This is a genomic window from Variovorax sp. Soil_C_12, from assembly GCF_057657375.1.
Window position 1 is genome coordinate 111050 of record NZ_JBDGIO010000008.1, and the last position, 55252, is coordinate 166301.

Sequence of the window (55252 nt, forward strand, 5' to 3'; positions counted from 1 at the left end):
CCGGAGCGCCGCGGCCGGCTGCGCGAAGACCTCCGAGGGCAGGCCGAAGGCCGCCAGCAGTCTGCGCGCGGCCGTGTTGCCGATGCCCGGCGTCAGCGTGAGCCGCAGCCAGCCTGCGAGTTCGTCACGTTCCACGCGACGGTCGGGCCGGCGTCAGGGGTTGATCAGCAGGTCGCCGATGCGGGGTGCGTCGTTGATCTCGAGCACCAGCGCGTACGACACCCGCTCGAAGGGACGAAACACCATCAGGAGGCCGATGCGCTCGTTCGGCAGCTTCAGCGTCTCCTTGGCGGCGCCGGTCTTGTCGATGATGGTGTCGCCGTTCTTGAGGATGGCCAGCACATGGCCGTTCTCGATGCCGTCGATGGTGCCCTTGTTGATGGCCACCACCTGGTTCTGAGCCGCGAACTGCACCGCGTTGCCGTAGACCGAGACGATGCGGCCGTCGGCGACGGTGTGCGCCGGGGCGCGCGGCACGTAGCTCAGCAGCTGGCGCGGCGGCTCGGGCAGCAGGCGGTCGCCGGCGCGGATCTCCTCGCGGGCGGCGCTGATGTCGATGGTGGCCGGCACCGGGTACACGACCTCCTTACCCTCGACCTCTTCCTTGACGCTCGATTCGCCGCGCTGCAATTGGGCCTTGCCCACGTATTGCGCTTCGTAGCCGAGGATCTCGCCCGTGCCCGGGTCCTTGAGCGGAGTCGCGTTGCGGAAGACGCGGTAGGTCCGGATCGGGCCGGGCGCTTCCATCAGCGGTGCGTTGGGTTCGCCGCGCGCATAGGCCCGGTCGCCGCGCGCCAGCACCACGCGGCTGTCGTTGCCCGCCACGATGCGTGGCGCTGTCGCCAGCGTCTCGGCGTCGACCACCACCGGCTCGGCAAGGAAGGGTTCGATCACGCTGGGGTTCAGCGTGGGAAGCGCCATGTCCGACAGGGACTCGTAGCGCGTGCGCGGGGACAGCTTGATGGTGCCGCCCTCCGGCATGCCGCTGCCGCCGCGGCGCAGCGCCAGGCGGGCGCGGCCGCCGCTCTTGTCGAGATAGAGCACCTGCCCGGGGTAGATGCGATGCGGGTTCTGGATCTCGCCCATGTTCATGCCCCACAGCTCGGGCCAGCGCCAGGGGCTGCGCAGGAAGAGACGGGAGATGGCCCACAGCGTGTCGCGCGGCTTGACCGTGTACTCGTCGGGCGCGTTCGGCGCCAGCTCGGACAGCGGCACGCCGGCCTGCGCCGTCTGCTGCGCGGTGCCGCGCTGCTGGGGCGTGACAGGATAGTTCTGCGCCTGCGCCGTTGCGCCCAGGCCCGCCATGGCGATCGCCGCCAGCGTGGCGAGAAGGTTCGGACGCAGGCTGTTGTTGATGCGATGTTTCTTCATGGTCGGATGGTGTGCGCGCGCGGGGCCCGGGAGGGCGTACGAATACTCACAATTTGAAACCAATTTTGCGCTGAAGCCCTTGATCGGGCAACGTTTATCAAGTCGCGAGGCCTCTGGGCGTCGCGGAAATGGCGAAAATGACGACAATTTTTCCTCCCGTTCATGGCCAAAAGAACCATCCTGAGCTATCCCGACCCGCGCCTGCACAAGGTGGCCAAGCCGGTGCAGGGCGTCGATGCACGCATCAAGACCCTGGTCGCCGACATGCTCGAAACCATGTACGACGCCAACGGCATCGGCCTTGCGGCCACCCAGGTCGACGTGCATGAGCGTCTGGTTGTGGTCGACGTATCCGAGGAGCGTAACGAGCCCCTGGTTTTGATCAACCCCGAGGTTGTCTGGGCCAGTGATGAAAAAGTCCTCAATGAGGAAGGATGTCTCTCGGTGCCCGGCATTTACGACGGCGTGGAGCGTTCCACCGCCGTGCGCGTGACGGCACTCGACGCCGAGGGCGAGTTGCGCACCATCGAGGCCGAGGGCCTGCTGGCCGTCTGCATCCAGCACGAGCTCGATCACCTGCTGGGCAAGGTATTCGTCGAATACCTCTCGCCCCTGAAGCGCAACCGCATCAAGAGCAAGCTGCTCAAGCAGCAGCGCGAGGACCAGCGCCTCGACCAGCGGGAAGGCCGGCGTTGACGCTGGCCCTGCACACCGGCTTGGCTGCGCTGCTTGCGGCTGCGCTGCTGGCCGGTTGCGCCGGCGAGCCCACGCGTCTCGCCATGGGCAGCTCGCGCGACCAGACCTTGCGCGAGCTCGGCGCGCCGACGGCCGTCTATCCCCTGTCCGGCGGTGGCGAGCGGCTGCAGTACTCGCGCGCACCGGCCGGCTTCGAGGTCAACAACGTCGATCTCGACGCGGGCGGCCATGTGGTCTCGGTCACGCAGGAGCTCGACGAGCGCCTGTTCGACAGCACCATCCAGCCCGGCGTCGGCCGTTGGCAGGTGGCCGACGTGCTGCGCATCTACGGCCGACCTTTCGAGGTCACGAAGGTGAGCTCCTTCGACGGCAGCATCTGGACCTGGCGCTACAAGTGGCAGAACACCCCGCGCCTGCTCTACATCTACATCGATCCGACCGGCGTGGTGCAGCGCTACCACACGGGTGACAACCTGATGCTCGAACTGCTGGCGCCGCTGTGAGGGGCCGCATGAAGGTCGCATTCGCGGGGACGCCAGAGTTCGCCCGCGTCGCGCTGGAGGCGATCGCCGCAGCCGGTTTCGAGATCGTGCTGGTGCTGACGCAGCCCGACCGCCCCGCGGGCCGCGGCATGAAGCTGCAGGCCTCGCCGGTCAAGCAGTTCGCCCTCGCCCGCAACTGGCCCGTGGCACAGCCGCGCAGCCTGCGGCTGGACGGCAAATACCCGGAGGACGCAGCCGCGGCGCGTGCCGCCATCGTCGACGCCGGGCTCGACGTCATGGTGGTCGCGGCTTACGGCTTGATCCTGCCGCAATGGGTGCTCGATGCGCCGCGGCTGGGCTGCCTCAACATCCACGCCAGCCTGTTGCCGCGCTGGCGCGGGGCGGCGCCCATCCACCGCGCCATCGAGGCCGGCGACGAACTGACCGGCGTCACCATCATGCAGATGGACGCGGGCCTGGACACCGGCGACATGCTGCTGGGCGAATCGCTCGCAATCGGCGAGGACAGCACCGCGCAGCTGCACGACCGGCTGGCCGCGCTGGGCGGCCGGCTCATCGTGGACGCGCTGAAGCATGCGGAGGCCGCAACGCTGCGCCCCCAGCCCCAGCCCGCGGAAGGGGTGAGCTACGCGCACAAGGTCGAGAAGCAAGAGGCGCAGATCGACTGGACGCAGGCGGCCGCGACCATCGTGCGCCGCATCCGCGCCTTCGACCCGTTCCCGGGCGCCAGCAGCACCGTGGACGGCGAAGCCCTCAAGCTCTGGGCCGCGCGGGTTCAGCCTGAGCCCTCGACGGAGCCGCCCGGAACGGTGCTGGCGGTCAGCCCGACCGGCGTCGCCGTGGCGGCCCAGGATGCGATCGTGGTGCTCACCGAGTTGCAGCGCCCGGGCGGCAAGCGCCTGCCGGTGGCCGACTTCCTGCGCGGCTTCGACCTGAAGCCCGGGCAGGTCTTCGGCTGATGTTCTTTCTCTCGTCAATCCGCCGCCTCCCCGAATTCCGCCAGGGCGCGCGCGACATGTCGTCGGTCGCCCTGGGCACCGGCGCCTGGGGCCTGATGACCGGCGTGGCGATGGTCAAGGCGGGCATGAGCGTCTTCGAGTCGATCGCGATGACGCTGCTGGTCTATGCCGGCAGCTCGCAGCTGGCGGCCATCCCGCTGCTGATCGCCGGCGCGCCGGCGTGGGTCATCCTGGCCACCGGCTTCTGCGTCAATCTGCGCTTCGTGGTGTTCAGCCTGCACCTGCGGCCCTATCTGATGCACATGCCGCGCTGGCGCCGCATGATGCACGGCTATCTGACGGCCGACATGACCTACGCGTTCTTCACCCGGCAGTACGCGCAGCCGCCCGCCAACGCGGCCGAGCAGCGCGCGCAGGAGGCCTATCTCACCGGCAACTACTTCGTGGTCTGGTGCTCGTGGATGGGCATGAGCGTGCTCGGCGTCCTGCTCGCGAACCTGATCCCGCAAAGCTGGGGGCTGGGCTTCGCCGGCGTGCTCTGCCTCGTTGCCGTGGTCTGCTCGATGGCGACGACGCGGCTGCGCATCCTCGCGGCCCTGATTGCGGGCGTGACCGCCGTGGCGGCCTACGCGCTGCCCTTGAAACTCAACATCGTGGCCGGCATCGGCGTGGCCGTGTTGCTGTGCTTCTGGCTCGAGAAGCAATTCGGGCTGGACCCCGACGCGGAGGACGACAAATGACCCTGGGCAGCGGCGGCACCACCGATCCATGGACCCTCGCCGTGATCGTCGGCCTGGCCTGCGTGACCGTGCTCACGCGTTGTTTCTTCTTCATCCTCGACCGTCCCTGGGGCCTGCCCGACTGGGCGCACCGCGCACTGCACTACGCCCCGGTGGCCGCGCTCGCGGCGGTGATCATTCCCGAGATCGTGATGACGCAGGGCCACCTGATCTCGACCTGGCAGGATGCGCGGCTGTACGGCGCGGCGGCCGGCGCCGCCTACTTCTTCCAGCGCCGGGGCGTGCTGGGGACGATGTTGGCCGGCATGGCGGTGTACCTGCCGCTGCATCTGGGCCTGGGCTGGTGAGCTGGCGCCGTCCAGAGGCTCGCGCTCGCGGGCTCCTGGGGCCCCTCAGCCGTGGGCCAGGGCGGTGTGGACAGCGGCGGCGATGGCCGCCGGCGTGGGATCTTGCAGCAGCGCGGCGCGGTAGGCGTCGGGACGAACCAGGCAGAAGCTGCCGCGCGCGTGCGCGCCCAGCTGCGTGCCCAGCGCGTCGTCGGGCTCGAGCGTAGGCAGGCCGCTGTCGCCGCCGATCGCGACGAGCTGCAGCGGCAGTGACGCGGCCGTGTCGGCCACCGCCTGGACCTGCTCGCGTGTCGGCGCGAACCACAGCCCGAGGCAGTGCGTGCCTTCGGCCAGCAACTGCATCAGGGTGCAGGGTCCGCCGTCGCGCCAGCGCAGCGGCAGGTTCTGCACGCTGCGCGCGCCTTCGAGCAGGTGCCGCCCGGCCGGGTAGTCGTTGGCCACCGACATGCGCCCCGTGTTGACCAGCGCGCGCGCAAACGGATAACGCGAGGCCAGCGCGAGCACCGCGCGGCGCATCGTGTGCTCGGCCTGCGAGCGGGGCGCGAGGAAGCGGGCGGTGCGGCTGGTGACCTTCAGGTTCTCGGCCGCGGCGGGCCGGCGCTCGGCGTCGTAGGTGTCGAGCAGCGCCTCGCCGGCTCGGCCCTGCGCGACCAGCGCCAGCTTCCAGCCCAGGTTGGCCGCGTCCTGGATGCCGCTGTTGCCGCCACGCGCGCCGAAGGGGCTCACCACATGCGCTGAATCGCCGATGAAGAACAGGCGTCCATGGCGGAAGCGGTCGAGCAGGTGGTCGCGGTAGCCGTACGGCCCGATCCAGACGAACTCGAACTCCACGCCCGGGCCGAGCTGCTCGCGCAGCCGCGCGCCGGCCACCTCCGGCTTGCTGATGTAGGCCGTGTCGCAGTCCTCGGGCATCTGGTAGTCGATGCGCCAGACGCCGTCGGCCATCAGGTGCTGCCAGACCGCGCGGCCTTCGTTGAAGGGCGCGTCGACCCAGGTCCAGCGCTCCACGGGCAGCGGCTTCTTGAAGCGCACGTCGCTGATGCACCAGCGGTCGGTGCTGCGCGAGACGTGGGCGTCCAGGCCCAGTTGTGCGCGGATGGGGCTGTTGGCGCCGCTCGCATCGATCAGGTAGCCGGCCTCGATGGCGTAGGCGCCGGCCGGCGTCTCGATCTCGACGCGCACGCCTTGCTCGCCCGGCTCGATGCGTGTCACCCGGTTCTTCCACCGCAGATCGACCACGCCCAGTTCGAGGAGGCGGTCGACCAGGAACCATTCGAGGTAGAACTGCTGCAGGTTGATGAACGGCGGCTGCGCCGAGACGCTGCTCGCCTGCAGGTTGAAGTTGTAGACCTCGGTCTCGCCCGAGAAGGTGCGGCCGAAGGACCAGGTGATGCCCTTGTCCGCGATGCGCCGGTAGATGCCCAGCCGCTCGAAGATCTCCAGGCTCTTCTGTGCGTAGCAGATGCCGCGCGAGGACGCGCCGCGCACGCCCACCGTGTCGTTCTCGTCCAGCAGCACGGCGGGCACGCCGCGCTTCGCGAGGTCGCAGGCCAATGTCAGGCCGGCCGGCCCCGCGCCGACGATGACGATCGGATGGCGAACGAACGCGTCGCTGCCGAGCTCGGGCGGCGGCACGAAGGGCCAGTGCGGCAGCCGGTATTCGGGCGCGAAGTGGAACGCTTCCACGGCCGTACTCACAGTGCTTGGGCCCATTCGGCGATTGCGTCGGCTGCGCGGGGCACCAGCTCGGGCTGGCCGGCGAGGTAGTGGTTGCCGCCGACGATGTCGACATTGCGTATGCGTTCGCCGCCCGCCTTCATCCACGCATCGCGTGTGCTCGGGAAGGTGGACTGGTCGGCCGTGTAGGTCAAGAGCAGCTTGGGGCAGGTGGTGCGCGCCAGATTCGACGGCCCGTCCGCTTGCGAGCGCGAGGACCATTGCGACAGAAAAGCCGTCAGGGAGGTGGTGCGGCCCATCGCGTTGGCCGAGTAGTTGACCTGCCGCGCATCGCCCCAGACGCTGCCGGGTGCGCGGTCGTTGGCGTCGATCGAGAGGTCCACGCAGCGCGGATCGGCGTGCGTGCGATAGACGACGAAGGCCTGGTCGCGCGGCGCGCCGGGCGTGCTGCGCAGCAGCCGCAGCCGTTCCAGCGCCCAGGCCTCCAGCCGGTCGAGGCGGGCCTTCTGCGCGGCGCCGAAACGGGCGAGAAAGTCGGCGCTGTAGGGCACGCGATGGCGCGCGTCGTACATGTCGAGCTCGGGGTCCACCGAGAGCAGATCGTGCTCGTCGGTGACGGACGGATCGATCCAGTCGCGCATCAGCTTCGAGCGGCCCTGGTGCGCCGCGCACAGCGCGATGCCGTCGGCCGGCGGCAGGTCGTCCGGATGCAGGTGCGTGGGGTCGCCATCGGGGAAGTGGTGGGCGGTGAGCTTCTCGGCCTGCGCCTGGTAGAAGCTGGCAAGCGCTGCGCCGCCGGAATTGCCGATCAGCACCACCTTTTCGTAGCCCAGGCCGCGCAGGAACTGCACGCCCGCACCCAGGTCCTGGATCGCGCGCTCCATCAGCAGCACCGTGTCGTTGCCCATGTAGCGCGAATTGAGGCCCATGCAGCAGATCCCGCGCTCTGCCAGCGGCGCGATCAGGTAGTGGCCCATGAAGTTGCTCGTGGGATGCATCACGATCGCGGCGATCTTCTTGCGGCCGGCGGGCGCGCGGTAAGCACCGTAGATGCGCGGGCGCAGCATCTGCAGGCCCGACTGGCTCTCCATCGCCGCGCCGGGCTTGACGTCGATGACGGCGAGTTGCAACTGCGTCACGCCGCTGCCTTTTCGCGCAGTTGCGCCTTGCGCAGGGTCCATGCGTCCAACTCGGCGTGCGCGCGCCGCGCATGCGCCTCCATCTCGGCCAGCGGCACCGTGGGCGTGGTCAACTCTACCCGGATGCCGTTGGGGTCGAAGAAGTAGATCGACTCGATGATGTGGTGGTCGGTCACGCCCAGCACCTCGACGCCGGCCGATTCGAGTCGCGCCTTGGCGGCCCGCAGGTCGGCCACCGAATCCACCCGCAGTGCGATGTGGTTGACCCAGGCCGGCGTGTTGGGCGAGGGCAGGGCGGCCGTGTCGTCGCCCAGGTCGAAGAAGGCGATGTACGAGCCGTCGCGCATCTGGAAGAAGATGTGGACGTAGGGGCAGTACTCGCCGGTGCTCGGCACAAGGTCGCTCTTGATCACGTGCACCAGCGGCAGGCCCAGCAGGTCCTCGTAGAAGCGGCGCGTTTCCTCGCTGTCGCGGCAGCGCCAGGCGAAGTGGTGCAGGCCGCGCACGGGCACGGGGGGTGGGGCGAGCGGCACGATCTCGGCAGGGGGCATGGCTTGTCTCCGGGGGGAACAGGCCGGATTGGGCCTCGGTTCTTCTTATGATTCAATCGAAATAAATTCATCGATTGATGAAGAATGACCATGAATCTCACCCTGCGCCAGCTGCGCGCTTTCGACGCCGTGGCCGAGACCGGCAGCTTCACCGCCGCCGCCGCGCGCCTGCATCTCACGCAATCGGCGCTGAGCGTGCTGGTGCGCGAGCTGGAACGCGAGATGGGCGTGCAGCTCTTCGACCGCCACACGCGGCGCGTGCTGCTGTCGGAGGCCGGCCGCGCCTTCCAGCCCTCGGTGCAGCGCCTGCTGGCCGACCTGGCCGGCGCGGTGGCCGGCGTCACCGAGTTGCGCGACCAGAAGCGCGGCCTGCTGCGCCTGGCCGCACCGCAACTGATGGCCTGCACGTTGATGCCGCGCGTGATCGCGGCCTACCGCGCGCGCTATCCGGACATCGAGGTGCGGCTGGCCGACACCCTGCCAGAGCACCTGCTGGCGGGCCTGGCCTCGGGCGAGGCGGAGCTGGCGGTGGGGCAGGATGTGGAGGTGGATGCCGCCGCGGTCGAGCGCCGCACCCTGTTTCGTGACCGGCACTGGCTGATCTGCCCGCCCGACCATGCGTTCGCCCGCCGGCGCAAGGTGCGCTGGAGCGAGCTCGGGCCCTACACCTTCATCGCGCCCACGCGCGATTTCCGCCAGCGCGTGCTGCCCGAGCTGGAGGCCGATGCGCGCGCCTTCCTGCTGCGGGCCTCGACGCAGGAGGTGTCGTACATGACGACTGCGCTCGGCATGGTGGCCTCGGGGCTTGGGCTCACGGTCTGCCCGACCTACTCGGCCTCGCTGGTGCGGGCCCATGGGCTGCAGATGGTCAAGCTCGACCGACCCGACTTCCACCGCGAGGTCTGCGTGTACGCGGCGGCGCGGCGTTCGCTCTCGCCGGCGGCGGCGGGCTTCGTCCAGATCCTGGAGCGTTTCGCGCAGCCGGGGCTTGCGGGCTGATACAGGGCGCCCCGCGGCCAAACCTACAATCGCCCTTCGCCTTTTTCTAGGCACCTCCCTCGCTTCAATCCTCTCGCTCCTACCCATGAACGTCCTTCGATTCACCGACCTCGCAGCGCAAGGCAAAGTCGCCGGCCAGCGCGTGTTCATCCGAGCCGACCTCAACGTGCCGCAGGACGATGCCGGCAGCATCACCGAGGACACGCGCATCCGTGCGTCGGTGCCCTGCATCCGGCAGGCGCTGGATGCAGGCGCGGCGGTGATGGTCACCTCGCACCTCGGCCGGCCCACCGAGGGCCAGTTCAAGCCCGAGGACTCGCTGGCGCCGGTCGCCAAGCGCCTGGGCGAGCTGCTGGGCCGCGAGGTGCCGCTGGTGTCGAACTGGGTCGACGGCGTGCAGGTCGAGCCGGGCCAGGTCGTGCTGCTGGAGAACTGCCGCCTCAACAAGGGCGAGAAGAAGAACGACGAAGCGCTGGCGCGCAAGCTGGCCGCGTTGACCGACATCTACGTCAACGACGCCTTCGGCACTGCGCACCGCGCCGAGGCCACCACCTACGGCATCGCCCAGTACGCGAAGATCGCCTGCGCCGGTCCGCTGCTGGCGGCCGAGATCGATGCCATCACCAAGGCCCTGGCCAACCCGAAGCGCCCGCTGGTGGCGATCGTCGCGGGCTCCAAGGTCAGCACCAAGCTCACCATCCTCAAGAGCCTGGCCGACAAGGTCGACCAGCTGATCGTGGGCGGCGGCATCGCCAACACCTTCATGCTGGCTTCCGGCCTCGCGATCGGCAAGTCACTGGCCGAGCCCGACCTTCAGGACCAGGCCCAGGCCGTGATCGAGGCCATGCGCGCGCGCGGTGCCGCGGTGCCGATCCCGGTCGACGTGGTCACCGCCAAGAGCTTCGCCGCCGACGCGCCCGCCACGGTGAAGGCCGCGAACGCGGTGGCCGAGGACGACCTGATCCTCGACATCGGCCCGAAGACCGCGGAGATCCTCGCTGCCCAGCTGCGCGAGGCCGGCACCATCGTGTGGAACGGCCCGGTGGGCGTGTTCGAGTTCGACGCCTTTTCCAAGGGGACGGAAGCCATCGCGCGCGCCATCGCCGACAGCAGCGCCTTCTCGATCGCCGGGGGCGGCGATACGCTGGCGGCGATCGCCAAGTACGGCATCGAAGACCAGGTCGGCTACATCTCCACCGGCGGCGGCGCCTTCCTCGAAGTGCTGGAGGGCAAGACGCTCCCGGCTTTCGAGATCCTCGAAAAGCGAGTGGCGGGCTGAGCGCCAGGCGCGCGGGACGCGCCGGAAATCGCGCCGGCGGGGCTATCGCCGGATTCGAAAAGTGTATACAGTATGGAATACAAACCGGAGACCCGCAGCATGAGCACGACCCGCCCTCCCCGCCACGCCACCAAGATCGTCGCCACGCTCGGCCCGGCCTCGAGCACGCCCGAGCTGCTCGAGCAGATGATCAACAACAAGGTCAGCGTGGTGCGCCTCAACTTCAGCCACGGCACGGCGCAGGACCACATCAACCGCGCCACCATGGTGCGCGAGGCGGCGCGCAAAGTGGGCCGCGAGGTGGCGATCATGGCCGACCTGCAGGGCCCGAAGATCCGGGTCGGCAAATTCGCCGAGGGCAAGGTGTGGCTGGAGCCGGGGGCGAAGTTCGTCCTCGACGGTGCGCGCACCGAGCTGGGTGACGTCGACGCCGTCGGGCTGGACTACAAGGACCTGCCGCGCGACGTGAAGGCGGGCGACAGCCTGCTGCTGAACGACGGCTTGATCGTGCTCACGGTCGATGCCGTCAAGGGCGAGGCGGTGCATACCACGGTGCGGCTGGGCGGCGAGCTCTCGAACAACAAGGGCATCAACAAGCAGGGCGGCGGCCTCACGGCGCCGGCGCTGACGGCCAAGGACATGGAGGACATCAAGACCGCCATGAGCTTCCAGGCAGACTACGTGGCGGTGAGCTTCCCCAAGAACGCCACCGACATGGAGATGGCGCGCCAGCTGTGCAACGTGGCGGCCGCCGAGTTCGGCCACAAGCCGGGCCTGATCGCCAAGATCGAGCGCGCCGAGGCCATCCCGAAGCTGGATGAAATCCTGCGCGCGAGCGACGGCATCATGGTCGCGCGCGGCGACCTCGCGGTCGAGGTGGGCAACGCCGCCGTGCCGGCGCTGCAGAAGAAGATGATCCGCATGGCGCGCGAGATGGACAAGGTGGTCATCACGGCGACGCAGATGATGGAGTCGATGATCAGCAACCCGGTGCCCACCCGCGCCGAGGTAAGCGACGTGGCCAACGCGGTGCTCGACGGCACCGACGCCGTGATGCTCTCGGCCGAGACCGCCTCGGGCCGTTATCCGCTGGAGACGGTGCAGGAGATGAGCCGCATCTGCGAGGCCGCCGAAGCCGCCGAGGACCTGCAGCTGGACGCCGACTTCAGCGGCCAGGCCTACAGCCGCATCGACCAGTCGATCGCGATGGGCGCGCTCTTCACCGCGCACCACCTGGGCGCCAAGGCGATCGTCGCGCTGACCGAATCGGGCTCCACCCCGCTGTGGATGAGCCGCCACCGCGCCCACATCCCGATGTACGCCCTGACCTCGCGCCTGGCAACCCAGCGCAAGATGGCCCTCTACCGCAACGTGCGCCCGCTGCTCATGGACGCCGAGAGCGACCGCGACACGGCGCTGCTGCAGGCCGAGGCCCACCTCAAGAAGCGCGGCATCGTGCAGACCGGCGACATCTACGCCATCACCTGCGGCGAGCCCATGGGCGCGCCGGGCGGCACCAACATGCTCAAGATCTGCCGGGTGGGTTGAGACGCAGCGTCCCAAACGGGGCGTCGGAGCTGTCCGACAGGGGTGCTCAGTAGAATCGCGGTAGTTTTTCCTTCTTAATTTTCCCGCGAGGTACACCCATGGCACTTGTCTCGATGCGCGAACTGCTCGACCACGCTGCGGCCAACGGCTACGGCATCCCGGCCTACAACGTCAACAACCTGGAACAGGTGCAGGCCGTGATGGAAGCGGCCAAGGAAACCGGCGCACCGGTGATCCTGCAGGCCAGCGCCGGCGCGCGCAAGTACGCGGGCGAGCCCTTCATCAAGCACCTGATCCTGGCGGCCGTCGAGGCCTACCCGAACATTCCGCTGGTGATGCACCAGGACCACGGCCAGAGCCCCGACGTGTGCCAGGGCGCGATCAACCTGGGCTTCTCCTCGGTCATGATGGACGGCTCGCTGGAAGGCGACGGCAAGACCATCGCCAGCTACGACTACAACGTCGACGTCACCCGCAAGGTGGTCGACATGGCGCACAAGGTCGGCGTGACGGTGGAAGGCGAGCTGGGCTGCCTCGGCTCGCTCGAGACCATGAAGGGCGACAAGGAAGACGGCCACGGCACCGACGCGACCATGACGCGCGAGCAGCTGCTGACCGACCCGGAGCAGGCCGCGGACTTCGTCAAGAAGACCCAGCTCGACGCGCTGGCCATCGCCATCGGCACCAGCCACGGCGCCTACAAGTTCACCCGCAAGCCCACCGGCGACATCCTGGCGATCGACCGCATCAAGGAAATCCACCGCCGCATCCCCAACACCCACCTCGTGATGCACGGCTCGTCCTCCGTGCCGCAGGACCTGCTGGCCATCATCCGCCAGTACGGCGGCAACATGAAGGAGACCTACGGCGTGCCGGTCGAGGAGATCCAGGAAGCCATCAAGTACGGCGTGCGCAAGATCAACATCGACACCGACATCCGCCTGGCGATGACCGGCGCCGTGCGCAAGTTCATGGCCGAGAACCCCGAGAAGTTCGACGCCCGCGAATGGCTCAAGCCCGCGCGCGAGGCCGCCAAGCAGATCTGCAAGCAGCGCTACATCGAGTTCGGCTGCGAAGGCCAGGGCGCCAAGATCAAGGGCGACACCCTGCAGGTCGTGGCCGCCAAGTACGCCAAGGGCGAGCTGGCGCAAGAAGTGCTCTGATCTCATCGCCTTCCTGCCGAAGCCACCTTCGCGGTGGCTTTTTTCTGCGCGCACAATCTCGGTCGTCCCCCGTTTCCGCCGTTCCATCACCCGCCATGACCACCGTCCACACTTCCTCCATCCAAAGCCTGCCCCTGCTCGCGCGCGGCAAGGTGCGCGACAACTACGCGGTTGGCGAGGACCGCATCCTGATGGTCGCGAGCGACCGCCTCTCGGCCTTCGACGTGATCATGGGCGAGCCGATCCCGGGCAAGGGTGTGATCCTGACGCAGATGGCGCTGTGGTGGTTCGACCGGCTGGGCCACCTGTGCCCCAACCACCTGACCGGCGAGGCGCCCGAGAGCGTGGTGACGGCGGCCGAGGTGCCCCAGGTCCGCGACCGCTCGATGCTGGTCAAGCGCCTCAAGCCGATCCCGGTCGAGGCGGTGGTGCGCGGCTACCTCGCCGGCAGCGGCTGGAAGGAATACCAGGAGAGCCGTTCCGTCTGCGGCGTGCCGCTGCCCGAGGACCTGGGCAATGCCAGCAAGCTGCCGCGGCCGATCTTCACGCCCGCGGCCAAGGCGGCGGCGGGCGCGCACGACGAGAACATCAGCTACGAGCGCGTGGTCGAGGTGGTCGGCCCCGCGCTCGCGCAGCAGATCCGCGACACCAGCATCGCGATCTACGAGGCGGCCGCTGCCATCGCGCTGACCAAGGGCATGATCATTGCCGACACCAAGTTCGAGTTCGGCCTCGACGAAGCCGGCACCTTGGTCCTGATGGACGAGGTGCTCACCCCCGACAGCTCGCGCTACTGGCCCATCGAGGGCTACCAGGCGGCGCTGGCTGCCGGCGCCAACCCGCCGAGCTACGACAAGCAGTTCGTGCGCGACTGGCTGGAGGGAGTCAAGGTCAACGGCAAGCCCTGGGACAAGACCCCGCCGGCGCCGCGCCTGCCCGCCGACGTGATCGAGAAGACGGCCGCCAAGTACCGCGAGGCGCTGCAGCGGCTGACTGGCTGAAGGCTCCCCGGGCCGCCGGACGTGAATAAATCACAAATCCGTCGGCAATAGTCACCGCCCGGCGAAGCCACGATTTCACACACTTGTCCTCATTACAACGGATGAGGAAAGTGCCATGAACGTGACTGCCGAACTGCTCGCTCCCCCCCGCGAGGCCCGCGCCGAAATGCCGACGCCAGATTCCCTGCAAGCCGGCCTGCTGGCGCGCGTGCTCGACGAGATGGACCATGGCCTGCTGCTCGTCGACCTGAGCGGCCGCATCCTCCACGCCAACCGGCCGGCGCGGCGCGAGCTCGTGGGCGGGCGCGCGCTGCGGGATGTCGACGGCACCCTGTCGGCAGCCCAGCCTGCCTGGCAGGCCAAGCTGCGCCAGGCCCTGAAGGACGCGGAACGCGACTGCCGCAGCATCGTGGAGCTCGACCCCGAAGGCGAGACGCTTTCGCTGGCCTTCGTGCCGCTGGCCGTGCTGCACGCCACTGCCGCGGTCGACGCGGTCCTGATCATCTGCAGCCGGCGCTCGAGCTGCGAGACCCTCACGGTGCAGATGTTCGCCCGTGCCAAGCGCCTGACGCCGGCGGAGCAGGCCGTTCTGACGCAGCTGTGTGCGGGCCGCGGCGCCCAGGAGATCGCCTGCGAGCAGGGCATTCGCGTCTCCACCGTGCGCACCCACATCAAGAACGTGCGGCAGAAGACCGGCCGCGGCAGCGTCCGCGAGATCGTCCGCGAGCTCTCGCGCATGCCGCAGATCGTGTCTTCGCTGCGGCTGGTGGGGCAAGACTGAACAGGATGTGCGCACGCTGGCGCCTTGCCAGCTGCATCAGAGGGTCACGCCGTAGGGGATGCGGGCCGTATAGTCCGCGCATGCCGCCGACGCCCGTTGCATCCCGCGCCGACCCCCTCGCCGAACTGCCGCCGCCGCTCCAGAGGCTCGCGGCGCTGGGCGTGCAGCGACGCTACCGGACGCACGCCATGCTGATCGAGGAAGGCGACCAGGGCGGCGCGGTCTACATCGTGCTCTCGGGCCGGCTGCGCGCCTTCGTCTCCGATGCGCGGGGCCGCGAGGTGACACTGGGCCTGCACGGGCCGGGCGAATACGTCGGCGAGATGTCGCTCGATGGCGGGCCGCGCTCGGCCAGCGTGCAGGCGGTGAGGCCGACGCTGTGCGTCGTGGTAACGCGCCAGACCATGCTGCGGCACCTGGCGCTCGATCCGGAGTTGGCGCAAGAGCTGATCATGCGGCTGATCCGCCGCGCGAGACTGGCCACCGAGAGCGCCCGGAGCATGGGCTTGCTCGACGTCTACAGCCGCCTGAAAGCCCTGCTGGAGGATCGATCGCTGCCGCAGGCGGATGGGGTCTTGCAGATGGAGCGGCTGACCCACCAGGCGATGGCCAGCGAAATCGGATGCTCGCGCGAGATGGTGAGCCGGCTGCTGAAGGACCTGGAGAGCGGCGGCTACGTGGTGGTGCGTGGGCCGCAGCTTGTCGTGCTCAAGCCGCTGCCGGCGAAATGGTGAGGCGGGAGGGGCTCAACGCGCCGCGCCGTTACTCAAGGTCGCGACCGTCCGCCCGGTCGCGTCGAGCAGCGACAGCTTCGACGTCCCCTGCAGCCGGTAACTGGCCGTGGCCTGCAACGCCGCGAAGAACTGGGTCTCGTTGATGGTGCTCGCCTCGTTGGGACAGGCCATGCGCGTCGCGCCCAGCTGGCGCACCCGCAGCGTGCTGCCGCTGCGCTCGTAGGTGCCGGTGACGCGGTTGCAGCCGCCCGAGCCGCTCACCCGTCCGCTGCTGCGGTCGAACTGGATCTGGGCGTTGCGCCGCGGATCGCTGCTCGGCTCGATCAGCTCGCTGCCCAGCTGCTCCAGTTGCCAGACCGGTCCTTCGATCGGCTCGTCCAGGTTGATGCCGCTGCCACAGCCGCTCGCCAGCAGGGATGCGAAGAGGGCCGTCGTCAAGAAGAGAAAGCGCATGGCCGGACTTTTCCTTTGCAACATATCGAAACCCGCCAATCGTATGACAGCCCATTCAGTGCGCCAACGCCACCCCCGGCCGGCCCGCCTGCTTCGCCGATGTCAAAGATAAGCCTGCGCTCACTTTGCCGCTAGCTCAGCACCACGCTGCTGAGGCGGCGCCGATAGGTTGCCACTGTCGGGTCGTCCGGTGGGATCTGGCCGTCCGCCACCTTGGGCTTGGGTGGCTCGATGAGCTCGAGGATCGCGATGTAGGTCTTGCGCGCCAGCTCCTCGTTCCAGCTCTTGTCGCGCATCAGGATGTCGAGCAGCTCGTCCATCGCGTCCGTCCAGCGCTGTGCGGCCATCAGCAGGCGCGCCCGGTCAAAGCGGGCCTGGAAGTCGCGCTTGTTGGCGGCGATGCGCGACTCGGCATCGGCGATCGTCGGGGCTGCGCCCGTGGCCGGCGCCGCGAAGTCGATCGCATCCATCCAGCGCTGCAGGGCGTCGAAGCGGCGCACCGCCGGCGCCTTGGCGATGACCGGCGCGAAGGCGACCTTGGCATCGTCGATGCGGCCCTCCTGGAGCAGCAGCTTGATGTAGTCGAAGCGCGCGTCGTCATTGGCCGGGTCGGTGGCGACCGCATGTTGCAGCCGTTCCAGCGCGCCCTGGGTGTCGCCTTCGGCCAGCGCATCCTGCGCGGCCTCTTCATGCTCGGCGGCCTCGAGCTCGTCCTGCCCCGGTACGTGCTTGTCGAGGAAGGCGCGGATCTGGTCGGCGGGGATCGCGCCGACGAAGCCGTCGACCGGCTGGCCGTCCTTGAACATCACGCAGAAGGGGATGCTGCGCACGCCGAACATCTGGCTCAGCTGCTGCGAGATCTGCGGCACCTTGTCGGCATCGAGCTTGGCCAGCGTGAAGCGCCCACCGTACTCGACTTCGAGCTTCTCGAGCACCGGCCCGAGCTGCTTGCACGGCCCGCACCATTCGGCCCAGATGTCGAGCAGCACCGGGGTGGTCATCGAGCCGTCGATCAGCTCGGTCTGAAAATTTTCGAGGGTGATGTCCATCATCGCGGGAAGCTGAGGGTGAAACGTAAAATTGAAACCATGAAGCAAGCCATACAGGTCGGCGTCGTGATGGGCTCGAACTCCGATTGGGAGACGATGCGCAACGCGGTCGAGATTCTCCAGCAATTCGGCATCGCCCACGAGGCGCGGGTGGTCTCCGCCCACCGAATGCCCGACGAACTGTTCGCCTACGCCGAGGGCGCCGCCCCGCGCGGCCTGGCGGCCATCATCGCCGGCGCGGGCGGAGCGGCCCACCTGCCCGGCATGCTGGCAGCCAAGACCACGGTGCCGGTGCTCGGCGTGCCGGTCGCAAGCCGCCACCTGCAGGGCGTGGATTCGCTCTACAGCATCGTGCAGATGCCCAAGGGCGTGCCGGTCGCGACCTTCGCCATCGGCAACGCCGGCGCCGCCAATGCCGCCCTGTTCGCGGTCGCGATGCTGGCCGTGGCCGATCCGGCGCTGCGCGAGCGGCTCGACGCCTTCCGCGCGAAGCAGACCGAGGCCGCGCAATCCATGACGTTGCCACCGCCCGATGCGGAGGCCGTATCGCCCTTCTCGCCCCAGGGCGGGGGCGCGCTGTGAGCACGATCCTGCCCGGCGCCACGCTCGGCGTGGTGGGCGGCGGGCAACTGGGCCGCATGTTCGCGCACGCGGCCCAGCGCATGGGCTACCTCGTCGCGGTGCTCGACCCCGATGCCGACAGTCCCGCCGGGCGCGTGAGCCACCATCACATCCACACCGACTACGCCGACATCGACGGCCTCGCCCGGCTCGCCGGCCTGGCAGATGCCATCACCACCGAGTTCGAGAACGTGCCCGCGCCTTCGCTGGAGCATCTTGCGGTGGCCCGGCCCGTGCGGCCGGCCGCCGCCGCGGTGGCGATCGCACAAGACCGCGTCCGGGAAAAGAGCCACTTCGTCGGCTGCGGCGTGGATTGCGCGCCCTACGCGGTCATCGAGTCGGCCGAGCAGGTCGTGCTGGTTCCGCCCAACCTGCTGCCCGGCATCCTGAAGACCGCGCGCCTCGGCTACGACGGCAAGGGCCAGCAGCGCGTGGACACCCGCGAAGAGCTAGCCGCGGCCTGGGACCGCGCCGGCCAGGTGCCCTGCGTGCTCGAGAAGCTGCTGCCGCTGGACTACGAATGCTCCGTCATCGTCGCGCGCGGGCAGGACGGTCAGGTCGTGCACTTCCCGCCGCAGCGCAACCTGCATCGCGGCGGCATCCTCGCCGTGACCGAGGTGCATGCGGACAACGTCCCCGAGGCCGCCGGGCGGCTGGCGGTCGAATCGGCCGTCGCGATCGCGGAAGGCCTGCAGTACGTGGGCGTGCTGTGCGTCGAGTTCTTCGTGCTGGCCGATGGCGCGCTGGTGGTCAACGAGATGGCGCCGCGCCCGCACAACAGTGGCCACTGGACCCTGGATGCCTGCGACGTTTCGCAGTTCGAGCTGCAGGTGCGCACCCTCGCCGGCCTGCCGCTCAACGCGCCGCGTCAGCACAGCCCCGCGCTGATGCTGAACCTGCTGGGCGACCTGTGGTTCCCGGACGACGACGCGAAGCCCGTCGAGCCGCGCTGGGCCGACGTACTCGCGCTGCCCGGCGCGCACCTGCACCTCTACGGCAAGACCGAGGCGCGCCGCGGCCGCAAGATGGGGCATCTCACGATCACGGGCAGCAGCATCGACACGGTTCGCGGCACGGCCGACTTCGCTGCCGCGCTGCTGGGGCTGCCGATCCCCTTGTCTGAATAAGCGAGGCGCGATGACAGTTCGCGACGGCCGCTCGCCCGATGCCATCCAGGAAGCCGCACGCGTGCTGCGCGCCGGCGGCCTGGTCGCCTTTCCGACCGAGACCGTCTACGGCCTGGGCGCCGACGCGACAAGCGACGATGCCGTGGCCGGCATCTTCAAGGCCAAGGGGCGGCCCAGCAACCATCCGCTGATCGTGCATGTAGCGGCCGGCGCCAAGGGCACCGAGTCGCTGTCGCGCTTCGCCCAGCCGCTGCCGCCCTTCGCGCAGAAGCTGATGCAGGCCTTCTGGCCCGGCCCGCTGACCCTGATCGTCACACGCCAGCCCGGCGTCGCTGCCGCCACGGCCGGCGGGCAAGACACGATTGGCTTGCGCTGCCCGGCCCACCCGGTGGCGCAGGCCCTGCTCGTGGCCTGTGCCGAGCAGGGTGTGCCCGGCGTGGCAGGACCCAGCGCCAACCGCTTCGGCCGGGTGAGCCCGACCACCGCCCAGCATGTCCAGCAGGAATTCGGCGACGCACTGCTGGTGATCGACGGCGGGCCTTGCGAGGTGGGCATCGAATCGACCATCGTCGACTGCAGCCGGGGCCAGCCGGTGCTGCTGCGCCCGGGCGCGATCACCCGCACCCAGATCGAGGCCGCCTGCGGCGAGCCGCTGCGCGACCGGCACGAGCTCGCGGCACCCGACCCGCGGGCCTCCGGCACGCTGGAGGCCCACTACGCGCCCACCGCCAAGCTGCGGCTGATGGAGGCCAAGGCACTGCAGGCCGGCCTCGACGTGCTGGGCGCCAATGCCGCGCACCTGGCCGTGTGGTCGCGCAGCCCGCTCAAGAGCCGCTCGCAGCGCTTGCTGCTGCGCCGCATGCCCGACGACGCTGTGGCCGCCGCCCAGCAATTGTTCGCTGTGCTGCGCGCCTTCGATGCCGAAGGCGCCAAGCTGATCTGGGTCGAGACCCCGCCCGCCGGCCCGGAATGGGAAGGCGTGCGCGACCGGCTGCAGCGCGCTGCAGCGGCCTGACCCTTACTTCACTGTGTCGAACAGTGCGCGTGCGCGCACGTGGCAGAAGGGCGGTTCGTAGGTGCCGTGGTAGGCGCCGAAGTAGGTGGCGTAGGCCGGTGTCGTCGGGTCGGTCGGCGCCGTGCCGCCGGGCCCATAGGTCGCCTGGATCTGCGCATCCACATCCACCGTCGAGACCGTGGTCACGCCCCGTGCATCGAAGTCCGCCTTCGCCGCCACCATGTGCACGGCCGGCGGCACGGTGGGGTCGCCCGCGCCGCCGCACAGCAGCGTCTTGGCGCGCGGGCTCCAGCCCAGCAGGTCGTTCTTCTTGGCGTCCAGGAACAGCGTGTTGTTCGGGTTGGTCTGCGCATCGGCGAGGAAGGCGCTCTGGAACATTGCATCGCGCGCCTGGTTGGGCGTCTCGCCGTTGGCGCCGGGGAGGGCGCCAGTGGTCACCAGCGTGGTGGAGTTCAGCGTCGGGCTCGGCAGCAGGTTCTCGATGTAGCCGGCGTAGGGCTGCTTGAAGACCGTGTTCACGTCGCTGTAGACGTCGCCGTACACCTTCTGCCAGGCGGTGACCATGAAGGGCACGAAGAACTGGTAGCCGACGGTGGCCTGCGTGAGCTTGAAGGAGCCCGAGAGGTTGTAGGGCCCGGCCAGGTGCGCGCCGGCCACCACATTGAACTCCGAGGCGTTGTCGCGCTCGGCGGCCCGGTGCGCGGCCATCGAGGAATGGCCGCCCTGCGAGTAGCCGGTGAACATCACCTTGCCCGACAGCGAGCCGCCTGCGCTGACCACGGCGGCACGGGCTGCCCGCACCGAGTCGAGCACCGTGCGCGCTTCCGAGTCGGCATGCAGGTAGGGGTGGTAGGGGAAGGTGGACTTGGCATAGCCCAGGTAGTCGGTGGCCACCACCGCATAGCCCTGGGCCGCGTACATCGCGGTCAGCAGGAAGGTCTCCGAGTCCTGCGGATTGACCAGCGTGCGCGGCTTCTGCACGTCCGTGCCCTTGGCGTAGGCCACCAGCGGCGCCGCGTTGGCGCATGTCCCCGCCGGCATCAGCAGCACGCCGGAGGCGTTGGTCGCCTCGCCCTTGGGGCCCACGGTGCTGTAGTTCAGCGAGATCACGTTGACGTCGCACTTGGCCTTGCCGCTGAGCGCCTGCAGGCCGCCCTGGGCGCTGCCGCTGTCGATCTGCGCCGTGGTCAACGTGGTCACGATGACGGGCGGCTCCTTCAGCGCGCCGGTGCCGGCCCCCGTGGCGCCGGTGCCGGTCCCGATGAAGGCGAAGCCGCCGCCATCGCCGCCGCCTCCGCAGGCGGTGAGCAGGCTGGCCGTCGCGACGGCGCTCAGAAGGTGCAGACGATTCATGCGTGTCTCCGGTGCTGTGTGTTGTACGTGAGAGAGGCGCACGATCCTAGGCCCGCCCTCCCCGAAGCAAGACAAGGGAAACCCCAAGCCGCAGCGGCGCCCCAGTCGCCCAGGCGACCGCGCGCGCTCAGTTGTCCTGCGCCGCCCAGTCGACCAGCGCATCGAAGGCGGGCCGCGCGGCGCCCGCGCTGCCGTGGTTCGCGATCGCGACCACCACCCAGCGCCGGCCGCTGGCGCCATGCACATAGCCCGCGATGCCCGCCGAATCGCGCAGGCTCCCGGTCTTGAGGTGGGCCGCGCCGCCCGAGCGCAGCGTGCGCTTGCGCAGCGTGCCGTCCACGCCCATGGCCGGCAGCGAGGACACCAGCTCGGGCATCAGCGGCGAGCGCCAGGCCACCTGCAGCATCTTCGCGAGCGCCGCCGCGCTGATGCGCTCCTCGCGCGACAGGCCCGAGCCGTTGTCGAACACCGGCTGGCCCTCGCCCGTGCCGATGCGGTCGTTCCACCATTGCCGCAGCGCGGCGCGCGCGCCCTCCGGTGTGCCGCGCCGCTTCTGCTGCAGCCCGAGCGTGAGGAACAGCTGCTGCGCCATCACGTTGTTGCTGTACTTGTTGATGTCGCGCACCACCTCGGCCAGCGGCGGCGACTCGAACGCGAAAGCCGGCTTGAGCCCGGCCGGCACCGGGCCCTCGCGCACCTGGCCCTTGAGCCTGGCGCCCATCTCGGCCCACATCCCGCCGATCGCGCGCACCGCATAGCTGCGCGGCTGCGCATAGGCCACCGCCCAGGTCTTCTCGCCGCAGGCGGCGGGGTAGCTGCCCGCGAAGCCCATGCGCGCCGGATCGCCGAAGGCCGGCGCCAGCGCGGCGCGCCAGTCGCCGCACTCGCCGGCCGATAGCGGCACCGTCGACTGCGTGCTCACGCCGCTCAGGAAGGGCTCGAAGTTGACCTGCGCCGTCTGCCCGTCGCGGTTCGGCTGGAAGCTCATGACGACCGACTTGAAATTGATCAGCAGCGCGTCGGGCGAGGCGTTGTAGGGCCGCTGGCCCTCGCCGTCGAAGGCGGCCGGATCGGTCTCGGCCACCTCGAAGGCACTGCGGTCCAGCACGATGTCGCCGGCGATGGTGTGGATGCCCAGCCCCTGCACCCGCCGCAGCAGCAGCCACAGGCGCTCGAGCACCAGCTTGGGGTCGCCCTGGCCCTGGATGTAGAGGTTGCCGTCCAGCACGCCGTCGCGCACCGGTCCGTCCACATACACCGGCGTGGTCCACGTGAAGGCCGGCCCCAGCAGGTCGAGCGCGGCGTAGGTGGTGACCAGCTTCATGACCGAGGCGGGATTGACCGCCACCTGCGTGCGCCAGGCCAGCCGCGGCGGGCGCACTGCATCCGCATCGGCCACCAGCATCGTGACGGCCTCGGGCGGCACCCGCGCGCGGGCCAGCGCGGCCTCCACCTCGGGCGGAAGCGTCTGGGACAGGGCGGGCGCCGAAGCCAGCGCGGCGAGCAGGAAGAAGAGGCGGGCGGCGCGCTGCGCCAGGGGCTTCGGGGCGGGAGGCATCGCGCGATTATCCCGAGGCCGCATCGCCATAGGCCCTGGGCAGCGCGGTGCATGGCCGGCCCGGGATAATCGCGCGATGCCCGCCGCTCCCCGTTTCTCCCCCCGTACCCTCGGCATCGGCGCGGCAATCGTCACCGTCCTGGTCTGGACGGCCTTCATCGTCATCGCGCGGGCTTCCGCCGGCCGCTCGCTGACGCCCTTCGACATTGCCTTCGCGCGCATCTGCGGCGCCAGCCTGGTGCTGGTGCCCTGGGGCGCCTGGCTGGTGGCGCGGGCGCGCCGCAGCGATCGGGCGCAGGGCTCGCTCTTCGGCCTGTCGCCGGTGCCGCTGCGCGCCACCGTGGTGGCCGGCTTCTTCGGCGGCCTCGCCTATGCCCTGCTCGCCTACAGCGGCTTCTTCTATGCGCCGGCCACCCATGCCTCGGTGCTGATGCCCGGCAGTCTTCCCCTGTGGACGGCGGTGCTCGCGGCCGTGGTGCTGCACGACCGCCTGACGCCGGCGCGCGTATGCGGTCTCGCGCTGATCGTGCTGGGCGACCTCTTGGTCGGCGGCGCCAGCCTGCTGCACGCCTTCGAAGGCGGGCAGATCTGGAAAGGCGACCTGCTGTTCATGAGCGCCGCCTTCTGCTGGGCCTGCTACAGCGTAACGGCGCGGCGCCACGGGCTCGAGGCGGTGCGCGCCACCATCGCGATCACCGTGTTCGCCTTCCTCACCTACGTGCCGGCCTATGCGGTGCTGGCCGGGCTCGGCGTGGCGGGGAGCCGGCTGGCCAGTGCGCCGCTGGGCGAGATCGCCTTCCAGATGCTGTTCCAGGGCGTCGGCTCGGTCGTCATCTCGGGCATCACCTTCACCCGCATGATTCAGTACTTCGGACCGGTGCGCTCCACCATGATCACCGCGCTGGTGCCCGGCCTGTCGGCGCTGGGAGCCGTGCTGTTCCTGGGCGAGCCGCTGCACTGGAACCTGATCGCCGGGCTGCTGCTCGTCACCGCGGGCATCCTGTTCGGCGTGCAACGCATGCGCTCGGCCGGCGTGGCCACGGCCGCCGTCGCGCGAGGGTGATGGGGATGCCGGCAGAAACGAAGCTCCTGGCCTTCGACACCAGCACCGAGGCGCTGTCGGTCGCCGTGCGTCGCGGCGACCGGGTTCTCTCCCGCAGCGGGCCCGGCGGCGCGCAGGCGTCGAGCAGCCTGATCCCCCTGATCCAGGAGCTGCTGGCCGAAGCCGGCCTGGCCCTGGCCGAGCTCGACGCCATTGCCTTCGGCCGCGGGCCCGGCTCCTTCACCGGCCTGCGCACCGCCTGCTCGGTCGCGCAGGGGCTGGGCTTCGGCGCCGGTGTCCCGCTGCTGCCCGTCGACACCTTGCATGCCGTGGCCGAGGAGGCGCGCCACCGCTTCGGCGCCACGCGCGTGGTCGCGCTGCTCGATGCGCGCATGGACGAGCTCTATGCCGCGCACTACGACTTCCGCCAACTCGCCCAGGCCGCCGAATCCGATACCGAGCCTCGGTTGCTGTCGCCCGAGCAGGTGCAGGTGCCGCCGGGCTGGGTGCTCGCCGGCAACGTCTTCTCTGCCTACGGCGATCGCCTGCCGGCCGCCGCGGCGCGCCACGAGGCGCTGCCCGGCGCCGAGGCGATGCTGAGACTGGCCCCTGAATTGCTTGCTGCCGGGCGGTCGGTTGCGCCGGCGCATGCGTGGCCGTTGTATGTTCGCGATAAAGTCGCACAAACCACGCAAGAGCGCGCCGCCCTCAAGGCGGCGCAAGCCCCTCCGTCCACATGAGTGCAGTCCTGCAGCCGCGTGAAGCCCGCCTCGAACCGATCACGGTCGAGCGGATCGCGGCCGTGTGCACCATCGAACGCAGCGCCTACACCCATCCCTGGACGCCGGCCAACTTCAGCGATTCGCTGGTCGCCGGCTACCACTGCCAATGCCTGGTGGCCCCGGCCCTGCCATCCGGCGACCCGGCGCCGGCGCGGCGGCCGCGCGCGCTCTGGGGCCGGCCGGCGGCACAGATCGGCAGCGAGACGCTGATCGGCTATTTCGTCGCCATGAAGGGCGTCGACGAGGTGCATCTGCTCAACATCACCGTGGCCCCGGCCTTCCAGGGCCAGGGCTGGGCGCCGCTGATGCTGGAAGCGCTCGCGGGCTGGTCGCGCGGCCAGAACGCCCAGTGGCTCTGGCTCGAGGTGCGGGCCAGCAATCTGCGGGCGATGGCCATCTACGAACGGCAGGGCTTCCGCCGCGTGGGCGTGCGCAAGGGCTACTACCCGGCCGAGGGCAACGCACGCGAGGACGCCGTGGTCATGAGCCTGCGGCTGAATGAATCGACCAGCGCCTGGGGCTCCTTGAAGTAAAGACATGGAAGGCACGCTGAACCTGGACGCGCGGCAACGCGCGATGCTCGACGAGATGGGCATCAAGCTCTTCTGGCCCGCTGCGGTGCCTGCCGCGGCGCTCGCCGAGGCGCCAGTGGCGCCGGTAGCGGCGGACGCGCGTTCGCCCCGCATCGCGCCCGAGCAGGCTGCCGCTGCGCCGGCGCCCGTCCGCGCCGCTGCAACGGCACCCGCACCGGCACCGTTGTCCGCGCCGCCGGTCGCAGCCCGCCCCTCGGCCGCCCCCTCCGGTGCGAGCGTGCTGATCGACGCCCCGCGCCTTCTCTACGGCTCCGAAGCGGCGGCAGGGCGCGGCTGGCTCATCGTCGCCGACATGCCGCCCGAGCTCGATGGCCGCCATGGCGAACCTTTCGCCGGCGAGGCGGGCCGCCTGTTCGAGGCCATGCTGCGCGCGCTGCAGTTGCAGCTCGGCGCCGTGCCCGTCCACCTGATGCGCACCCACCGCGGCGTGGCCTCGGGCCAGCCGGGCAGCCCGCGCCCCATCGCCGGCGGCTTTGCCGAAGCGGCGCCGGCCGCGCAGGTGGTCCTGGCCATGGGACCGCTGGCCGCACAGAGCCTGCTGCAAAGCGCCGAGCCCCTCGGCCGCCTGCGCGGCGAGCCGGCGCGCATCGCCCTGCCGGGCTGGGAGGACGTGCCGGTGGTCGCGACTTACCACCCGGCCTACCTGCTGCGCAATCCGGCCGACAAGGCGCGCGCCTGGGCCGACCTGTGCCTGGCCGCCGCGCAGCTGCCGCAGAGCTGAGGAGCTGAAAGGCTGAAAGGAGGCGGGCGCCTAGAATTCCGCCCCATGATCTTCCTGGACAAGCTGCGCGCCGCCGAGCGCCGCAACGGCTCGCTGCTGTGCGTGGGCCTCGACCCCGAACCCGCCAAGTTTCCCGCCCGCCTGAAGGGCGATGCCAGCAAGATCTACGACTTTTGCGCCGCCATCGTCGATGCCACGGCCGACCTGGTGATCGCCTTCAAGCCGCAGATCGCCTACTTCGCCGCCCACCGCGCCGAAGACCAGCTCGAAAAGCTCATGGAGCACATGCGCCGCAACGCGCCGCACGTGCCCCTCATCCTCGACGCCAAGCGCGGCGACATCGGGTCCACCGCCGAGCAGTACGCGCGCGAGGCCTTCGAGCGCTACGGCGCCGACGCGGTCACGCTCTCGCCCTTCATGGGCTTCGATTCGGTCGAGCCGTACCTGCGCCACGAGGGCAAGGGCGCCTTCCTGCTGTGCCGCACCAGCAATCCCGGCGGCGACGACCTGCAGGCCCAGCGCCTCGCCGGCGTGGAAGGCCAGCCCTTCCTGTATGAACACATCGCGAAGCTGGTCCAGGGCCCCTGGAACCTGAACGGCCAGCTGGGCCTGGTGGTCGGTGCCACCTACCCGGCCGAGATCGAGCGGGTGCGCGCGCTGGCGCCCACCGTGCCGCTCCTGATCCCCGGCGTCGGCGCCCAGGGCGGCGATGCGGTCGCTACCGTGCGCGCGGGCTGGCGCGCCGATGCGCCGATCGTGGTCAATTCCTCGCGCGCCATTTGTTACGCGTCGGCCGGCGAGGACTTCGCCCAGGCCGCCCGGCATGAGGCCATTCGTACTCGCGACGGTCTCGAGCAAGCGAAGAACTGAGACGACTTTCCTCGGCACTGCCAAGAAACAATTGTGTCCTGATGACAGAAAAAGTCACATTTCGGAACAATTGTTGTCCTTGCCTCCGCCTTTAGGCTCCTCCGCGGCCGGCTGGGGGCCGGCATGGCACTTGCCTTGAAGGGCACGGCGTCACAGCGCCGAGGAGCGAGGAACACATGGTGGAAGACATTGCGACCGGTCGCGTCGAAGCGACCGACGTGCCGTTGCGCGCGCCTGAAACGCACGCGGACGGCCCCGCGGCGGCAGCGTCGCGCAACCCCCTGCCGCTGGCGGCTTCACTGGCCGCCGCGGCCGCACTCGCAGCCTGTGGTGGCGGGGGCGGCGGCGGGGGCGGTGGCGGAGGCTTCTTCGCCGGCCTGGGCAGCGGCAGCGGCGACACCGTCCAGGCCGGCAGCCTGACACCGCTGGCCAGCACGCCGAGCGCACAGACCTACATCTACACCCAGGCCAAGACCGACGACGAGGCCGCGCGCTTTCTGCTGCAGGCGCAGTTCTCCGCCTCCGAGGCCGAGATCGCCGCGGTGCGTGCCCAAGGCTTGCTGCCCTGGCTCGGCGCGCAGATGGACCGGGCGCCCGCCGAGACCGGCTGGGCCTGGGTCGCCAGCAAGCCCTACGACACCGTCAACAGCGACGACATGATCTGGAGTCAGCTCATGACCTCGGCCGACGGCCCGCGCAAGCGCATGGCGCTCGCGCTGTCGGAGATCTTCGTGGTCTCGGCCAACGACATCAGCTCCAACTGGACCGCCCACATGTTCGCCCAGTACTGGGACATGCTGGTCGCCGGCGTCACCGGCAACTTCCGGCAACTGCTGGAGAACGTGTCGCTCAACCCGGCGATGGGCTACTACCTCAACACCAAGGGCAACCAGAAGGAGAACGCCCAGGGCCGCCAGCCGGACGAGAACTACGCCCGCGAGGTCATGCAGCTCATGAGCATCGGCCTGTACCAGCTCAACGCCGACGGCTCGGTCCGGCTCGGCGCCGACGGCGCGCCGCTGGAGAGCTACACGCAGGACGACGTCACCAACCTGGCGCGCGTGTTCACCGGCTACGACCTCGACATTCCCTCGGCCGAGCGAAACGCCTTCACGCCGCCGGGCCAGAGCTTCACCATCGAGAGCAATGCCTGGACCACGCGCCCGATGGCGCTCACCGCCTCGCGCCACTCGATGCTGGAGGCCAAGTTCCTCGGCACCACCGTGCCCGCCAACACCGAGGGCAAGGCCGCCCTCAAGACCGCGCTGGACACGCTGTTCAACCATCCCAACGTCGGCCCCTTCATCGGCCGGCAGCTGATCCAGCGCCTGGTCACCAGCAACCCGAGCGGCGCCTACGTGAAGCGCGTGTCCGACGTCTTCGCCGACAACGGCGCCGGCGTGCGCGGCGACATGAAGAGCGTGTTCGCCGCGGTGCTGCTGGACAACGAGGCGCGCAGCCCCGCGGGTCTCGCCGACCCGAACTTCGGCCACCTGCGCGAGCCGATGCTGCGGCTGGTGCAGTGGGGGCGCACCTTCGGCGCCAGCTCGGTGGCCGGCACCTGGAAGATCGGCAACCGCTCCGACGCGGCCAGCTCGCTGGGCCAGAGTCCGCTGCGCTCGCCCTCGGTCTTCAACTTCTTCCGCCCCGGCTATGTGCCGCCGTCCAGCGCGATGGCGAGCGCCAAGCTGGTCGCGCCCGAGTTCCAGCTGGTCAACGAAACCAGCGTGGGCGGCTACCTCAACTTCATGCAGAACGTCGTGCCCAACGGCTTCAACAGCAAGGACGTGGTCGCGAGCTACGCCGCCGAGAAGGCGCTGGTGCTCGACCCGGCTGCGCTCGTGCGCCGCCTCAATCTGCTGATGGCGGCCAACCAGCTCGACGCCGACACGCTGGCGCTGATCACCAACGCACTGGCCACGCCGGCCGTCACCGCGACCAGCAGCGACACCCTCAAGAACAACCGGGTCTACGCCGCGGTGCTCATGGTGATGGCCGCGCCGGGCTACCTGATCCAGAAGTAAGGAAAGCGCGATGCACCTGATCGATCCGAAGGCCCACACCCGCCGCGCCTTCCTGCGCCGCTCCGGGCAACTCGCCATGGCCGGCAGCGCGCTGCCCTTCGCGCTCAACCTCGCCGCCATCGGCGAGGCGGCCGCGCAGGCGGCCCCCGGCGACGACTACAAGGCGCTGGTGTGCGTCTTCCTGTTCGGCGGCAACGACTACGCCAACACCGTCGTCACCTACGACGACCCCAGCTACAACGCCTACAGCGCGATCCGCGGCGGCGGCGCCGGCCAGACCGCCGGCGGCGTCGCGCTGGCCAAGGCCGATCTCGCGCCGACCCTGCTCAGCCCGAGCACGGCCCTGGCCGACGGGCGGCAGTACGCGCTGCACCCGTCCATGACCGCGCTGGCGGGGCTGTTCAACACCGATGCCAAGATGGCGGTGCAGCTCAACGTCGGCCCGCTGGTGGTGCCGCTCACGCGCGCCCAGTACAACAGCGGCAACAAGAAGCTTTATCCGGTGCCGCCGAAGCTGTTCTCGCACAACGACCAGCAGTCGACCTGGCAGTCGTCCTCGCCCGAGGGCTCGACCGTGGGCTGGGGCGGCAACATCGGCGACCTGGTGCTCACGCAGAACAGCAACTCGCTGTTCACCTGCATGTCGGTCTCGGGCAATGCGGTGTTCCTGTCGGGCGACACGGCCTTGCAATACCAGGTCAGCACCGGCGGCGCGGTCAAGATCGGCAGCGTGACCGGCGGCAACGTGTACGGCTCGAGCTCGGTCAAGGCGGCGATGGCGCAACTGGTGCAGCAGGCGCGCGGCCACGCGCTGGAGAACGAATACAACAAGGTGACCAAGCGCGCGGTGGATGCAGAAGGCGCCATCACCTCGGCCATCGGCGGGGCATACGCCTTCGGCGCGTACCCTGGAAGCACCTTTCCCGATACCGGCCTGGGCAGGCAGCTCGCCATGGTGGCCCGCCTGATCCGCGGCCGCGCAACGCTCGGCACCAAGCGCCAGGTGTTCTTCGTCTCCATGGGCGGCTTCGACCTGCATGACAACCTGATCGCCAACCAGCCCGGCCTGATGAAGCAGTTGAGCGATGGCATGACGGCCTTCTACCGCGAGATGGTCGTGCAGGGCATGGCCGACAAGGTCACCGCCTTCACCGCCTCCGACTTCGGCCGCACCCTGGCCTCCAACGGCGACGGCTCCGACCACGGCTGGGGCGGCCATCATTTCGTCGTCGGCGGCGCGGTGAAAGGCAAGCAGATCTACGGCACGCCGCAGGTGGTCAGCATCAACAACGACTCGAAGCTGGCCGGCTACGACGGGCATGTGGGGCAGGGGCGGCTGATTCCTTCCACCTCGGTCGACCAGTACGGCGCCACGCTGGCGAGCTGGTTCGGTGTGCCGGCCGGCGACCTGGAGAACATCCTGCCGAACCTCAGGAACTTCGGTGGGAACGTCAACGGGATCAACTATCCGAAGAACATTGGTTTTCTCGCCTGAGCGGGTACTCCCTCTGGGCTGTGTGCGCTGCCATACTGACGGCCCGCTTTTCCAACGGAGACTCCGATGAAATACACAGGCAGCTGCCACTGCGGCCGGATCGCCTTCGAGGTCGAGGGCGAGATCCAGGGTGCCATGGCATGCAACTGCTCCATGTGCCAGCGCAAGGGTTCCCTGATGTGGTTCGTGCCGCACGACAAGCTCGAGCTGAAGACCCCGCCCGAAGACATGAGCACCTACCTGTTCAACAAGCATGTGATCTCGCACCGCTTCTGCCCGGTCTGCGGCATCCACCCTTTCGGCGAGGGTACCGACCCCAAGGGCAACAAGATGGCGGCCATCAACATCCGATGCCTCGAGAGCATCGATCTCGAATCGGTGCCGGTGCAGCATTTCGACGGGCGCTCCAAGTAAGGCCTGCCGGCTCGGGACCGACTTCGCGGCCTCGGGCGCGTCCGCGGCCTGACGCCGCCATTTGCCTTTCGTCCCCGGCCGCGCCACAGTACGGCGCACCATGACGACCGATCCCTTCCCGCTCGAAGGCGGCTGCACTTGCCGCGCCGTGCGCTACCGCATGAGCACCCGGCCGCTGTTCGTCCACTGCTGCCATTGCCGCTGGTGCCAGCGCGAAACCGGCAGCGCCTTCGCCCTCAACGCGATGATCGAGGCGGACCGCCTGCAGCTGCTGCAAGGCGAAGTCGAGCTGGTGCTCACGCCTTCGATGAGCGGCAAGGGCCAGAAGATCGCGCGCTGTCCGCACTGCCGCGTTGCGCTGTGGAGCCACTACGCGGGCGCCGGCGACGCCGTGTGCTTCGTGCGCGTCGGCACGCTCGACATGCCGGACCACCTGCCGCCGGACATCCATATCTTCACGATGTCGAAGCAGCCTTGGGTCCAACTGCCGCCCGGCGTACACGCGGTGCCCGAGTACTACCGCAGCGCCGAGCACTGGCCGGCCGAGAGCCTGGAGCGCGCCCGCGCCCTGAAGGCCGCGCGCGCTGCCGCCGGGGGCTGAGACCGAGCCTTCAGCGCCGCGCCGCCCCCAGCCGTTGCGAGACCTCGCCGGCGCAGCGCTTCAGCGCCTGCGCGACCGGCCCGTCCCAGCTGGCATCGAAGATCGCCGTGGTGCCGATCGCCGTGATCGCCAGCGCGATCGCGCCCGTGTGGTCGAAGACCGGCGCCGACATCGCGCTCACACCCGGCACGATCTCGCCATCGGAGCGGCTCATGCCGTGCTCGCGCACCGCATGCAGCTGCGCCTCGAAGCTCTTCCAGTCCGGCAGCGGGGGCGCCGGCGGCATGCCCACGTGGCGCGCGGGCTCGGCGATGCTGCTCTTTTCGCGCCGCCGCTCTTTCTCCAGCATGCGCTTGACCTCCTCGGGCGGCAGGTAAGCACCGAACAGCCGGCCCGAGGCGGTGCTGGTCAGCGAGAACACCGTGCCGTGCCGCATGCTCATGTGCAGCGCGGCCGGCGACTCGGCCACCCGCACGATGGTGGCGCCGCGGTCGCCCCACACGGCAATGGCGGTGGTATGTCCGATCTCCTCGACCAATGCCGCCACCAGCGGCGTGGCGACGTGCACCGGGTCGGCCTGCTGCAGGCTGATCAGCCCCAGTTGCAAGGCGAGCGGACCGAGCAGATAGTGGCCGCTGGAACGGTCCTGCTCGATCAGCCCCAGCCGGCTGAAGCTGACCAGGTAGGGATGCGCCTTGGCGGGCGACATCTCGGCCTCGCGCGCGAGGTCCTTCAACGCCATCGGCCGGCCGTGGTGCACCAGGGCGCGCAGCAGCTGGCCCCCCACCTCGATGCTCTGGATGCCGCGCTGCGCGCGGTCGGTGCTGCTGTCGTCCGTGGCCATGACCCTGTTCCCGCGTTCGTTAATGCAGAAAGCATTAGACATGATCCGAATCGTTGACTACACTCCGCGTCATTCGTTCAGTACAAATTAATTCGGTTTAGACGAATTTTTTCCAGGAGACCCCCGATGAGCCAGACCAAGGTATTCGCCAGCCAAGCCGACCTCGAGGAAAAGAAGGTCACCTTCAGCCAGATTTCCGAGCACGCCTGGGCCTACACGGCCGAGGGCGACCCCAACACCGGCATCGTCATCGGCGACGACGCCGTGCTCGTGGCCGACACGCAGGCCACGCCCGCGATGGCGCAGGACGTGATCCGCCGCATCCGCGAAGTGACCGACAAGCCCATCAAGTACGTGGTGCTGACCCACTACCACGCCGTGCGCGTGCTCGGCGCCAGCGCCTACGGGGCCGAGCACATCCTCGCGAGCCAGGACACCTATGACCTCATCGTCGAGCGCGGCGAACAGGACAAGGCCAGCGAGATCGGCCGCTTCCCGCGCCTGTTCGCAGGCGTCGAAACGGTGCCGCCCGGCATGACCTGGCCGACCATGACCTTCACCGGCAAGATGACGCTGTGGCTGGGCAAGCTCGAGGTGCAGCTGCTGCAGCTCGGGCGCGGCCACACCAAGGGCGACACCGTCGTCTGGCTCCCGCAGGAGCGCGCGCTGCTGTCGGGCGACCTGGTCGAGTTCGGCGCCACGCCCTATGCCGGCGACGCCTACTTCAAGGACTGGCCGAAGACGCTGGACAACCTCGCCGCGCTGCAGCCCAAGGCCCTGGTGCCCGGCCGCGGCGCCGCGCTGACCACGCCCGAGGACGTGGCCAAGGGCCTGACGGAAACGCGCGATTTCATCGCCGATGTGTACGCCAGCGTGCAGAAGGGCGTCGCGGCCGGCAAGGACCTGAACGCGGTCTACAAGGACACCTTCGCCGCGCTCAAGCCCAAGTACGGGCACTGGGTGATCTTCGACCACTGCATGCCCTTCGATGTGACGCGCTGCTACGACGAGGTCACGCAGCATGCCGATCCGCGCATCTGGACCGCCGAGCGCGACGTCGAGATGTGGAAGACGCTGGAAGGCTGAGCCCCCCACAGAACCCGGAGACCAGCATGAAGCTGAACGACCTCGCGTCGGTCCGCGGGGAACCGCTCGACTACCAGAAGCTCACCTTCGACTACGTCCGCCATGCCGACCAGGCCGCCGCGACCCCGGTGCGCCACCCGGTGGTGGTGGTGGGCGCCGGCCCCGTCGGCCTCGCACTGGCGATCGACCTCGCCCAGCAGCAGATCCCCGTGGTCCTGCTCGACAACGACAACCGCCTGTCGACCGGCTCGCGCGCCATCTGCTTCGCCAAGCGTTCGCTCGAGGTCTTCGACCGGCTCGGCTGCGGCGACCGCATGGTCGACAAGGGCGTGTCATGGAACGTGGGCCGCGTGTTCTTCCGCGACGAGCAGATCTACGAATTCGACCTGCTGCCCGAGCCGGGCCATGAGCGGCCGGCCTTCATCAACCTGCAGCAGTACTACGTCGAAGGCTACCTGGCCGAGCGCGCCGCCGCCCTGCCGCTGATCGACATCCGCTGGAACAACAAGGTGGTGGGCGTCGAGCAGCAGGACGAGCAGGCGCTGCTGAGCATCGAGACGCCGGACGGCAGCTACCGCCTCGCGGCCGGCTACGTGGCGGCCTGCGACGGTTCCCGCTCCAGCGTGCGCCAGCTCATCGGCCAGGAGAGCAAGGGCCGGATCTTCAAGGACCGCTTCCTGATCGCCGACGTCAAGATGAAGCTCGCCCGGCCGGCGGAGCGCTGGTTCTGGTTCGACCCCGAGTTCCACCGCAACCAGAGCGTGCTGCTGCACATGCAGCCCGACAACGTCTGGCGCATCGACTTCCAGCTCGGCTGGGACGCCGACCCGGAGGAAGAGAAGAAGCCCGAGAACATCATCCCGCGCGTCAAGGCGCTGCTCGGCGAGGACGTGGAGTTCGAGCTCGAATGGGCCAGCGTCTACACCTTCGCCTGCCTGCGCATGGACCGCTTCCGGCATGGCCGCGTGCTGTTCGCCGGCGACTCGGCGCACGGCGTCTCGCCCTTCGGCGCACGGGGCGCCAACTCGGGCGTGCAGGACGCCGAGAACCTGGCGTGGAAGCTGGCGGCCGTGCTGCGCGGCGACGCACCGGACGCGCTGCTCGACAGCTACGCCACCGAGCGCGAGTACGCGGCCGACGAGAACATCCGCAACTCGACCCGCGCCACCGACTTCATCACGCCCAAGAGCGAGGTCAGCCGGCTGTTCCGCGACGCGGTGCTGGCGCTGGCCAAGCGCCATGGCTTCGCGCGCACGCTGGTGAACAGCGGGCGGCTCTCGGTGCCGGCCACGCTGCTCGATTCGCCGCTCAACACGCCCGATGCGGATGCCTTCGGCGGCCGCATGGTGCCCGGCGCCGTGGCCGCGGACGCGCCGCTCGCGCTGCCCGGCGGACGCAGCGGCTGGCTGCTGCGCGAGCTCGGCGGCAACGCCTTCACCGCGCTGGTGTTCGGCGAGGGCGAAGCGGCGGAACGCAGCGCCCGCGCCATTGCCGAGGCCGACGACGCGCTGCGCGTGCTGCGCGTGCCGCTCGCCGAGGCGAATGCGCTGGCCGCGCAACGCTACGACGCGCAGCCCGGCACCGTCTACCTGCTGCGGCCCGACCAGCACGTCTGCGCCCGCTGGCGCGCCCCGGCGCCGTCCGCCATCCGCGCCGCGCTGGCGCGTGCCCTTGCCAGAGCCTGAAGGAGAAGCGCCATGCCGCAAGCGACAACGCAACACCTGATCACCGACTCCCACCTCGATGCGCCGGACGACTTCTACGAAGCGCTGATCGAGGCGCACCAGGGCCTTTCCACCGACGAGAGCCACGCCTTCAACGCACGGCTGGTGCTGCTGCTGGCCAACCACATCGGCGCCATGCCGGTGCTGCGCGAAGCCCTCGAGGCAGCGCGCCGCAGCTGATCCCATCCATTCCAGAACCACCGGAGACACCATGATTCGTTCCACCCTCGCCGGCCTCGCGCTGGCCGCCGCCAGCCTCATTGCCGCCGCCCAGGACGGCAAGCCCATCGAGTGGGTGGTCGGCTATGCCGCCGGCGGCGGCTCCGACTCCGTGGCGCGCGCCACCGCCGAGACCATGAGCAAGAGCCTGGGCGCGCCCATCGTCATCAACAACAAGCCGGGCGCGGCCACCAACATCGCAGCCGAGTACGCGGTGCGCGCCAAGGACGTCGAGCACACCCTGCTGACCGCCGACTTCGCCACGCTGGCGGCCAACCCCTTTCTCTTTTCCAAGCTGAGCTACGACGCCGAGAAGAACCTCAAGCCGGTCGGCCTGCTGGCCCGCTTCCCGCTCGTGCTGGTGGTCGGTCCGCAGGTGCCGGCGAGCAACTGGAAGGAGTTCGTGGCCTGGGCCAAGGCGCAGCCGGGCGGCGTCAACTACGGCTCGGCCGGCGTGGGCAGCCCGCACCACCTGGCGGCCGAGCTGCTGCGCGAGAAAGCCGAGCTCAAGCTCACCCACGTGGCCTACCGCGGCGCGGCGCCGGCCATGCAGGACGTGCTGGGCGGGCAGGTGCCCTTCATGCTGGTCGACACGGCCAGCGGCAACCAGTTCGTGCAGGCGGGCAAGGTCAAGGCCATCGGTGTGGCGAGCGCCAAGCGCATCGCCTCGCTGCCCAACGTGCCCACGCTGATGGAGCAGGGCCTGGCCGGCTACGAGGCCTATGCCTGGCAGGGCCTCACCGTGCCCTCCGGCACGCCCGACGCCACGGTGGCACGCTATGCCAAGGCGCTGCAGGAGGCGCTGGCCTCGCCCGCGGTCAAGGCGCGCTTCGACGCGCTCGGCGTGGAGGGCCTTCCCGGCTCGCCGAGCGACATGGCAAGCTACGTGAAGGCCGAGCGCGAGCGCTGGGGGCGCCTCATCAAGGCCAACAACATCCGCGTCGATTGAAAACACCGGATCAGGAAAGGAAGCTCATGAGCAGCACCGACGCATTGCGCTACCAGAGCGGCTTCGGCAACGAATACGCCACCGAGGCCGTCCCCGGCGCCCTGCCGCAAGGCCGCAACAGCCCGCAGCGCGCGCCCTTCGACCTCTACCCCGAGCTGATCTCGGGCACCGCCTTCACCGCGCCGCGCCACGAGAACCGGCGCAGCTGGATGTACCGGCGCCAACCTTCGGTGGTCTCGGGCCGCTACGAGGCCTATTCGCAGCCGGCCTGGCAGACCGGGGCCGACCGCAGCATCGCGGTGGCGCCCGAGCCGATGCGCTGGCACCCGTTGCCCTTCAGCGGCGCCGAGGCCGACTTCGTCGACGGCATGCACACCCTGGCCGCCAACGGCGACGCCGAGGCGCAGTGCGGCCTGGCCGCCCACGTCTACCTCGCGAGCAAGTCGATGGTGCGCCGCGCCTTCGTCAATGCCGACGGCGAGCTGCTGGTCGTGCCGCAGCAGGGCCGGCTGGTCATCACCACCGAAATGGGCGTGCTCGAGGTCAAGCCGGGCGAGATCGCGCTGCTGCCGCGCGGCGTGGTGTTCAAGGTCGCGCTGCCCGATGGGTTTTCGCGCGGCTACGTCTGCGAGAACTACGGCGCCCAGTTCCGCCTGCCCGAACTGGGCCCGATCGGCTCCAACGGCCTGGCCAACGCGCGCGACTTCCAGGCCCCCGTGGCCGCCTTCGAGGCCGAGGCCGGCGGCTACGAGCTGGTCAAGAAATCCTCCGGCCGCTTGTGGCGCGCGCCGATGAAGCAGTCGCCCTTCAACGTGGTCGCCTGGCACGGCAACCTGGCGCCGGTGAAGTACGACACGGCCCACTTCATGACCATCGGCTCGATCAGCTTCGACCACCCGGACCCGTCGATCTTCACCGTGCTGACCTCGCCCTCGGACACGCCCGGCACCGCCAACTGCGACTTCGTCATCTTCCCGCCGCGCTGGCTGGTGATGGAGGACACCTTCCGTCCGCCCTGGTACCACCGCAACCTGATGAGCGAGTTCATGGGCCTGGTCTACGGCGAGTACGACGCCAAGCCCGGCGGCTTCAAGCCCGGCGGCGCCAGCCTGCACAACGCCATGGTGCCGCACGGCCCCGACGAGGAAGCCTTCGAGAAGGCCAGCGGCGCGGACCTGAAGCCGCAGAAGCTGGACAACACGCTGGCCTTCATGTTCGAGAGCCGCTACCGTTTCATCCCCACCGCCTGGGCGCTGCAGAGCCCGGCGCTCGATGCCGACTACGCCGACTGCTGGGCCGGCCTGCAGGACAAATTCAAGCCATGACCACTCCGAACGCCACCCACGACCCCCAGCTGCGCAGCTGGGTCGCCTCGGCCAACCAGGCCGGTTGCGACTTTCCGATCCAGAACCTGCCCTTCGGCCGCTTCCGGCCGGCCGGCAGCGGCGAGGCCTTCCGCATCGGCGTCGCGATCGGCGACCAGGTGCTGGACCTGAAGGCCACCGGCCTCATCCACACGGACGACATGAACGTGTTGATGGCCAAGGCCCCGGCGGAGCGCCAGGCCTTGCGTGCCGCCATTTCCGCCGGCCTCACCGAAGGCAGTGCAGAGGCGGGCGAGTGGGCGAAGCTGCTGCTGACCCAGTCGGCCGTCGAGATGACGGTGCCCTGCCGCATCGGCGACTACACCGACTTCTACACGAGCGTCCATCACGCCACCACGATCGGCAAGCAGTTCCGCCCCGACAACCCGCTGCTGCCCAACTACAAATGGGTGCCGATCGGCTATCACGGCCGCTCCTCCTCGATCGGCGTCAGCGGCAGCAGCTTCAAGCGGCCGCGCGGCCAGACCAAGGCGCCCGACGCCGAGGTCCCGACCCTCGGGCCCTCGAAGCGGCTCGACTATGAGTTGGAGCTCGGCTGGTTCATCGGCCAGGGCAACGCACAGGGCGAACCGATCGACATGGATCGGGCCGAGTCGCACCTGTTCGGTGTCGCGCTGTTCAACGACTGGTCCGCACGCGACATCCAGGGCTGGGAATACCAGCCGCTCGGCCCGTTCCTGTCGAAGAACTTCGCCAGCACCCTGTCGCCGTGGATGGTGACGATGGAGGCGCTGGCGCCCTTCCGTGCGCCGTTCGAGCGTGCGTCCGGCGATCCGCAGCCGCTGCCCTATCTCGACTCGTCCGCCAACCGCGCCCAGGGCGCCCTGTCGATCACGCTCGAGGTGCTGCTGCAGACGGCGAAGATGCGAGAGGCCGGCGAGGCACCTGTGCGCCTGTCGGGCACCAACACCACGCGCGCGGCCTATTGGACGCCGGCGCAGCTGGTGGCGCACCACACGGTCAATGGATGCAACCTGCAACCCGGCGATCTGCTGGGGTCGGGCACGCTGTCCGGTCCCAACGCCGACGAGGCGGGCTCGCTGATGGAGCTGACGGGCAGCGGCAAACAGCCTGTCGTGCTGCCCAACGGCGAGCGCCGCAGCTTCCTGGAGGACGGCGACACGCTGATCCTGCGCGGCTGGTGCGAGCGCGAAGGCGCGGTGCGCATCGGGCTGGGCGAGGTCAGCGGGACGGTCGAGGCGGCTGGCTGAGGCGCCATGGGCCGAGGCGTCGGCCTCGGGCGGACGAGGCCCTCTCCTACGCGCGTCCCCCCGGCTGCTGCCGATACTGGGTCGCATTCGCTTTGGGGGAGCTTCCTGTGAACGTGCTCATCGTCGACGACAACAAGCCCGCAGCCGACCTGCTGCGCGAACTGCTGACGCTGCAGGACCACGAGGTGCAATGCAGCTATTGCGCGCAGGACGCGATCGACGCCGCTGCCGCCACGCCCTTCGATGCGGCGCTGGTCGACCTGGTCCTGCCTGATTTCTCCGGCGCCGAGCTGGCGCGGCGCATGCGCGCCGGGGCGGGCGGCAAGTCCTTGCTGCTGGTGGCCGTGTCCGGCTACGGCAAGGAAGACGCCGGCGACGCCGCGGCGCCCGGCCTGTTCGACCACCACCTGCAGAAACCCATCGATTTCGAGGTGCTGGACCGCATCCTGGCGACCGCCCCCGCCCGATAGGGCCCGCTACAAGGCGGTGCTGGAGGGCTGCCGGTTCCCGGCGCCGCCCTGGGCGCGCTGCCCGCACCACAGCCGTATGCAGCCCAGCAGGGTCTCCGGATCGGCCGGCTTGACGAAGTGGTGGTCGAAGCCGGCGCCGAATGCGGCCGCGCGATCCTCGTTCTGCCCGTAGCCGGTCACCGCGATCAGCAGGGCGTCGGCCAGCTCGGGCATGGCGCGCATCCGGCGCGCGACCTCGTAGCCGTCCAGCAGCGGCAGGCCGATATCCAGCACCACGACCATGGGGCAGTGCGCGTTCGCAGCGGCGAGCGCTTCCTCGCCGTCATGGGCGGTGCGGACCGCGTGGCCTTCCAGTTCGAGCATCGCGGCGATGCCGGTCGCCGCGTCGTGGTTGTCGTCGACGACCAGGATGCGCAGGGCCTCGACGCGGTGCGCCGTCGCGGCCTCTTGCGGCAGCGCCTGGCCGGCGGCCGGCGCCACCGTGCCGACACGCGGCAGCCGCAGCCGGAACTCGGAACCCCGGTCCCGGCCCTCGCTGAAGGCCTCGATCCGGCCGCCATGCATCTCCGTCAGCCGCCGCGCCAGCGTCAGGCCGACGCCCAGTCCGCCCTGGGCGCGGTCGAGGCCGCGCTCGCCCTGCTCGAAGAGATCGAAGATGCGCGGCAGCAGCTCGGCATCGATGCCGATCCCGTGGTCGCGCACCGACAGCATGATGTCTTCCTCCTCCAGCCAGCAGACCAGCTCGATGCCGGTGCCCTCGGGGCTGTACTTGGCGGCGTTGTGCAGCAGGTTCGCGATCACCTGCGTGAGCCGGGCCATGTCGCCGAGCAGCCAGGCCGGCTGCTGCGGCACCACCACCTTCAGGGCCTGGCGGCGGCCGTCGATGAAGGGCTGCACCGTCTCCACGCTCTGGGCGACCACGGCGTTCAAGTCCAGGGTCGCGTGCTTCAGCACGATCTTGCCCTGGCTGATGCGGGCCACGTCCAGCAGCTCCTCGATCAGGCGCGTCAGCTGCTTGAGCTGTCGTTCGGCGATGTCCAGCGCCCAGGCCACCTTGGGATGGGGCGCCGCGACGCGGCGGATCACCTGCACCGCGGTGTGGATGGGCGCCAGCGGATTGCGCAGCTCGTGCGACATCATCGCCAGGAACTCGTCCTTGCGCCGGTTGGTGCGCTGCAGTTCCTCTTGCGCGGCCTGCCGCTCGAGCATCTCGCGCTGCAGCACGAGGTAGAGGCGGGCGTTCTCGAAGGCCGTCGCAGCGCGTGCGGCCAACTCGCCGAGCAGGCCGGCATCGGCGGCAGCGCGCTCGATCGCATCGCTGCCGGCGATGAGCACCGCGCCCAGCATGCGCTCGCCGAAGACCAGCGGCGCGACCTGCGCCGAACGCAGCGGCGGGAAGGCGTCGCCCGCGGTCGCGAGGCCGAAGTCCGTGGGGACCAGCGCCGCCAGCGCTTCCTCGTCCAGGCGGACGGACTGCCGCCCCTGCGCCGCATCGCGCAGCGCGCCGCGCAGGCGCTCGTGCAGGCGGGCTTCGGGCCCGGTCGACAGCTGCAGCGGCGCGCCATCGGACGGCTGCACCGCGGCCAGCATCTCGCCGGCACCGAGGTCGGCATCGAGCAGCAGCACCACGGCCAGGGGCGCCAGTTCAGGCACCAGCAGCTCGACCAGCTGGTTCATCGCCACGGTGATCTGCAGCGAGCCGCTGAGCACGCGGCTCGCATGCGCCAGGAAGGCCGAGCGGCGGTCGTTCTCCTCGGCGACGCGGCGCGCCGCCTGTGCCGCCATCACCGCCGCGCGCGCATCGGCCTGCCGCCGGACCTGGCGCCGCATCTGGTAGAGCGCGACGAAGACCGAGACCTTGCTGCGCAGGATCTCCGGCACCACCGGCGACAGGATGTAGTCCACCGCGCCCAGCGAGTAGCCGCGCGCGGTCTGCATCTCGTCGGCGTAGGAGGTGATGAAGATGATCGGCGTGTGCCGGCAGCGCCGGTGCTGGCGGATCAGCGTCGCGGTTTCGAAGCCGTCGATGCCGGGCATGTTGACGTCCAGCAGGATCACGGCGAACTCGCGCAGCAGGATCTCGCGCAGCGCGTCGGCGCCCGAGCGCACCAGCACCAGGTTCTGGCCCAGCTCCTCGAGCACGGTGCGAAACACCAGCAGCTTCTCGGGCAGGTCGTCGACCACCAGGATGTCGGCCTTCTCCTCCACGGCCGCGCCGTCGGGCTCCGGGTCCGGGTCTTCGGGCGGCAGGATGCGCTCGTCTATTTGCACAGCCACCCCCGCAGGACCATCAGCAGGTAGGCCGTGTCCACCGGCTTCGACAGGTAGTCCCAGGCGCCGGCCTCGATGCACTTCTCGCGGTCGCCCTTCATGGCCTTGGCCGTCACCGCCACCAGCGGCAGCTGCTTGCCGCGCGGCAGGCGGCGCAGCTCGCGCATGGTCTGCATGCCGTCCATCTCCGGCATCATGATGTCCATCAGCACGATGTCGATCGTGTCGTCCTGCTGCACCAGGCGGATCGCGTCGCGGCCGTTCTCCGCCGACACGATGAGCATGCCCTGCGCGTCCAGCACGGCCGCCAGCGCGAAGATGTTGCGCATGTCGTCGTCGACGATCAGCACCTTGCGGCCCGCCAGCGAGCCGCCGGCCTGGTGCATCGCCTCCACCGCGCGCCGCTCGGGCTCGGACATCCGGGCCATGCCGCGATGCAGGCAGAAGGCGGTGGCGTCGATCAGCGCTTCGAGCGAGTCGGTGACACGCGGCACGGCGCCGCCCGGCCCGTGTTCCCAGCCGGGGACCGGGCCGTCGGGGCCGTGGAGCAGGACCGGCAGCTGCCGGATGGCCGCGGGGCGCCCCTCCACGAACTCGGCCACGTCGCGCCGGCCGAGGCCGGGCAGGCGGCCGTCGGTCGCCAGCGCATCGATGTCGTTATGCGCCAGCGCGCCGCGGGCCGCATCGGCGCTCTCCGCGATCACGATCTCGACCTGGTCGGGCGGCAGGGCGGCGACATAGCTGTCGCGCAGGGCCGAGGGCGGCATCGCGACCAGCAGCTTGCGGGTGCGCGCCTCCACGAAGCGGTGCAGCTCGCCCAGCGCCGCATCCACCTCGTCGATCGACTGCAGCGGCTTGGCCAGGAAGCCGATGGCGCCGGAGGCCAGGGCGCGCTCGCGCGAGTCGTCCGTCGAGACCACGCAGACCGGGATGTGCCGCGTCGCCAGGTCGGCCTTCAGCCGCTCCAGGATGCGCCAGCCTTCCATGTCGGGCAGGTAGATGTCCAGCGTGATGAGCATCGGCCGGTGGTCGCGCGCCAGCGCCAGGGCGCCCGCGCCGCTGGCGCTCACCAGGCCCTTGAAGCCGGCGCGGCGCGCTGCCTGCAGCAGCATCCGGGCGAAGCCGAGGTCGTTCTCCACGACCAGCAGCACCTTCTCGCCCGGCAGGATGCTGTCGCGGTCGTCGTCGGCGATGTTGAGCGAGGACAGCAGCTCGGCCGTGGCCTCGGCCTCGGCCGGCGGCGCGGCCACCGGCTCGCCGGCGGGCGCGTTGCGCCGCGCCGGACTGCGCGCTTCGGTCCGTGCTTCGGCGGGCTGGGCCGGGCCGGCCACGGCCGGGCGGCCCAGGCGGGCGCCGCGCGGCGAGCTGTAGCTTTGCGGCAGGTACAGCGTGAAGGTGCTGCCCTGCGCCGGCACGCTCACCAGGCGGATCTCGCCACCCAGCAGCCGCGCCAGCTCGCGGCTGATCGCCAGGCCCAGGCCGGTGCCGCCGTACTTGCGGGAGGTGGAGCCGTCCGCCTGCTGGAAGGCCTCGAACACGATCTGCTGCTTGTCGGCGGAGATGCCGATGCCGGTGTCGGTGACCGAGAAGGCCATCACCCGGCCGGCGCGGTTGAGGCTCTCGTTGTCGGCGGACCAGCCGCCGTCCACCGAGGACACCGTCATGGCCACCGAGCCCTGGTGCGTGAACTTGAAGGCGTTGGACAGCAGGTTCTTGATGATCTGCTGCAGCCGCTTGACGTCCGTCACGATGGTCTCGGGCAGCGGCCCCGCGGCGCGGATGTCGAAGTCCACGTGCTTGGCCTCGGCCACGTGGCGGAAGCTGCGGTCGACCGAGCGCTGCAGGTCGTCCAGCCGCAGCTCGCTGAGCTCCACCGCCACCGTGCCCGACTCGATCTTCGACAGGTCCAGGATGTCGTTGATCAGCATCAGCAGGTCGTTGCCCGAGAGGTGGATGGTCTTGGCAAACTCCACCTGCCGCGCCGTCAGGTTGCCCTCGCTGTTCTTGCACAGCTGGTCCGAGAGGATCAGCAGGCTGTTGAGCGGCGTGCGCAGCTCGTGCGACATGTTGGCCAGGAACTCGGACTTGTACTTGGAGGTGAGCGCGAGCTGCTCGGCCTTTTCCTCCAGCGCCTGGCGCGCCTGCTCCACCTCCTGGTTCTTGCGCTCGACCTCCTGGTTCTGGTGGACCAGCAGGCGCGCCTTCTCCTGCAGCGCCTCGTTGGTCTGCTGCAGCTCCTGCTGGCGGCTCTGCAGCTCCTCGGCCAGCGACTGCGACTGGGTCAGCAGGTCCTCGGTGCGCATGTTGGCGGAGATCGTGTTGATCACGATGCCGATGGACTCGGTCAACTGGTCGAGGAAGGCCTGGTGCGAGGGATTGAAGCGCTCCAGCGAGGCCAGCTCCAGCACGCCGCGCACCTCGCCCTCGAAGATCACCGGCAGCACGATCACGTCCATGGCCGCGCCTTCGGACAGGCCGGTGGCGATGCGGAAAGCCGTGCTCGGCACGTTGGTCAGCAGGATCTTGGTCTTCTCGACCGCGCACTGGCCGACCAGGCCCTGGCCCAGCTCGATCTCCTTGCCGTGCGCGTGCTGGCCGCCCGAGGCATAGCTGGCGAAGAGCTTCAGCCGCGGGGTGCTGCCCGTGGTGGTCAGCAGGTAGAACTCGGCCTGCTGCGCGCCCACCACCGGCGCCAGCTCCGACAGGATCAGCTGGCCCACGGTCAGCAGGTCCTTCTGGCCCTGCAGCATGCGGCTGAACTTGGCGAGGTTGGTCTTGAGCCAGTCCTGCTCGGTGTTCTTCTGCGTGGTGTCCTTCAGGTTGCGGATCATCTCGTTGATCGTGTCCTTCAGGGCCGCGACCTCGCCGCGCGCCTCCACCGTGATGGAGCGCGTCAGGTCGCCCTGCGTCACGGCGGTCGCCACCTCCGCGATGGCACGCACCTGGGTGGTCAGGTTGGCGGCCAGCTGGTTCACGTTCTCGGTCAGGCCCTTCCAGGTGCCGGCCGCGCCGGGCACCTTGGCCTGGCCGCCCAGCTTGCCCTCGACGCCCACCTCGCGCGCCACCGTGGTCACCTGGTCGGCGAAGGTGGCCAGCGTGTCGGTCATGCTGTTGATGGTCTCGGCCAGGGCGGCGATTTCGCCCTTGGCCTCCACCGTCAGCTTCTGCTGCAGGTCGCCGTTGGCCACGGCCGTCACCACCTTGGCGATGCCGCGCACCTGGCCGGTCAGGTTGCCGGCCATGAAGTTGACGTTGTCGGTCAGGTCCTTCCAGGTGCCCGAGACGTCGCGCACCTGGGCCTGGCCGCCCAGCCGGCCCTCGGTGCCGACCTCGCGCGCCACCCGCGTCACCTCGGCGGCGAAGGAGGAGAGCTGGTCCACCATGGTGTTGATGGTGGCCTTGAGCTCCAGGATCTCGCCCTTCACGTCGACCGTGATCTTCTTCGACAGGTTGCCCGCCGCCACCGCCTTGGTCACGTCGGCGATGTTGCGCACCTGGCTGGTCAGGTTCGACGCCATCAGGTTCACCGAGTCGGTGAGGTCCTTCCAGGTGCCGGCCACGCCCTGCACATCGGCCTGGCCGCCCAGCTTGCCTTCGGTGCCCACCTCGCGCGCCACCCGCGTCACTTCGGCCGCGAAGGAGCGCAGCTGATCCACCATCGTGTTGACGGTGTTCTTCAGCTCCAGGATCTCGCCCTTGACGTCGACCGTGATCTTCTTGGAGAGGTCGCCGGCGGCCACCGCCTTGGTCACGTCGGCGATGTTGCGCACCTGGCTGGTCAGGTTGCCGGCCATGGAGTTGACCGAGTCGGTGAGGTCCTTCCAGGTGCCGGCCACGCCCTGCACGTCGGCCTGGCCGCCCAGCTTGCCCTCGGTGCCCACCTCGCGCGCGACCCGCGTCACCTCGGCGGCGAAGGAGCGCAGCTGGTCCACCATGGTGTTGATGGTGGCCTTGAGCTCCAGGATCTCGCCCTTGACGTCCACCGTGATCTTCTTGGAGAGGTCGCCGGCGGCCACGGCCTTGGTCACGTCGGCGATGTTGCGCACCTGCGAGGTCAGGTTGCCGGCCATGAAGTTCACTGACTCGGTGAGGTCCTTCCAGGTGCCGGCCACGCCCTGCACGTCGGCCTGGCCGCCCAGCTTGCCCTCGGTGCCGACTTCGCGCGCCACCCGCGTCACCTCAGCGGCGAAGGAGGAGAGCTGGTCCACCATGGTGTTGATGGTGTTCTTCAGCTCGGAGATCTCGCCCTTCACGTCGACCGTGATCTTCTTGGAAAGGTCGCCCGCCGCCACCGCGGTCGTCACCTCCGCGATGTTGCGCACCTGGCTGGTCAGGTTGCCGGCCATGAAGTTGACGGACTCGGTGAGGTCCTTCCAGGTGCCGGCCACGCCCTGCACGTCGGCCTGTCCGCCCAGCTTGCCTTCGGTGCCCACCTCGCGCGCCACCCGCGTCACTTCGGCCGCGAAGGAGCGCAGCTGGTCCACCATCGTGTTGACGGTGTTCTTCAGCTCCAGGATCTCGCCCTTGACGTCGACCGTGATCTTCTTGGAGAGGTCGCCGGCGGCCACCGCCTTGGTCACGTCGGCGATGTTGCGCACCTGGCTGGTCAGGTTGCCGGCCATGAAGTTGACGGACTCGGTGAGGTCCTTCCAGGTGCCGGCCACGCCCTGCACGTCGGCCTGGCCGCCCAGCTTGCCCTCGGTGCCCACCTCGCGCGCCACCCGGGTCACCTCGGCGGCGAAGGAGCGCAGCTGGTCGACCATGGTGTTGACGGTGTTCTTCAGCTCGAGGATTTCGCCCTTGACATCCACCGTGATCTTCTTGGAGAGGTCGCCGGCGGCCACCGCCTTGGTCACGTCGGCGATGTTGCGCACCTGCGAGGTCAGGTTGCCGGCCATCGAATTCACCGAGTCGGTCAGGTCCTTCCAGGTGCCCGAGACGCCCTCGACCCGCGCCTGCCCGCCCAGCGAGCCCTCGGTGCCGACCTCGCGCGCCACCCGCGTCACTTCGGAGGCGAAGGAGCGCAGCTGGTCGACCATGGTGTTGATCGTGTTCCGGAGCGTCAGGAACTCGCCCTTCACGTCCACGTCGATCTTCTTCGAGAGGTCGCCCTTGGCCACCGCGGTGGTCACGTCGGCGATGTTGCGCACCTGGTCGGTCAGGTTGCCTGCCATGGAGTTGACGGAGTCCGTCAGGTCCTTCCAGGTGCCGGCCACGCCCTTGACCTTGGCCTGTCCGCCCAGCTTGCCCTCGGTGCCCACCTCGCGCGCGACCCGTGTCACCTCGGCCGAGAAGTTGCCGAGCTGGTCGACCATCTTGTTGATGGTCTTGGCGGTGCGCAGGAACTCGCCCTCCAGCTGGCGCCCGTCCACTTCCAGCGCCATGCTCTTGGAGAGGTCGCCCTGGGCCACGGCGCCGATCACGCGGGCGACCTCGGTGGTGGGGTGGACCAGGTCGTCGATCAGCGCGTTGACGCATTCGACCGACTCGCCCCAGAAGCCGCGGGTTTCGCTGAGGACCGCGCGCTGCTTGAGCTTGCCCTCCTTGCCGACCACCTGGCGCAGCCGGACCAGCTCGGCGGCCAGCGTCGCGTTCTGCTCGACCAGGTCGTTGAAGACATCGGCCACCTTGCCGGACAGGCCGGTCCAGTGCAGCGGGAGACGGACCTTCGCGTCGCCCTTGCGGAAACGGGTCAGCGCATCCAGCAGGATGGCCATTTCCTCGAGCGACCCCGTCGCGATGGATTTGTCCAGCACGTTCATCTCTCTCGCCTCCGGTCGTTATCGGGTAAGGGTCGCGGTAGATGCTGCCCCGCCAGGGCTTGCCGGGGCAGTGTATCGACCGCCGTCCCGAATCGGCGTCAGACGAGACGTACAAGGCTCCCCGGCGCCGAGCGCGCGGGAAGGTGGCGAATCAGATGCCGGACGCGGCGCGGGAGGCTTCCAGGTGCGCCTTGGCCCGCGACGCCAGCGTCTTGGCCTCGTCGGTGCCGGGCACGTAGGGCGCGACCGGCAGCGGCCGGCCGTGCGAATCGACCGAGACGAAGACGATCAGGCACTCGGCGGTCTTCTGCATCTCGCCGCCCTTCATGTCGCCGCTGCGCACCTCGACGGCGATGTTGATGCTGCTGTTGCCGGTGTAGGCGAGCTTGGCCTCGACCTCGACCAGGTCGCCGATCATGATCGGGTGGTGGAAGCGGATGCTGCCGATGAACACGGTCACGCAGTAGCGCTTGGACCAGCTGGTCGCGCAGGCGTAGCCGGCCTCGTCGATCCACTTCATGACGGTGCCGCCGTGGACCTTGCCGCCGAAGTTGACGGTGCTGGGTTCGGCGAGGAAGCGCAGGGTGATGGAGCTCATGGCGGCCTGGGGAGGAGGTTGAATCGTGGGAAGCGCCCGCGACGATTATGCGGCGCCCGCGTGGCCGGCCCAAGGCAGCCGAGTGTCCACAGGAGCGCTATTTCCCGCCGAAGAGCTGCGCCACCGTGCGCCGCAGCCACGCATTGCCCGGATCGGCATGGAAGCGCTCGTGCCAGTGCTGCTTGACCGCGTAGGGCGGCAGCGCGAAGGGCGGCTCCAGCAGCTTCACCGGCTCCTGCGTGACCAGCACCTCGCCCAGGATGCGCGGCACGATCACGATCAGCTCGGTATGGGCGACGATGCGCGCCACGCTCAGGAAGCTGGACAGCGCCACCACCACGTTCCGCTTCAGGCCCAGCCGCGCGATGGTCTTGTCGACGATCGCGTGGCCGGTGCCGGAGGAGGAGATCACCGCATGCGCCTCGGCCTCGAAGCGCTTGCGGGTGAGCCGCTCGCCGATGCGCGGATGGTTGCGCGCCGCCACGCAGACGAAGTTCTGCTTGAAGAGCGTCTGCTGGTAGAAACCCGCGTCCAGCTGCGGCATGAAGCCCACCGCCAGGTCCACCTCGCCGTCGGCCAGGCGCCGCCCGCTGTCGGTCGAGATGATCTCGGTCTCGAGATGCACGCCCGGCGCCGTGCGACGCAGGTGGTCGAGCAGGCCGGGCAGCAGCACCACCTCGCTGATGTCGGTCATGCAGATGCGGAAGTTGCGCTGCGCCCGGCCGGGGTCGAAGCTGCTGCGGCTGCCGCGGGCCTGCTCGATCTGCGACATCGCCTCCCGCACGTGGGGCAGCATGCGCTGGGCGTAGGGCGTGGGCTGCATGCCCTGCGCGGTGCGGGCGAAGAGCCGGTCGTCGAAATGCGCGCGCAGCTTGTTGAGCATGGTGCTGGCGGCGGCCTGCGCCATGCCGAGCCGCTCGGCGGCCCTGGAGACGCTGCCGGTCTTGTAGATCTCGTCGAACACGGCGAGCCATTCGAGATCGAGCTTGGCCATGGGATGTCCTTCTTCGGTTCGGCCACCATTATCTGAAAACGAGATGCGAAGTATTGGCTACGGGTCTTGAGGAAATAGTGGTCGCGTCCAACAATGCACCCCAAGGCGCTGAACGCCTGGAGACACGAGCCCATGAACACCGCCCCCCAGACCCCCGCGCACGGCAACGCCGCCGAGCGCCGCGACTACTACGAACGCATCCGCCCGCTGCACCTCACGCCGCTGTGGGAATCGCTGCACGCCCTGGTGCCGCGCGAGCCCCAGACGCCCTGCGTGCCGGCGCTCTGGCGCTACGACGAGATCCGCCCGCTGCTGATGGAGTCGGCCGCGCTCATCACCGCCGAGGAGGCGGTGCGCCGCGTGCTCGTGCTGGAGAACCCGGCGATCCCCGGCCGCTCCTCGATCACCCAGTCGCTCTATGCCGGCCTGCAGCTGATCATGCCGGGCGAGGTCGCGCCCTCGCACCGCCATGTGCAGTCGGCGCTGCGCTTCATCGTCGACGGCAAGGGCGCCTACACCACGGTGGGCGGCGAGCGCACCACCATGTACCCCGGCGACTTCATCATCACGCCCTCGTGGGCCTGGCACGACCACGGCAACGAGGGCATCGAGGGCGTGTCCGAGCCGGTGGTCTGGCTGGACGGCCTGGACATCCCGATGCTGCGCTTCTTCGACGCCGGCTTCGCCGAGAACGACGACGCCAAGGTGCAGCACGTGGCCCGGCCCGAAGGCAACAGCCTGGCGCGCTTCGGCCACAACATGGTGCCGGTGCGGCATGACCACGTGGCGCCCACCTCGCCGATCTTCAACTACCCGTATGCGCGCAGCCGCGAGGCGCTGGCGCAGCTGCAGAAGCAGGAGACGCCGGATGCGTGGCTGGGCCACAAGCTGCGCTACGTCAATCCGCTGACCGGCGGCGCGCCGATGCCGACCGTCGGGACAAACCTGCAGCTGCTGCCCAAGGGCTTTGCCGGCAAGACGCACCGCGCGACGGACGGCACGATCTACAGCGTGGTCGAAGGGCGCGGCACGGCCGAGATCGGCGGTCAGCGCTTCGACTTCGGCCCGCGCGACACCTTCGTCGTGCCGTCGTGGGCGCCGCTGCGGCTCTCGGCCACGGAAGACGCCGTGCTGTTCAGCTTCTCCGACCGTCCGGTGCAGCTCGCCATGGGCGTGCTGCGCGAGGCCTTCCTGCAGGACGCCTGAGATCGCGCCGCCCGCGCGGCGGCACCCTTCCTTTTTCCCTTTTTTCTTGAACCACATGCCGCCCCGCGGCAGGAGCCAGCCATGTCCTATGTCGTCACGCCGCCGGCCACCGTCGGCCTTCCCATCGTCGGCTCGTCCGACCTGTTCCCGGTGCGCCGCGTCTACTGCGTCGGCCGCAACTATGCGGCCCATGCGCGCGAGATGGGCTTCGACCCCGACCGCGAGCCGCCCTTCTTCTTCTGCAAGCCCAACGACGACGCCTCCATCGTGCCGGTGCCGGCGGGCGAGACGGTGGGCATCCCCTACCCCGACCAGACCGCCAACTACCACTACGAAGCCGAGCTGGTGGTGCTGATCGGCCAGGGCGGCCGGAACATCGCGGTGGAAGACGCCGCCAAGCACATCTACGGCTATGCGGTCGGCCTGGACATGACGCGCCGCGACCTGCAGATGAAGATGCGCGAGCAGGGCCGGCCCTGGGAGATCGGCAAAGCCTTCGATTTCTCGGCGCCCATCGGGCCGGTGCGCAAGCTCGCGGATGCGGGCGAGATCGCCAGCGGCGCGATCGCGCTCGAAGTGAACGGCGAGACGCGCCAGAAGAGCGACATCCGCAACCTGATCTGGTCGGTCAACGAGGTGATCGCCAATCTGTCGACGCTGTTCGCGCTGCAGCCCGGCGACCTGATCTTCACCGGCACGCCCGAGGGCGTGGGCCAGGTGCAGCGCGGGCAGACGATGAGCGTGCGCATCGATGGCCTCGATCCGATCTCGGTTCGGATCGATTGAATTCCTGAGCCATCACGACAGGAGACAAGCACATGAGCACCCCACGGCAAGAGAAGCCCTCCGTGCTGCTGGTCGGCGGCGGCATCGGCGGCATGGCGGCGGCTTTGGCGCTGGCGCGCCTGGGCATCGCGATCGATCTGCTGGAGCAGAGTGCCGCCATCGGCGAGATCGGCGCCGGCCTGCAGCTGGGCCCCAACGCCTTCGCCGCACTCGACGCGCTGGGCGTGGGCGAGGCCGTGCGGCGCGGCTCGGTGTTCACCGACCGGCTGGTGATGATGGACGCGGTGGACTGCAGCGAGGTCGCCTCGGTGCCGGTGGGCGAGGCCTTCCGCGCGCGCTTCGGCAATCCTTATGCGGTGAGCCACCGCGCCGATCTGCATGGCGCGATCCACGAGGCCGTGAAGCAGCATCCGCTGATCCGCTTCCACACCTCGGCGCAGGTCGAGCAGCTGGACATCGGCGAGCGTGGCGTGACCGCGGTGACGCGCGACGGCCGGCGCTTCCAGGCCGACGCCATCGTCGGCGCCGACGGCGTCAAGTCGGTGGTGCGCAGCAAGCTCATCGGCGATGCGCCGCGGGTCTCGGGCCATGTGGTCTACCGCGCCGTGGTGCCGGCCGCCGACATGCCCGAGGACCTGCGCTGGAACGCGCCCGTGGTCTGGGCCGGCCCGAACTGCCACCTGGTGCACTACCCGCTGCGTCATGGCGAGCAATACAACCTGGTCGTCACCTTCCACAGCCGCTACGACGAGACATGGGGCGTGACCGACGGCAGCAAGGAGGAGGTGCTCTCCTACTTCGAGGGCATCCATGCTCGCCCGCGCCAGCTGCTGGACCGGCCCACCTCCTGGCGCCGCTGGAGCACCGCCGACCGCGAGCCGGTCGCCAACTGGAGCCGGGGCCCGGCCACGCTGCTGGGCGATGCGGCCCATCCGATGATGCAGTACCTGGCGCAGGGCGCCTGCATGGCGCTGGAGGATGCAGTGACGCTGGGCGCTGCCGTCGAGGCCTGCGACTTCCACCTGCCCGCGGCCTTCCAGCTTTACAGCGATGCCCGCGTGGCACGCACGGCCCGCGTCGTGCTGTCGGTGCGCGAGATGGGCCGGCTCTACCATGCCAAGGGCGTGGAGCGGCTGGTGCGCAACAGCCTGTGGGTCGGCCGCACGCCGGAGCGCTTCTACGATGCGGTCGAATGGCTGTACGCGTGGAACCCCGCCCAGTGCCTCGCCGATGCGCAGCGCGCCGCGGGATAACCGCACATTGCATTTCAACGACATCCACGGAGACAAAGCCTTCATGAAACCCATCCTCTCGCTGATCGCCGGCGCCCTCGTCACCACCGGCGCCTGGGCGCAGGCCGACTATCCGAGCAAGCCCGTCACGCTGGTCACGCCCTTCGCCGCCGGCAGCGGCCCCGATGCCGTGCTGCGCCTGGTCGCCGACAAGCTCGGCCGCCTCTGGAACCAGCGCGTGGTGGTGGACAACAAGCCCGGCGGCGGCGGCTTCATCGCCATCGAGCAGGCGCGGCGCGCGGCGCCCGACGGCTACACCCTGCTGCAGCTCGACAGCGAGCACATCGCCGCGCTGCCCCACCTGTACAAGTCGCGCAACTTCGTGACCCTGCAGCATTTCGACCCGGTCGCCTCGCTGTTCCGCACGCCCTTCTTCGTCGCGGTGCCCACCGATTCGAAGTGGAAGAACATGACGGACCTGGTCGCCGCGGCCAAGGCCGGCCCGGTGAGCTACGGCTCGTGGGGCGTGGGCAGTCCCGGCCATCTGGGCGCGCAGCAGCTGGAGGCACTGACCGGCGTGCAGATGCAGCACGTGCCCTACCGCGAGGTCTCGCAGCTCTACGCCAACGTGGGCTCGGGCGAGGTGCCCTGGGCTTATGCCAGCATCCCGTCGAGCCAGGGCATCTACAAGGCCGGCAAGCTGCGCTACATCGCGGTGGCCGCGCCGAAGCGCATTCCGCAGATGCCCGACGTGCCCACCATGGCCGAGGCGGGCGGGCCGGCGGGGCTGGAGGTGAATTCCTTCGTCTCCATCCTCACCCCCAAGGGCGTCTCGCCGGCGATCCAGTCGAAGATCAACGCCGACGTGGCCAAGGTCATCGCCGACCCCGAGATCCGCGCCCGCTTCGACACCTTCGCCTTCGAGCCGCTGGCCTGGTCGCCCGAGGAGATCCGGCGCCAGGCCGAGGCGAAGTCCAAGGTGTATGGGGAGCTGGTGAAGCGGGGGAACATCAGCCTCGAGTAACACGTGGTCACAGCGCGGCTTTATCCTCGGGCTCTCCATTTCACTTCGCATCTCGTCCATCCAATGCATTTGTCCAAGAGAGCTCTCCTGATCGCCGCTTGTGCGCTGCCCCTGGCCGCCGGTGCCCAGGCGACCTGGCCCACCAAGCCCGTGCGACTGGTCGTCGGCTTCCCCGGCGGCTCCACGCCCGACATCGCCGCGCGCACCATCGCCGAGCCGCTGGCCAAGGCGCTGGGCCAGCCGATCGTGGTCGACAACAAGCCCGGCGCCTCGGGCAACATCGCGGCCGACCAGGTGGCCAAGGCGAGCGACGATCACACCCTTGGCGTGGTGATCAACGGCAACCTGACCTCGTCGAAGATGCTCTATCCGAAGCTGCCCTACGACCCGGGCAAGGACTTCACCTACCTCTCGCTGCTGACCACTGCGCCGCTGGTGCTGGTGGCACAGAACAGCCTGCCGTCCGGCACGGCCTTCTTCGATGCCGGGCGCCAGAGCGGCGACAAGTGGAGCTACGGCTCCGTGGGCGTCGGCTCCGTGGGCCATCTGGGCATGGAGCTGCTCAAGAGCCGCGTGCCGGGCCTGAAGGCCGTGCACGTGCCCTACCAGGGCAACCCGCAGGTCATGACCGACCTGATCGGCAACCAGATCCAGATGGCGCTGATCCCGCCCGGCATCGCCATGCCCCAGGTCAAGGCCGGCAAGGTGAAGGCCATCGGCCTCACCAGCGGCCGCAGCACGCTGGTGCCGGAGCTGCAGCCGCTGGCCGACGCCGGCGTGAAGGACTTCAGCCTGGAGGTGTGGACCGCGCTGCTGGGCCCGGCCAATCTTTCCAAGCAGGCGCAGGAGCGCATCACGCGCGAGCTGGCGGTGGTGATGAAGTCGCCGGAAGTGCGCCAGAAGCTCTTCGAGCAGGGCTGGCAGGCGGTGGGCACCTCGCCCGACGGCATGCGCACGCGTGTGAAGGAAGAGGCCGCCGTGATGACCAGGATCATTTCGACACAAGGCATCAAGATTCAATAGCCCTCCTTCAGCTTTCATCGGATGACTTCGACCCTTCGTGAACCGGCGCGCGATCTCCCAGTCTTCGGCGAGTACGACGTGGTCGTGGTCGGCGGCGGCCCGGCCGGCATCGCGGCGGCGGTGAGCGCGGCGCGCCACGGCGCGCGCACGCTGCTGGTGGAGCGCTACGGCTTTCTCGGCGGCATGGGCACGGCCGGCGGGGTGACCAACTTCGCGGGCCTCTACGGCAAGCGCGGCGGCGACATGACGCAGCTGGTGCATGGCGTGGTCGACGAGCTGCTGGCGCGCATCGACGCGCTGGGCGGGCTCAACAAGCCGCAGGACGGCATGCAGGGCCGCATCCGCGTGCGCTCCTACGACACCTCGGTCTACAAGTGCGCGGCCGACCAGCTGCTGCTCGACGCCGGCGTCGAGCTGCTGTTCCATGCGCTGGCCGCGTCTGTCGTGATGGACGGCGCGCGCATCGCCGCGCTGGTGGTCGAGACCAAGTCGGGCCGCGTCGCCTTGGGCGCCAACGCCTTCATCGATGCCAGCGGCGACGCCGACGTGGCCGCCTTCGCGGGCGTGCCCTTCGCAGTCGGCGACGGGCAGGGCAGCGGGCTCTTCCCCTCCACCATGTTCCGCATCGGCCACGTGGACGCGCCGCGCGCGCTGGCCGCGGTGGGCGAGTTCAAGGCCATCAACGAGCTGATGGCGAAGGCGCTGGAGCGCAGTCCCGGGGTCTACCGCTTCCCGCGCGAGGGCGCGATCCTGCGGCCTCAGATCGATCCGCGCGAATGGCGCGCCAACGTCACGCAGATCCGCAACGCCAGGGGCGATGCGATGAACGGCGTGGATGCGCGCGAGCTCAGCGAGGGCGAGATCGAAGGCCGGCGACAGATCGGCGAGTACTTCCGCTTTCTCAAGGCCGAGGTGCCGGGCTTCGAGCAGTCGGCCATCGTCGAGATCGCGCCGCAGGTGGGCATCCGCGAGACGCGGCGCATCGAGGGCGTGTATGCGCTTTCGGGCGAGGACATCCTGTCCTCCGCGCGTTTCGACGACAGCATCGGCATCAACGCCTGGCCGATGGAGATGCACGCCGCCGGCAAGATCGAATGGGCCTTCCCGCGCGACCAGCAGCGCACCTACAACCAGCTGCCGTGGCGCATGCTGGTGCCGCGCGGCGTGGACAACCTGCTGGTGGCCGGCCGCTGCGCCTCGATGACGCACGAGGGCCAGTCGGCCGCGCGCGCCAGCGGCGGCTGCTTCGTGATGGGGCAGGC

The 55252-nt window shown here is 69.6% G+C and carries 50 protein-coding genes and 1 pseudogene (2 of these 51 cut by a window edge); 37 read left to right on the plus strand and 14 right to left on the minus strand.

Annotation, left to right across the window (positions count from 1 at the left end; genetic code table 11):
* Both dprA and AC3A6X_RS21935 read right to left on the minus strand, forming a co-directional pair.
* Positions 1–135: pseudogene (gene dprA / locus AC3A6X_RS21930) on the minus strand (DNA-processing protein DprA) (it extends 1001 nt beyond the left edge of the window).
* Between the two features lie 18 nt (positions 136–153).
* On the minus strand, positions 154–1371 hold the full coding sequence (locus tag AC3A6X_RS21935) for a LysM peptidoglycan-binding domain-containing protein (RefSeq protein WP_487844190.1): 1218 nt from the start codon (positions 1369–1371) through the stop codon (positions 154–156).
* 162 nt (positions 1372–1533) lie between these two features.
* Between AC3A6X_RS21935 and def the strand changes: the two genes are divergently transcribed.
* Genes def through AC3A6X_RS21960 form a run of 5 tightly spaced genes read left to right on the plus strand, consistent with a single transcriptional unit; the run spans position 1534 to position 4616 of the window.
* On the plus strand, positions 1534–2067 hold the full coding sequence (gene def, locus AC3A6X_RS21940; protein WP_487844191.1) for a peptide deformylase: 534 nt from the start codon (positions 1534–1536) through the stop codon (positions 2065–2067).
* Positions 2064–2570, plus strand: coding sequence for a hypothetical protein (locus AC3A6X_RS21945; protein WP_487844192.1), 507 nt, complete (start codon positions 2064–2066; stop codon positions 2568–2570). The genes def and AC3A6X_RS21945 overlap by 4 nt, the downstream gene beginning before the upstream one ends.
* Positions 2571–2578: 8 nt before the next feature.
* A complete protein-coding gene (gene fmt / locus AC3A6X_RS21950) occupies positions 2579–3529 on the plus strand; it encodes a methionyl-tRNA formyltransferase (protein ID WP_487844193.1) in 951 nt (316 codons plus the stop codon).
* Complete coding sequence (locus AC3A6X_RS21955; RefSeq protein ID WP_487844194.1) at positions 3529–4269, plus strand: AzlC family ABC transporter permease; 741 nt, start codon at positions 3529–3531, stop codon at positions 4267–4269. The genes fmt and AC3A6X_RS21955 overlap by 1 nt, the downstream gene beginning before the upstream one ends.
* Positions 4266–4616, plus strand: a complete 351-nt coding sequence (locus AC3A6X_RS21960) for an AzlD domain-containing protein (RefSeq protein WP_309959471.1) — start codon at positions 4266–4268, stop codon at positions 4614–4616. Before AC3A6X_RS21955 ends, AC3A6X_RS21960 begins: the two co-directional genes overlap by 4 nt.
* Before the next feature lie 45 nt (positions 4617–4661).
* Here AC3A6X_RS21960 and AC3A6X_RS21965 read toward each other — a convergent pair whose 3' ends face one another.
* The 3 genes from AC3A6X_RS21965 to AC3A6X_RS21975 are packed head-to-tail and all read right to left on the minus strand — an operon-like array spanning position 4662 to position 7983.
* Entirely contained in the window at positions 4662–6302 is a 1641-nt protein-coding gene (locus AC3A6X_RS21965; RefSeq protein WP_487844337.1) for an FAD-dependent monooxygenase, read from the minus strand.
* Between the two features lie 8 nt (positions 6303–6310).
* Positions 6311–7432: an alpha/beta hydrolase family protein gene (locus AC3A6X_RS21970; RefSeq protein WP_487844195.1), complete on the minus strand. Its 1122-nt coding sequence runs from the start codon at positions 7430–7432 to the stop codon at positions 6311–6313.
* Entirely contained in the window at positions 7429–7983 is a 555-nt protein-coding gene (locus AC3A6X_RS21975) for a VOC family protein (protein ID WP_487844196.1), read from the minus strand. Before AC3A6X_RS21975 ends, AC3A6X_RS21970 begins: the two co-directional genes overlap by 4 nt.
* Positions 7984–8073: 90 nt before the next feature.
* Here AC3A6X_RS21975 and AC3A6X_RS21980 point away from each other — a divergent pair, with 90 nt between their 5' ends.
* The 7 genes from AC3A6X_RS21980 (at position 8074) to AC3A6X_RS22010 (ending at position 15488) form a co-directional block, all read left to right on the plus strand.
* Entirely contained in the window at positions 8074–8982 is a 909-nt protein-coding gene (locus AC3A6X_RS21980; protein WP_309959465.1) for a LysR family transcriptional regulator, read from the plus strand.
* 85 nt (positions 8983–9067) lie between these two features.
* A complete protein-coding gene (locus AC3A6X_RS21985) occupies positions 9068–10261 on the plus strand; it encodes a phosphoglycerate kinase (protein WP_487844197.1) in 1194 nt (397 codons plus the stop codon).
* Between the two features lie 99 nt (positions 10262–10360).
* A complete protein-coding gene (gene pyk / locus AC3A6X_RS21990; RefSeq protein WP_487844198.1) occupies positions 10361–11809 on the plus strand; it encodes a pyruvate kinase in 1449 nt (482 codons plus the stop codon).
* Positions 11810–11907: 98 nt separating this feature from the next.
* A complete protein-coding gene (gene fba, locus AC3A6X_RS21995; protein ID WP_106560808.1) occupies positions 11908–12972 on the plus strand; it encodes a class II fructose-bisphosphate aldolase in 1065 nt (354 codons plus the stop codon).
* 95 nt (positions 12973–13067) lie between these two features.
* Entirely contained in the window at positions 13068–13973 is a 906-nt protein-coding gene (locus AC3A6X_RS22000; protein WP_487844199.1) for a phosphoribosylaminoimidazolesuccinocarboxamide synthase, read from the plus strand.
* A gap of 115 nt (positions 13974–14088) precedes the next feature.
* Positions 14089–14754 (plus strand): helix-turn-helix transcriptional regulator, encoded by a 666-nt coding sequence (locus AC3A6X_RS22005; protein WP_487844200.1) that lies wholly within the window; start codon positions 14089–14091, stop codon positions 14752–14754.
* 80 nt (positions 14755–14834) lie between these two features.
* Positions 14835–15488, plus strand: coding sequence for a Crp/Fnr family transcriptional regulator (locus AC3A6X_RS22010; RefSeq protein WP_487844201.1), 654 nt, complete (start codon positions 14835–14837; stop codon positions 15486–15488).
* Positions 15489–15500: 12 nt separating this feature from the next.
* On the opposite strand, the gene AC3A6X_RS22015 is transcribed toward AC3A6X_RS22010, so the two are convergent.
* Positions 15501–15941, minus strand: a complete 441-nt coding sequence (locus tag AC3A6X_RS22015; RefSeq protein ID WP_487844202.1) for an META domain-containing protein — start codon at positions 15939–15941, stop codon at positions 15501–15503.
* 131 nt (positions 15942–16072) lie between these two features.
* Positions 16073–16993 carry a tetratricopeptide repeat protein gene (locus AC3A6X_RS22020; protein ID WP_309959445.1) on the minus strand — a complete coding sequence of 307 codons (921 nt, stop codon included), beginning with the start codon at positions 16991–16993 and terminating at the stop codon, positions 16073–16075.
* Positions 16994–17029: 36 nt separating this feature from the next.
* Between AC3A6X_RS22020 and purE the strand changes: the two genes are divergently transcribed.
* The 3 genes from purE to AC3A6X_RS22035 are packed head-to-tail and all read left to right on the plus strand — an operon-like array spanning position 17030 to position 19753.
* Entirely contained in the window at positions 17030–17572 is a 543-nt protein-coding gene (gene purE / locus AC3A6X_RS22025; protein WP_309959444.1) for a 5-(carboxyamino)imidazole ribonucleotide mutase, read from the plus strand.
* Positions 17569–18738 carry a 5-(carboxyamino)imidazole ribonucleotide synthase gene (locus AC3A6X_RS22030; protein ID WP_487844203.1) on the plus strand — a complete coding sequence of 390 codons (1170 nt, stop codon included), beginning with the start codon at positions 17569–17571 and terminating at the stop codon, positions 18736–18738. The genes purE and AC3A6X_RS22030 overlap by 4 nt, the downstream gene beginning before the upstream one ends.
* A gap of 10 nt (positions 18739–18748) precedes the next feature.
* A complete protein-coding gene (locus tag AC3A6X_RS22035) occupies positions 18749–19753 on the plus strand; it encodes an L-threonylcarbamoyladenylate synthase (protein WP_487844204.1) in 1005 nt (334 codons plus the stop codon).
* Between the two features lie 3 nt (positions 19754–19756).
* Here AC3A6X_RS22035 and AC3A6X_RS22040 read toward each other — a convergent pair whose 3' ends face one another.
* A complete protein-coding gene (locus tag AC3A6X_RS22040) occupies positions 19757–21106 on the minus strand; it encodes a lipase family protein (protein WP_487844205.1) in 1350 nt (449 codons plus the stop codon).
* Positions 21107–21233: 127 nt separating this feature from the next.
* Entirely contained in the window at positions 21234–22664 is a 1431-nt protein-coding gene (dacB, locus tag AC3A6X_RS22045; RefSeq protein WP_487844206.1) for a D-alanyl-D-alanine carboxypeptidase/D-alanyl-D-alanine endopeptidase, read from the minus strand.
* A gap of 76 nt (positions 22665–22740) precedes the next feature.
* On the opposite strand from dacB, the gene AC3A6X_RS22050 reads away from it, so the two are divergent.
* From AC3A6X_RS22050 to AC3A6X_RS22090, 9 genes are all read left to right on the plus strand, one after another.
* On the plus strand, positions 22741–23727 hold the full coding sequence (locus tag AC3A6X_RS22050) for a DMT family transporter (RefSeq protein ID WP_487844207.1): 987 nt from the start codon (positions 22741–22743) through the stop codon (positions 23725–23727).
* Between the two features lie 5 nt (positions 23728–23732).
* Positions 23733–24446 (plus strand): tRNA (adenosine(37)-N6)-threonylcarbamoyltransferase complex dimerization subunit type 1 TsaB, encoded by a 714-nt coding sequence (gene tsaB / locus AC3A6X_RS22055; protein ID WP_487844208.1) that lies wholly within the window; start codon positions 23733–23735, stop codon positions 24444–24446.
* Positions 24443–25021, plus strand: a complete 579-nt coding sequence (gene rimI, locus AC3A6X_RS22060) for a ribosomal protein S18-alanine N-acetyltransferase (protein WP_487844209.1) — start codon at positions 24443–24445, stop codon at positions 25019–25021. The genes tsaB and rimI overlap by 4 nt, the downstream gene beginning before the upstream one ends.
* A gap of 4 nt (positions 25022–25025) precedes the next feature.
* Positions 25026–25802: a uracil-DNA glycosylase family protein gene (locus AC3A6X_RS22065; RefSeq protein ID WP_487844210.1), complete on the plus strand. Its 777-nt coding sequence runs from the start codon at positions 25026–25028 to the stop codon at positions 25800–25802.
* A gap of 45 nt (positions 25803–25847) precedes the next feature.
* Entirely contained in the window at positions 25848–26672 is an 825-nt protein-coding gene (gene pyrF, locus AC3A6X_RS22070; protein WP_487844211.1) for an orotidine-5'-phosphate decarboxylase, read from the plus strand.
* Between the two features lie 176 nt (positions 26673–26848).
* Positions 26849–28696, plus strand: a complete 1848-nt coding sequence (locus AC3A6X_RS22075) for a DUF1800 domain-containing protein (protein WP_487844212.1) — start codon at positions 26849–26851, stop codon at positions 28694–28696.
* 10 nt (positions 28697–28706) lie between these two features.
* On the plus strand, positions 28707–30191 hold the full coding sequence (locus AC3A6X_RS22080) for a DUF1501 domain-containing protein (RefSeq protein WP_487844213.1): 1485 nt from the start codon (positions 28707–28709) through the stop codon (positions 30189–30191).
* Positions 30192–30257: 66 nt separating this feature from the next.
* Positions 30258–30605, plus strand: a complete 348-nt coding sequence (locus tag AC3A6X_RS22085) for a GFA family protein (RefSeq protein ID WP_487844214.1) — start codon at positions 30258–30260, stop codon at positions 30603–30605.
* Between the two features lie 100 nt (positions 30606–30705).
* On the plus strand, positions 30706–31206 hold the full coding sequence (locus AC3A6X_RS22090; RefSeq protein ID WP_487844215.1) for a GFA family protein: 501 nt from the start codon (positions 30706–30708) through the stop codon (positions 31204–31206).
* A 10-nt stretch (positions 31207–31216) separates the two neighbouring features.
* Here AC3A6X_RS22090 and AC3A6X_RS22095 read toward each other — a convergent pair whose 3' ends face one another.
* Positions 31217–32050, minus strand: a complete 834-nt coding sequence (locus AC3A6X_RS22095) for an IclR family transcriptional regulator (protein WP_487844216.1) — start codon at positions 32048–32050, stop codon at positions 31217–31219.
* Between the two features lie 126 nt (positions 32051–32176).
* Between AC3A6X_RS22095 and AC3A6X_RS22100 the strand changes: the two genes are divergently transcribed.
* The 7 genes from AC3A6X_RS22100 (at position 32177) to AC3A6X_RS22130 (ending at position 39094) form a co-directional block, all read left to right on the plus strand.
* The gene (locus AC3A6X_RS22100; RefSeq protein ID WP_487844217.1) at positions 32177–33136 is read left to right on the plus strand and encodes an MBL fold metallo-hydrolase; all 960 of its coding nucleotides are present in this window, start codon (positions 32177–32179) and stop codon (positions 33134–33136) included.
* 26 nt (positions 33137–33162) lie between these two features.
* Complete coding sequence (locus AC3A6X_RS22105) at positions 33163–34821, plus strand: FAD-dependent oxidoreductase (protein WP_487844218.1); 1659 nt, start codon at positions 33163–33165, stop codon at positions 34819–34821.
* Positions 34822–34833: 12 nt separating this feature from the next.
* A complete protein-coding gene (locus tag AC3A6X_RS22110; RefSeq protein ID WP_487844219.1) occupies positions 34834–35040 on the plus strand; it encodes a DUF2783 domain-containing protein in 207 nt (68 codons plus the stop codon).
* Positions 35041–35071: 31 nt separating this feature from the next.
* Positions 35072–36028 carry a Bug family tripartite tricarboxylate transporter substrate binding protein gene (locus AC3A6X_RS22115; RefSeq protein WP_487844220.1) on the plus strand — a complete coding sequence of 319 codons (957 nt, stop codon included), beginning with the start codon at positions 35072–35074 and terminating at the stop codon, positions 36026–36028.
* Between the two features lie 26 nt (positions 36029–36054).
* Complete coding sequence (hmgA, locus tag AC3A6X_RS22120) at positions 36055–37353, plus strand: homogentisate 1,2-dioxygenase (RefSeq protein WP_487844221.1); 1299 nt, start codon at positions 36055–36057, stop codon at positions 37351–37353.
* Complete coding sequence (gene fahA / locus AC3A6X_RS22125) at positions 37350–38624, plus strand: fumarylacetoacetase (RefSeq protein ID WP_487844222.1); 1275 nt, start codon at positions 37350–37352, stop codon at positions 38622–38624. The genes hmgA and fahA overlap by 4 nt, the downstream gene beginning before the upstream one ends.
* 107 nt (positions 38625–38731) lie before the next feature.
* Positions 38732–39094: a response regulator gene (locus AC3A6X_RS22130; RefSeq protein WP_487844223.1), complete on the plus strand. Its 363-nt coding sequence runs from the start codon at positions 38732–38734 to the stop codon at positions 39092–39094.
* A gap of 6 nt (positions 39095–39100) precedes the next feature.
* On the opposite strand, the gene AC3A6X_RS22135 is transcribed toward AC3A6X_RS22130, so the two are convergent.
* The 4 genes from AC3A6X_RS22135 to AC3A6X_RS22150 form a co-directional block, all read right to left on the minus strand.
* Positions 39101–41371: a hybrid sensor histidine kinase/response regulator gene (locus AC3A6X_RS22135; RefSeq protein ID WP_487844224.1), complete on the minus strand. Its 2271-nt coding sequence runs from the start codon at positions 41369–41371 to the stop codon at positions 39101–39103.
* A complete protein-coding gene (locus tag AC3A6X_RS22140; RefSeq protein WP_487844225.1) occupies positions 41356–47127 on the minus strand; it encodes a HAMP domain-containing protein in 5772 nt (1923 codons plus the stop codon). Before AC3A6X_RS22140 ends, AC3A6X_RS22135 begins: the two co-directional genes overlap by 16 nt.
* A 151-nt stretch (positions 47128–47278) precedes the next feature.
* Entirely contained in the window at positions 47279–47725 is a 447-nt protein-coding gene (locus AC3A6X_RS22145; RefSeq protein WP_487844226.1) for an acyl-CoA thioesterase, read from the minus strand.
* Positions 47726–47822: 97 nt separating this feature from the next.
* Positions 47823–48719 (minus strand): LysR family transcriptional regulator, encoded by an 897-nt coding sequence (locus tag AC3A6X_RS22150; protein ID WP_487844227.1) that lies wholly within the window; start codon positions 48717–48719, stop codon positions 47823–47825.
* Positions 48720–48851: 132 nt separating this feature from the next.
* On the opposite strand from AC3A6X_RS22150, the gene gtdA reads away from it, so the two are divergent.
* From gtdA to AC3A6X_RS22180, 6 genes are all read left to right on the plus strand, one after another.
* Positions 48852–49925: a gentisate 1,2-dioxygenase gene (gene gtdA, locus AC3A6X_RS22155; RefSeq protein ID WP_487844228.1), complete on the plus strand. Its 1074-nt coding sequence runs from the start codon at positions 48852–48854 to the stop codon at positions 49923–49925.
* Positions 49926–50006: 81 nt separating this feature from the next.
* Positions 50007–50711: a fumarylacetoacetate hydrolase family protein gene (locus tag AC3A6X_RS22160; RefSeq protein WP_487844229.1), complete on the plus strand. Its 705-nt coding sequence runs from the start codon at positions 50007–50009 to the stop codon at positions 50709–50711.
* Positions 50712–50743: 32 nt separating this feature from the next.
* A complete protein-coding gene (locus AC3A6X_RS22165; protein WP_487844230.1) occupies positions 50744–51964 on the plus strand; it encodes a 3-hydroxybenzoate 6-monooxygenase in 1221 nt (406 codons plus the stop codon).
* A gap of 43 nt (positions 51965–52007) precedes the next feature.
* Positions 52008–52967 carry a Bug family tripartite tricarboxylate transporter substrate binding protein gene (locus AC3A6X_RS22170; protein ID WP_487844231.1) on the plus strand — a complete coding sequence of 320 codons (960 nt, stop codon included), beginning with the start codon at positions 52008–52010 and terminating at the stop codon, positions 52965–52967.
* Between the two features lie 63 nt (positions 52968–53030).
* Positions 53031–53990 carry a Bug family tripartite tricarboxylate transporter substrate binding protein gene (locus tag AC3A6X_RS22175; protein WP_487844232.1) on the plus strand — a complete coding sequence of 320 codons (960 nt, stop codon included), beginning with the start codon at positions 53031–53033 and terminating at the stop codon, positions 53988–53990.
* A gap of 21 nt (positions 53991–54011) precedes the next feature.
* A protein-coding gene (locus AC3A6X_RS22180; protein ID WP_487844233.1) for an FAD-dependent oxidoreductase crosses the window boundary here: on the plus strand, positions 54012–55252 show its 5' portion. It continues 106 nt past the right edge of the window; 1241 of the gene's 1347 nt are visible here — the first part of the coding sequence; it begins with the start codon at positions 54012–54014; its stop codon lies off the right edge, out of view.

What these genes read in the sequence shown, in the direction of transcription:
- AC3A6X_RS21935 (WP_487844190.1), bottom strand. Translation starts at nt 1,371, where the DNA reads ATGAAGAAACATCGCATCAACAACAGCCTGCGTCCGAACCTTCTCGCC.
- def (WP_487844191.1), top strand. Translation starts at nt 1,534, where the DNA reads ATGGCCAAAAGAACCATCCTGAGCTATCCCGACCCGCGCCTGCACAAG.
- fmt (WP_487844193.1), top strand. Translation starts at nt 2,579, where the DNA reads ATGAAGGTCGCATTCGCGGGGACGCCAGAGTTCGCCCGCGTCGCGCTG.
- AC3A6X_RS21955 (WP_487844194.1), top strand. Translation starts at nt 3,529, where the DNA reads ATGTTCTTTCTCTCGTCAATCCGCCGCCTCCCCGAATTCCGCCAGGGC.
- AC3A6X_RS21960 (WP_309959471.1), top strand. Translation starts at nt 4,266, where the DNA reads ATGACCCTGGGCAGCGGCGGCACCACCGATCCATGGACCCTCGCCGTG.
- AC3A6X_RS21975 (WP_487844196.1), bottom strand. Translation starts at nt 7,983, where the DNA reads ATGCCCCCTGCCGAGATCGTGCCGCTCGCCCCACCCCCCGTGCCCGTG.
- AC3A6X_RS21980 (WP_309959465.1), top strand. Translation starts at nt 8,074, where the DNA reads ATGAATCTCACCCTGCGCCAGCTGCGCGCTTTCGACGCCGTGGCCGAG.
- AC3A6X_RS21985 (WP_487844197.1), top strand. Translation starts at nt 9,068, where the DNA reads ATGAACGTCCTTCGATTCACCGACCTCGCAGCGCAAGGCAAAGTCGCC.
- pyk (WP_487844198.1), top strand. Translation starts at nt 10,361, where the DNA reads ATGAGCACGACCCGCCCTCCCCGCCACGCCACCAAGATCGTCGCCACG.
- fba (WP_106560808.1), top strand. Translation starts at nt 11,908, where the DNA reads ATGGCACTTGTCTCGATGCGCGAACTGCTCGACCACGCTGCGGCCAAC.
- AC3A6X_RS22000 (WP_487844199.1), top strand. Translation starts at nt 13,068, where the DNA reads ATGACCACCGTCCACACTTCCTCCATCCAAAGCCTGCCCCTGCTCGCG.
- AC3A6X_RS22005 (WP_487844200.1), top strand. Translation starts at nt 14,089, where the DNA reads ATGAACGTGACTGCCGAACTGCTCGCTCCCCCCCGCGAGGCCCGCGCC.
- AC3A6X_RS22010 (WP_487844201.1), top strand. Translation starts at nt 14,835, where the DNA reads ATGCCGCCGACGCCCGTTGCATCCCGCGCCGACCCCCTCGCCGAACTG.
- AC3A6X_RS22015 (WP_487844202.1), bottom strand. Translation starts at nt 15,941, where the DNA reads ATGCGCTTTCTCTTCTTGACGACGGCCCTCTTCGCATCCCTGCTGGCG.
- AC3A6X_RS22020 (WP_309959445.1), bottom strand. Translation starts at nt 16,993, where the DNA reads ATGATGGACATCACCCTCGAAAATTTTCAGACCGAGCTGATCGACGGC.
- purE (WP_309959444.1), top strand. Translation starts at nt 17,030, where the DNA reads ATGAAGCAAGCCATACAGGTCGGCGTCGTGATGGGCTCGAACTCCGAT.
- AC3A6X_RS22035 (WP_487844204.1), top strand. Translation starts at nt 18,749, where the DNA reads ATGACAGTTCGCGACGGCCGCTCGCCCGATGCCATCCAGGAAGCCGCA.
- AC3A6X_RS22040 (WP_487844205.1), bottom strand. Translation starts at nt 21,106, where the DNA reads ATGAATCGTCTGCACCTTCTGAGCGCCGTCGCGACGGCCAGCCTGCTC.
- dacB (WP_487844206.1), bottom strand. Translation starts at nt 22,664, where the DNA reads ATGCCTCCCGCCCCGAAGCCCCTGGCGCAGCGCGCCGCCCGCCTCTTC.
- AC3A6X_RS22050 (WP_487844207.1), top strand. Translation starts at nt 22,741, where the DNA reads ATGCCCGCCGCTCCCCGTTTCTCCCCCCGTACCCTCGGCATCGGCGCG.
- tsaB (WP_487844208.1), top strand. Translation starts at nt 23,733, where the DNA reads ATGCCGGCAGAAACGAAGCTCCTGGCCTTCGACACCAGCACCGAGGCG.
- rimI (WP_487844209.1), top strand. Translation starts at nt 24,443, where the DNA reads ATGAGTGCAGTCCTGCAGCCGCGTGAAGCCCGCCTCGAACCGATCACG.
- AC3A6X_RS22065 (WP_487844210.1), top strand. Translation starts at nt 25,026, where the DNA reads ATGGAAGGCACGCTGAACCTGGACGCGCGGCAACGCGCGATGCTCGAC.
- pyrF (WP_487844211.1), top strand. Translation starts at nt 25,848, where the DNA reads ATGATCTTCCTGGACAAGCTGCGCGCCGCCGAGCGCCGCAACGGCTCG.
- AC3A6X_RS22075 (WP_487844212.1), top strand. Translation starts at nt 26,849, where the DNA reads ATGGTGGAAGACATTGCGACCGGTCGCGTCGAAGCGACCGACGTGCCG.
- AC3A6X_RS22080 (WP_487844213.1), top strand. Translation starts at nt 28,707, where the DNA reads ATGCACCTGATCGATCCGAAGGCCCACACCCGCCGCGCCTTCCTGCGC.
- AC3A6X_RS22085 (WP_487844214.1), top strand. Translation starts at nt 30,258, where the DNA reads ATGAAATACACAGGCAGCTGCCACTGCGGCCGGATCGCCTTCGAGGTC.
- AC3A6X_RS22090 (WP_487844215.1), top strand. Translation starts at nt 30,706, where the DNA reads ATGACGACCGATCCCTTCCCGCTCGAAGGCGGCTGCACTTGCCGCGCC.
- AC3A6X_RS22095 (WP_487844216.1), bottom strand. Translation starts at nt 32,050, where the DNA reads ATGGCCACGGACGACAGCAGCACCGACCGCGCGCAGCGCGGCATCCAG.
- AC3A6X_RS22100 (WP_487844217.1), top strand. Translation starts at nt 32,177, where the DNA reads ATGAGCCAGACCAAGGTATTCGCCAGCCAAGCCGACCTCGAGGAAAAG.
- AC3A6X_RS22105 (WP_487844218.1), top strand. Translation starts at nt 33,163, where the DNA reads ATGAAGCTGAACGACCTCGCGTCGGTCCGCGGGGAACCGCTCGACTAC.
- AC3A6X_RS22110 (WP_487844219.1), top strand. Translation starts at nt 34,834, where the DNA reads ATGCCGCAAGCGACAACGCAACACCTGATCACCGACTCCCACCTCGAT.
- AC3A6X_RS22115 (WP_487844220.1), top strand. Translation starts at nt 35,072, where the DNA reads ATGATTCGTTCCACCCTCGCCGGCCTCGCGCTGGCCGCCGCCAGCCTC.
- hmgA (WP_487844221.1), top strand. Translation starts at nt 36,055, where the DNA reads ATGAGCAGCACCGACGCATTGCGCTACCAGAGCGGCTTCGGCAACGAA.
- fahA (WP_487844222.1), top strand. Translation starts at nt 37,350, where the DNA reads ATGACCACTCCGAACGCCACCCACGACCCCCAGCTGCGCAGCTGGGTC.
- AC3A6X_RS22140 (WP_487844225.1), bottom strand. Translation starts at nt 47,127, where the DNA reads ATGAACGTGCTGGACAAATCCATCGCGACGGGGTCGCTCGAGGAAATG.
- AC3A6X_RS22145 (WP_487844226.1), bottom strand. Translation starts at nt 47,725, where the DNA reads ATGAGCTCCATCACCCTGCGCTTCCTCGCCGAACCCAGCACCGTCAAC.
- AC3A6X_RS22150 (WP_487844227.1), bottom strand. Translation starts at nt 48,719, where the DNA reads ATGGCCAAGCTCGATCTCGAATGGCTCGCCGTGTTCGACGAGATCTAC.
- gtdA (WP_487844228.1), top strand. Translation starts at nt 48,852, where the DNA reads ATGAACACCGCCCCCCAGACCCCCGCGCACGGCAACGCCGCCGAGCGC.
- AC3A6X_RS22160 (WP_487844229.1), top strand. Translation starts at nt 50,007, where the DNA reads ATGTCCTATGTCGTCACGCCGCCGGCCACCGTCGGCCTTCCCATCGTC.
- AC3A6X_RS22165 (WP_487844230.1), top strand. Translation starts at nt 50,744, where the DNA reads ATGAGCACCCCACGGCAAGAGAAGCCCTCCGTGCTGCTGGTCGGCGGC.
- AC3A6X_RS22170 (WP_487844231.1), top strand. Translation starts at nt 52,008, where the DNA reads ATGAAACCCATCCTCTCGCTGATCGCCGGCGCCCTCGTCACCACCGGC.
- AC3A6X_RS22175 (WP_487844232.1), top strand. Translation starts at nt 53,031, where the DNA reads ATGCATTTGTCCAAGAGAGCTCTCCTGATCGCCGCTTGTGCGCTGCCC.